Source organism: Chelatococcus asaccharovorans, from assembly GCF_003201475.1.
Classification (GTDB): Bacteria; Pseudomonadota; Alphaproteobacteria; order Rhizobiales; family Beijerinckiaceae; genus Chelatococcus; species Chelatococcus asaccharovorans.
This window is the reverse complement of record NZ_QJJK01000010.1, coordinates 1-56,504: the sequence shown is the minus strand read 5'-3', so window position 1 is coordinate 56,504 and position 56,504 is coordinate 1. Positions and strand designations below refer to the sequence as shown.

Annotated in this window: 56 protein-coding genes and 1 pseudogene (1 of these 57 running past the window's edge); 32 read left to right on the top strand and 25 right to left on the bottom strand. The window is 64.8% G+C overall.

Annotated elements, in window-relative coordinates:
* From C7450_RS22550 to C7450_RS22540, 3 genes are all read right to left on the bottom strand, one after another.
* Positions 1-793 carry the 5' portion of a glutamate cyclase domain-containing protein gene (locus C7450_RS22550; protein ID WP_110376724.1) on the bottom strand. It extends 251 nt beyond the left edge of the window, so the window shows 793 of its 1,044 coding nt (coding positions 1-793); its start codon is at positions 791-793; its stop codon lies off the left edge, out of view.
* A 76-nt stretch (positions 794-869) separates the two neighbouring features.
* Complete coding sequence (locus C7450_RS22545) at positions 870-2,375, bottom strand: tripartite tricarboxylate transporter permease (protein ID WP_110376723.1); 1,506 nt, start codon at positions 2,373-2,375, stop codon at positions 870-872.
* Positions 2,375-2,845: a tripartite tricarboxylate transporter TctB family protein gene (locus tag C7450_RS22540; RefSeq protein ID WP_110376722.1), complete on the bottom strand. Its 471-nt coding sequence runs from the start codon at positions 2,843-2,845 to the stop codon at positions 2,375-2,377. Before C7450_RS22540 ends, C7450_RS22545 begins: the two co-directional genes overlap by 1 nt.
* Positions 2,846-3,869: 1,024 nt before the next feature.
* Here C7450_RS22540 and repA point away from each other — a divergent pair.
* The 3 genes from repA to repC all read left to right on the top strand — a co-directional run bounded on the left by repA (position 3,870) and on the right by repC (position 7,599).
* Positions 3,870-5,048 carry a plasmid partitioning protein RepA gene (gene repA, locus C7450_RS22535; protein ID WP_425351255.1) on the top strand — a complete coding sequence of 393 codons (1,179 nt, stop codon included), beginning with the start codon at positions 3,870-3,872 and terminating at the stop codon, positions 5,046-5,048.
* A 77-nt stretch (positions 5,049-5,125) separates the two neighbouring features.
* Positions 5,126-6,115: a plasmid partitioning protein RepB gene (repB, locus tag C7450_RS22530; protein WP_110376720.1), complete on the top strand. Its 990-nt coding sequence runs from the start codon at positions 5,126-5,128 to the stop codon at positions 6,113-6,115.
* Between the two features lie 158 nt (positions 6,116-6,273).
* Positions 6,274-7,599 (top strand): plasmid replication protein RepC, encoded by a 1,326-nt coding sequence (repC, locus tag C7450_RS22525; RefSeq protein ID WP_110376719.1) that lies wholly within the window; start codon positions 6,274-6,276, stop codon positions 7,597-7,599.
* A gap of 66 nt (positions 7,600-7,665) precedes the next feature.
* On the opposite strand, the gene C7450_RS22520 is transcribed toward repC, so the two are convergent.
* Positions 7,666-8,835, bottom strand: coding sequence for an ATP-binding protein (locus C7450_RS22520; protein ID WP_110376718.1), 1,170 nt, complete (start codon positions 8,833-8,835; stop codon positions 7,666-7,668).
* Between the two features lie 94 nt (positions 8,836-8,929).
* Positions 8,930-10,075, bottom strand: a complete 1,146-nt coding sequence (locus tag C7450_RS22515; protein ID WP_110376717.1) for a site-specific integrase — start codon at positions 10,073-10,075, stop codon at positions 8,930-8,932.
* Between the two features lie 124 nt (positions 10,076-10,199).
* Here C7450_RS22515 and C7450_RS22510 point away from each other — a divergent pair, with 124 nt between their 5' ends.
* Both C7450_RS22510 and scpB read left to right on the top strand, forming a co-directional pair.
* Complete coding sequence (locus C7450_RS22510) at positions 10,200-11,141, top strand: DUF1403 family protein (RefSeq protein ID WP_110376716.1); 942 nt, start codon at positions 10,200-10,202, stop codon at positions 11,139-11,141.
* A gap of 3 nt (positions 11,142-11,144) precedes the next feature.
* Entirely contained in the window at positions 11,145-11,831 is a 687-nt protein-coding gene (gene scpB / locus C7450_RS22505) for an SMC-Scp complex subunit ScpB (protein WP_110376715.1), read from the top strand.
* Positions 11,832-11,897: 66 nt separating this feature from the next.
* Here the strand turns inward: scpB and C7450_RS22500 are convergent, their stop codons facing one another.
* The 6 genes from C7450_RS22500 to C7450_RS22475 all read right to left on the bottom strand — a co-directional run bounded on the left by C7450_RS22500 (position 11,898) and on the right by C7450_RS22475 (position 19,689).
* The gene (locus tag C7450_RS22500; protein WP_210206507.1) at positions 11,898-13,832 is read right to left on the bottom strand and encodes an ABC transporter ATP-binding protein; all 1,935 of its coding nucleotides are present in this window, start codon (positions 13,830-13,832) and stop codon (positions 11,898-11,900) included.
* A gap of 4 nt (positions 13,833-13,836) precedes the next feature.
* Positions 13,837-14,745 carry an ABC transporter permease gene (locus C7450_RS22495; protein ID WP_110376713.1) on the bottom strand — a complete coding sequence of 303 codons (909 nt, stop codon included), beginning with the start codon at positions 14,743-14,745 and terminating at the stop codon, positions 13,837-13,839.
* A gap of 2 nt (positions 14,746-14,747) precedes the next feature.
* Complete coding sequence (locus C7450_RS22490; protein WP_210206506.1) at positions 14,748-15,749, bottom strand: ABC transporter permease; 1,002 nt, start codon at positions 15,747-15,749, stop codon at positions 14,748-14,750.
* Positions 15,750-15,777: 28 nt separating this feature from the next.
* Positions 15,778-17,538, bottom strand: a complete 1,761-nt coding sequence (locus C7450_RS22485) for an ABC transporter substrate-binding protein (protein ID WP_110376711.1) — start codon at positions 17,536-17,538, stop codon at positions 15,778-15,780.
* 100 nt (positions 17,539-17,638) lie between these two features.
* The gene (locus C7450_RS22480; protein ID WP_110376710.1) at positions 17,639-18,502 is read right to left on the bottom strand and encodes an SDR family NAD(P)-dependent oxidoreductase; all 864 of its coding nucleotides are present in this window, start codon (positions 18,500-18,502) and stop codon (positions 17,639-17,641) included.
* Positions 18,499-19,689, bottom strand: coding sequence for a mandelate racemase/muconate lactonizing enzyme family protein (locus tag C7450_RS22475; RefSeq protein ID WP_170147371.1), 1,191 nt, complete (start codon positions 19,687-19,689; stop codon positions 18,499-18,501). Before C7450_RS22475 ends, C7450_RS22480 begins: the two co-directional genes overlap by 4 nt.
* Before the next feature lie 106 nt (positions 19,690-19,795).
* Between C7450_RS22475 and C7450_RS22470 the strand changes: the two genes are divergently transcribed.
* A complete protein-coding gene (locus C7450_RS22470) occupies positions 19,796-21,502 on the top strand; it encodes an SMP-30/gluconolactonase/LRE family protein (protein ID WP_110376708.1) in 1,707 nt (568 codons plus the stop codon).
* Between the two features lie 18 nt (positions 21,503-21,520).
* On the opposite strand, the gene C7450_RS22465 is transcribed toward C7450_RS22470, so the two are convergent.
* From C7450_RS22465 to C7450_RS22440, 6 genes are all read right to left on the bottom strand, one after another.
* A complete protein-coding gene (locus C7450_RS22465; RefSeq protein WP_110376931.1) occupies positions 21,521-22,585 on the bottom strand; it encodes an aldo/keto reductase in 1,065 nt (354 codons plus the stop codon).
* Position 22,586: 1 nt separating this feature from the next.
* Positions 22,587-23,489 carry an NAD(P)-dependent oxidoreductase gene (locus C7450_RS22460; protein WP_110376707.1) on the bottom strand — a complete coding sequence of 301 codons (903 nt, stop codon included), beginning with the start codon at positions 23,487-23,489 and terminating at the stop codon, positions 22,587-22,589.
* Between the two features lie 32 nt (positions 23,490-23,521).
* On the bottom strand, positions 23,522-24,745 hold the full coding sequence (locus C7450_RS22455) for an ABC transporter substrate-binding protein (RefSeq protein ID WP_110376706.1): 1,224 nt from the start codon (positions 24,743-24,745) through the stop codon (positions 23,522-23,524).
* A gap of 64 nt (positions 24,746-24,809) precedes the next feature.
* Positions 24,810-25,643, bottom strand: a complete 834-nt coding sequence (locus C7450_RS22450; RefSeq protein WP_110376705.1) for an ABC transporter ATP-binding protein — start codon at positions 25,641-25,643, stop codon at positions 24,810-24,812.
* Positions 25,631-26,401 (bottom strand): ABC transporter permease, encoded by a 771-nt coding sequence (locus C7450_RS22445; RefSeq protein WP_110376704.1) that lies wholly within the window; start codon positions 26,399-26,401, stop codon positions 25,631-25,633. Before C7450_RS22445 ends, C7450_RS22450 begins: the two co-directional genes overlap by 13 nt.
* Complete coding sequence (locus C7450_RS22440) at positions 26,398-27,270, bottom strand: ABC transporter permease (RefSeq protein WP_170147370.1); 873 nt, start codon at positions 27,268-27,270, stop codon at positions 26,398-26,400. Before C7450_RS22440 ends, C7450_RS22445 begins: the two co-directional genes overlap by 4 nt.
* A 40-nt stretch (positions 27,271-27,310) precedes the next feature.
* Here C7450_RS22440 and C7450_RS22435 point away from each other — a divergent pair, with 40 nt between their 5' ends.
* The 4 genes from C7450_RS22435 (at position 27,311) to C7450_RS22420 (ending at position 30,855) form a co-directional block, all read left to right on the top strand.
* Entirely contained in the window at positions 27,311-28,429 is a 1,119-nt protein-coding gene (locus tag C7450_RS22435; RefSeq protein ID WP_110376703.1) for a substrate-binding domain-containing protein, read from the top strand.
* On the top strand, positions 28,426-29,286 hold the full coding sequence (locus C7450_RS22430) for an SMP-30/gluconolactonase/LRE family protein (protein WP_110376702.1): 861 nt from the start codon (positions 28,426-28,428) through the stop codon (positions 29,284-29,286). Before C7450_RS22435 ends, C7450_RS22430 begins: the two co-directional genes overlap by 4 nt.
* A 61-nt stretch (positions 29,287-29,347) precedes the next feature.
* Positions 29,348-30,544 (top strand): UxaA family hydrolase, encoded by a 1,197-nt coding sequence (locus C7450_RS22425; protein WP_170147369.1) that lies wholly within the window; start codon positions 29,348-29,350, stop codon positions 30,542-30,544.
* The gene (locus tag C7450_RS22420; RefSeq protein ID WP_110376700.1) at positions 30,544-30,855 is read left to right on the top strand and encodes a UxaA family hydrolase; all 312 of its coding nucleotides are present in this window, start codon (positions 30,544-30,546) and stop codon (positions 30,853-30,855) included. Before C7450_RS22425 ends, C7450_RS22420 begins: the two co-directional genes overlap by 1 nt.
* 208 nt (positions 30,856-31,063) lie before the next feature.
* Here C7450_RS22420 and C7450_RS22415 read toward each other — a convergent pair whose 3' ends face one another.
* Together C7450_RS22415 and C7450_RS22410 are read right to left on the bottom strand one after the other, a co-directional pair.
* A complete protein-coding gene (locus C7450_RS22415; protein ID WP_110376699.1) occupies positions 31,064-31,450 on the bottom strand; it encodes a type II toxin-antitoxin system VapC family toxin in 387 nt (128 codons plus the stop codon).
* Positions 31,447-31,695, bottom strand: a complete 249-nt coding sequence (locus tag C7450_RS22410) for a type II toxin-antitoxin system VapB family antitoxin (RefSeq protein WP_110376698.1) — start codon at positions 31,693-31,695, stop codon at positions 31,447-31,449. The genes C7450_RS22415 and C7450_RS22410 overlap by 4 nt, the downstream gene beginning before the upstream one ends.
* 140 nt (positions 31,696-31,835) lie before the next feature.
* On the opposite strand from C7450_RS22410, the pseudogene C7450_RS34705 reads away from it, so the two are divergent.
* Positions 31,836-32,120: pseudogene (locus C7450_RS34705) on the top strand (hypothetical protein); the annotation flags it as partial.
* Here the strand turns inward: C7450_RS34705 and C7450_RS22400 are convergent.
* The 4 genes from C7450_RS22400 to osmF are packed head-to-tail and all read right to left on the bottom strand — an operon-like array spanning position 32,056 to position 35,872.
* Positions 32,056-32,814 carry an ABC transporter permease gene (locus C7450_RS22400; RefSeq protein WP_110376697.1) on the bottom strand — a complete coding sequence of 253 codons (759 nt, stop codon included), beginning with the start codon at positions 32,812-32,814 and terminating at the stop codon, positions 32,056-32,058. The pseudogene C7450_RS34705 and the gene C7450_RS22400 sit on opposite strands and share 65 nt — an antisense overlap.
* Positions 32,811-33,749 (bottom strand): ABC transporter ATP-binding protein, encoded by a 939-nt coding sequence (locus C7450_RS22395; RefSeq protein WP_110376696.1) that lies wholly within the window; start codon positions 33,747-33,749, stop codon positions 32,811-32,813. Before C7450_RS22395 ends, C7450_RS22400 begins: the two co-directional genes overlap by 4 nt.
* Positions 33,746-34,930 (bottom strand): ABC transporter permease, encoded by a 1,185-nt coding sequence (locus C7450_RS22390; RefSeq protein ID WP_110376695.1) that lies wholly within the window; start codon positions 34,928-34,930, stop codon positions 33,746-33,748. The genes C7450_RS22395 and C7450_RS22390 overlap by 4 nt, the downstream gene beginning before the upstream one ends.
* Before the next feature lie 30 nt (positions 34,931-34,960).
* Entirely contained in the window at positions 34,961-35,872 is a 912-nt protein-coding gene (gene osmF, locus C7450_RS22385) for a glycine betaine ABC transporter substrate-binding protein OsmF (protein WP_146227462.1), read from the bottom strand.
* Between the two features lie 381 nt (positions 35,873-36,253).
* Between osmF and C7450_RS22380 the strand changes: the two genes are divergently transcribed.
* The 11 genes from C7450_RS22380 (at position 36,254) to C7450_RS22330 (ending at position 45,762) form a co-directional block, all read left to right on the top strand.
* Positions 36,254-36,895 (top strand): recombinase family protein, encoded by a 642-nt coding sequence (locus C7450_RS22380; protein WP_110376694.1) that lies wholly within the window; start codon positions 36,254-36,256, stop codon positions 36,893-36,895.
* The gene (locus tag C7450_RS22375; protein WP_245450062.1) at positions 36,882-37,910 is read left to right on the top strand and encodes a serine hydrolase domain-containing protein; all 1,029 of its coding nucleotides are present in this window, start codon (positions 36,882-36,884) and stop codon (positions 37,908-37,910) included. The genes C7450_RS22380 and C7450_RS22375 overlap by 14 nt, the downstream gene beginning before the upstream one ends.
* Positions 37,911-37,976: 66 nt before the next feature.
* Positions 37,977-38,645, top strand: coding sequence for a DUF930 domain-containing protein (locus C7450_RS34700; RefSeq protein ID WP_245450061.1), 669 nt, complete (start codon positions 37,977-37,979; stop codon positions 38,643-38,645).
* 40 nt (positions 38,646-38,685) lie between these two features.
* The gene (locus C7450_RS22365) at positions 38,686-39,033 is read left to right on the top strand and encodes a hypothetical protein (RefSeq protein WP_146227459.1); all 348 of its coding nucleotides are present in this window, start codon (positions 38,686-38,688) and stop codon (positions 39,031-39,033) included.
* A gap of 218 nt (positions 39,034-39,251) precedes the next feature.
* The gene (locus C7450_RS22360) at positions 39,252-40,493 is read left to right on the top strand and encodes an ABC transporter substrate-binding protein (RefSeq protein WP_146227457.1); all 1,242 of its coding nucleotides are present in this window, start codon (positions 39,252-39,254) and stop codon (positions 40,491-40,493) included.
* Positions 40,494-40,590: 97 nt separating this feature from the next.
* Entirely contained in the window at positions 40,591-41,475 is an 885-nt protein-coding gene (locus C7450_RS22355; RefSeq protein WP_110376690.1) for a carbohydrate ABC transporter permease, read from the top strand.
* Positions 41,472-42,311, top strand: a complete 840-nt coding sequence (locus C7450_RS22350) for a carbohydrate ABC transporter permease (RefSeq protein WP_110376689.1) — start codon at positions 41,472-41,474, stop codon at positions 42,309-42,311. Before C7450_RS22355 ends, C7450_RS22350 begins: the two co-directional genes overlap by 4 nt.
* A gap of 13 nt (positions 42,312-42,324) precedes the next feature.
* Complete coding sequence (locus C7450_RS22345) at positions 42,325-43,047, top strand: ThuA domain-containing protein (RefSeq protein WP_110376688.1); 723 nt, start codon at positions 42,325-42,327, stop codon at positions 43,045-43,047.
* Complete coding sequence (locus C7450_RS22340; RefSeq protein WP_110376687.1) at positions 43,044-44,264, top strand: Tm-1-like ATP-binding domain-containing protein; 1,221 nt, start codon at positions 43,044-43,046, stop codon at positions 44,262-44,264. The genes C7450_RS22345 and C7450_RS22340 overlap by 4 nt, the downstream gene beginning before the upstream one ends.
* Positions 44,254-45,099 carry a phosphoenolpyruvate hydrolase family protein gene (locus tag C7450_RS22335; RefSeq protein ID WP_110376686.1) on the top strand — a complete coding sequence of 282 codons (846 nt, stop codon included), beginning with the start codon at positions 44,254-44,256 and terminating at the stop codon, positions 45,097-45,099. Before C7450_RS22340 ends, C7450_RS22335 begins: the two co-directional genes overlap by 11 nt.
* Before the next feature lie 222 nt (positions 45,100-45,321).
* The gene (locus C7450_RS22330; protein WP_110376685.1) at positions 45,322-45,762 is read left to right on the top strand and encodes an SRPBCC family protein; all 441 of its coding nucleotides are present in this window, start codon (positions 45,322-45,324) and stop codon (positions 45,760-45,762) included.
* 139 nt (positions 45,763-45,901) lie between these two features.
* Here C7450_RS22330 and C7450_RS22325 read toward each other — a convergent pair whose 3' ends face one another.
* On the bottom strand, positions 45,902-46,600 hold the full coding sequence (locus tag C7450_RS22325) for an IS6 family transposase (protein WP_110376684.1): 699 nt from the start codon (positions 46,598-46,600) through the stop codon (positions 45,902-45,904).
* A gap of 122 nt (positions 46,601-46,722) precedes the next feature.
* Here C7450_RS22325 and C7450_RS22320 point away from each other — a divergent pair, with 122 nt between their 5' ends.
* From C7450_RS22320 to bktB, 10 genes are all read left to right on the top strand, one after another.
* Positions 46,723-47,106: a TetR/AcrR family transcriptional regulator C-terminal domain-containing protein gene (locus C7450_RS22320; protein WP_281064284.1), complete on the top strand. Its 384-nt coding sequence runs from the start codon at positions 46,723-46,725 to the stop codon at positions 47,104-47,106.
* 422 nt (positions 47,107-47,528) lie between these two features.
* A complete protein-coding gene (locus C7450_RS22315) occupies positions 47,529-48,683 on the top strand; it encodes an FAD-dependent monooxygenase (RefSeq protein WP_210206504.1) in 1,155 nt (384 codons plus the stop codon).
* Positions 48,683-49,177 carry an acyl-CoA thioesterase gene (locus tag C7450_RS22310; protein ID WP_110376682.1) on the top strand — a complete coding sequence of 165 codons (495 nt, stop codon included), beginning with the start codon at positions 48,683-48,685 and terminating at the stop codon, positions 49,175-49,177. The genes C7450_RS22315 and C7450_RS22310 overlap by 1 nt, the downstream gene beginning before the upstream one ends.
* Positions 49,174-50,313, top strand: a complete 1,140-nt coding sequence (locus C7450_RS22305; protein ID WP_110376681.1) for a CaiB/BaiF CoA transferase family protein — start codon at positions 49,174-49,176, stop codon at positions 50,311-50,313. Before C7450_RS22310 ends, C7450_RS22305 begins: the two co-directional genes overlap by 4 nt.
* A complete protein-coding gene (locus tag C7450_RS22300; protein WP_110376680.1) occupies positions 50,310-51,296 on the top strand; it encodes a hydroxymethylglutaryl-CoA lyase in 987 nt (328 codons plus the stop codon). Before C7450_RS22305 ends, C7450_RS22300 begins: the two co-directional genes overlap by 4 nt.
* A gap of 1 nt (position 51,297) precedes the next feature.
* Complete coding sequence (locus tag C7450_RS22295) at positions 51,298-51,915, top strand: VOC family protein (RefSeq protein ID WP_210206503.1); 618 nt, start codon at positions 51,298-51,300, stop codon at positions 51,913-51,915.
* Positions 51,912-52,190, top strand: a complete 279-nt coding sequence (locus C7450_RS34320) for a hypothetical protein (protein WP_210206502.1) — start codon at positions 51,912-51,914, stop codon at positions 52,188-52,190. The genes C7450_RS22295 and C7450_RS34320 overlap by 4 nt, the downstream gene beginning before the upstream one ends.
* A 25-nt stretch (positions 52,191-52,215) precedes the next feature.
* Complete coding sequence (locus tag C7450_RS22290; RefSeq protein ID WP_110376679.1) at positions 52,216-53,475, top strand: alpha/beta hydrolase; 1,260 nt, start codon at positions 52,216-52,218, stop codon at positions 53,473-53,475.
* Between the two features lie 63 nt (positions 53,476-53,538).
* The gene (locus tag C7450_RS22285) at positions 53,539-55,233 is read left to right on the top strand and encodes an AMP-binding protein (RefSeq protein WP_110376678.1); all 1,695 of its coding nucleotides are present in this window, start codon (positions 53,539-53,541) and stop codon (positions 55,231-55,233) included.
* Positions 55,233-56,408: a beta-ketothiolase BktB gene (gene bktB / locus C7450_RS22280; RefSeq protein WP_110376926.1), complete on the top strand. Its 1,176-nt coding sequence runs from the start codon at positions 55,233-55,235 to the stop codon at positions 56,406-56,408. The genes C7450_RS22285 and bktB overlap by 1 nt, the downstream gene beginning before the upstream one ends.
* Here bktB and C7450_RS35190 read toward each other — a convergent pair.
* The coding region (locus C7450_RS35190) for an integrase core domain-containing protein (protein WP_146227229.1) at positions 56,405-56,504 on the bottom strand (100 nt) is incomplete at its 5' end. The genes bktB and C7450_RS35190 overlap by 4 nt on opposite strands.

Genomic DNA, 56,504 nt, shown 5'->3' with positions numbered 1-56,504 from the left:
CGGCGATGCCATAGGCGCCCCAGTTGGAGATCGAAGCCGGCAAAAAGACATCCGTGTCGATCACCGTGATGACGCCTGTTCCGCCGGGATATTGGCATTCGCGGCCATAGGGGTGGAAATCGCGCATGAAATCATAGATGCGGCCAAAGCCGATCTCGTTACCATTGTCGCCGATGCCGATCGTCAGGATCTTGTTTTTCTTGGCCTCGATAAAGAGGTGGCCAAGGTCGACACAGTTCTTCGGAACGCCGGTCGAACCGTGGACGATACCCTGATCGTTGGGTCCGAGCCGTTCGATCGACAGAACGGCGGCAGGTTTGTATTCAGCGATGATGTCCCTCGCCCATTCGGCCGTCTTGTCGCGGTCGTTCGGGGCGGTGATCAGCGCGCCACCCATACGGCGGTTCTTAGCCAGCTCGAATTCACGCACCATGACGGCGGCGGCCTTTGCCGACGCGACCACCGGGGGCGCATGGCATTCCTCGGTCACGAAGACTGGAATGGCCTTGAGCCCCCAGTAGATGACCCGCGCCAGGGCGGCTGCGCCGGGAGGGCCGTCGCTCTCGCCATTCGGCACTTCGGGATAATATCCGGCGCCGGTGACGATGAAGACGACGTCGCCCGGCTTGACGGCGCCGACCAGGGCCTCGGCAGCACGGGCGCTAATGGGCCGGCCGCCGCCTTCCTCGCGCGCAGCCTCGTAGATCTGCTTGACGATCCCGTAGTTCATGCCACGGTTTCTCATTTCGACAGTCACAAGCCTGTCGACGTATTCGCCCATAATGTCTGGCATAGTTTTAGCCTCTAGATGCCTGTCAGGTTGAAGAAGGAAAATGTCTGCAGTCTCGTCGCGGATACGTCACGAGGTCTCAGTCTTCGACGAAAACCTCCTTGCGTTTCTTGCGAACGAAGGGCGAGACGATCGTGAAAAGGAGAATGGCGGTGAGAAAGAGCATCGCCGCAGAGAGCGGGCGCGTCACGAATACGCTTGGGTCGCCGCGTGAGAGCAGCATGGCGCGCCGCAGATACTCCTCCATCATCGGGCCGAGGATGAAGCCGAGCAAGAGCGGGGCAGGCTCGCATTTCAACCGGTTGAGGATGTAGCCGGCGACCGCGAAGCCCGCGCCCATGTAGATTGCGGAAATACGGTTCTGGACGGTGTAAAGTCCGATCATCGAGAAGATGACGATGGCGGGGTAAAGCATCGAATAGGGGATCTTCAGGAATCTCACCCAGATGCCGATCAGCGGCAGGTTGATCACCACCAGCATCAGGTTGCCGATCCACATGGAGGCGACAAGTCCCCAGAACAGATCGGCATTGGCGGTCATGACCTGCGGGCCGGGCACGATGTCATGGATCATCATCGCGCCGATCATCATGGCCATGACGCCGTTGCCCGGGATGCCGAGGGTGAGCATGGGAATGAAGGAGGATTGCGCGCCGGCGTTGTTGGCCGCCTCGGGGGCGGCGACGCCCTCGGGCGCGCCGGTCCCGAACCGCTCCGGTGTCTTCGAGATCTTCTTCTCGATCATGTAGGAGGCGAAGGACGACAGCGTGGCGCCGCCGCCGGGGAGCAGACCAAGGAATGACCCGAGCGCCGTGCCGCGCAGGACGGGCTTCCAGGAGAGGCGAAATTCCTCCCGGCTCGGCCACAGTCCCCCGACATTGTCCGTGACCAGCTTGCGTTCCTCATCCTTGCCGGCCGCATTGCCGATGATGTCGCTGAAGGCGAACAGGCCCATGGCAAGCGCCACGAATTCGAGCCCGTCCACCAATTCGAAGGACCCGAACGTGAAGCGCTGGACGCCGCTCGTGACATCGGTGCCGACGGTGCCGAGCAGGAGCCCGACCAGGATCATAGCAATGGCCTTCAAGAGGCCGCCCGACGCCAGCACGACGGCGGCAACCAGGCCTAGCACCATCAGCGAGAAATATTCCGCGGGGCCGAACGACATGGCGATCCGCGACAGATAGGGCGAAAAGCCCGCGATGAGGAGCGTCCCGACCGTGCCGGCAAAGAAGCTGCCCAGCGCCGCGATCGCGAGCGCCGAGCCCGCGCGACCCTTCCGCGCCATCTGATGCCCGTCGAGGCAGGTGACCACGGATCCGGATTCACCTGGCAGGTTGACAAGGATCGCGGTGGTCGAGCCACCATATTGCGCACCATAGTAGATGCCCGACAGCATGATCAGCGCTGAAACGGGCTCAAGCGCATAGGTCATCGGCAGCAGCATGGCGATGGTCGCCAGCGGTCCGAGACCGGGAAGGACGCCGATGGCGGTGCCGAGCAGCACGCCGATAAAACAGAACATGATGTTCTGCAACGTCAGGGCCGTGTCAAAGCCTGACGCCAGATGTGACAGCATGTCCATCATCGGGCCCCGGGAAAGAGCGGCAACTGAATGCCGAGCGCGACGACGAAGACGAGATAGGTGAATGCCGTCAGAAGGAGTGCCATCGCGATGACCGGTACGACGCGTGGGCGTCTTGCCGCGAGGCTGGCGATGACGACGGTGATCGGCACCGCGACGATCACGCCGAGAGAGGTCAGCGTGGCGGCGCCCAGGACCAGCGACAGCGTAATCAGGCCCAGGCTTTTGATATTGAAGGCTTGGATCGCCTCGCCCGTGCTGGCCCATGATTTCAGAATCAGAACAAGGCCGATGACAGAAAGAAGAATTCCGACGTAAAAGGGAAATGCGCCAGGACCCAGACGCGCGGAAGACCCCAATGGGTATGAATATGCGTAAATAGAAAAGAATGCTCCGATCAGTAAAAAAAGTATTCCGCTTAAGAAATCTGCGGATTTTCCGCTTGCGGGACGGATGGCATATCCCTTCATTGTGGTTCCCCAAACATAGTGAAAGCGACGTACTGCCGCTCATATTATTCTAGCTATATTTTTTGTCGCGGCGACGGCAACGGTCAAATACAAAATTGACATGCTATAATGTGCTGGCGTTATGCGGCGTGCTGTCGATCTGGGCAATTCACCGTCAAATGCTCACGGATGTCGCGTTCGATGGCGGCAGGGTGAAGGCTGCGGCCTCGCCGTGCGGAAAAGGTGAGCATTTCAGCGTCTGGTGGCTCAAGGGTGCCTCCTCCCCTCGCCTCCCCCTTCGCTCCCCCCTGCACAGGAGGACATTGGCGCGAGATCACCGGGGGCGGCCTTTTCGGGTCATCTGTTCCTTGCAGCCTCCATTTTTGAGCGATAAGTAACAAAATCGCGCAAAGAGGCTGAGGGACAAATCCCACGACGGAGGCAGGAGCGGCGCGCTCCGCGTGTTGCCGCTTCTCCGGACCCTCCTCCCGCGCAATTCCCGCGCCGTGGGCCTCGCCTGCCGCGCCGCCACCCCCCTCCTCGCGAGCCAAGATGGGACCGTCGCCGATCGCCGGCATCGACGCGGACTTTGGGACTCGCAGTCGGGTGCAAGACCCTCCCCTCCACGCCCCCTCCCCTCCACGCCCCCTCCCCTCCACGCCCCTTCCCTCCCCCTTCACACCTGTCACCTCGAACATGGATGGGGCCTGAGGACGGGGTACCGCGGCGGCCCGTTGATTCGGCCGAATCGCTCGAGGCCGCAGGACGAGCACCCGCGGACCACGACGAACAACCTGGAAATCAACGTGCAGCCCCCGCGCGACAATGAGGCAGGACGTGCCGAAAAATCGCGTTCGGCCTATGCAACATATTGATTATAAATAGGAAAATGAATCTCATCGGACGGCGATGGACAGACCGCGGCGGGCGAGCGATCTGGCATCGCTGGCAATCCGCTTGCGGGCTTGGGGGAATCGCAGGATAGTCCCGATAATTTCCAGAAACTGGGAATTTTATCGATACTCACCCATGAAGGCCGATGAGCGTGACTCTGCCCATTCAGACTCAGGACACGAGCTTTGCTGACATCATACTTCAGCAGAGCAGCGAGATCTCGCGTCGGCTCGATTTGCTACGGCTTGAGAACTTCCCGCCCGACGCGCAGAAGCCGCTGCGCCGGTTCTCGCTGGCCGAGGCCGCGGATTTCGTCGGCGTCTCGCAGAGCTACATCAAGAAGCTTCATCTTCAGGGAAAGGGCGCGGAGCCCTTCGTCACGCCCACGGGCCGCAGATATTACACGGCGGCGCAGATGAACGAGCTTCGCGCCGTGCTCGACCGTTTTCCCGGCCGCAAGGGCTCCGACAAGCTCCAGGTCATCTCGGTCGTTAACTTCAAGGGCGGTTCAGGCAAGACCACAACCGCCGTGCACCTGTCGGAATATCTCGCGCTGCGCGGCTTCCGCGTCCTCGTCGTTGACCTCGACCCGCAGGCGTCCCTCACCGCTCTATTCGGGATTCAGCCCGAGCTGGATGGCAATCCCTCCTTCTACGACGCGCTTCGCTATGACGAGAAACGCGTGTCGATCAGCGCGGTGCGGCGGGCGACGAATTTCCCCGGGCTCGATATCGTGCCCGCCAATCTGGAACTGCAGGAATATGAGTACGAGACGCCGATCGCGATGCACGCGAAGGACTCGAAGGCGGGGCGATCCTTCTACACACGCATCGGATCCGCGCTGGCGGAGGTTGATTCCGACTACGATGTTGTCGTCATCGATTGCCCGCCGCAGCTTGGCTATCTCACCCTGACCGCACTCGCTGCGGCGACCTCCGTGTTGATCACGGTGCATCCGCAGATGCTCGACATCATGTCCATGAGCCAGTTTCTCCTCATGCTCGGCGACATCCTCAAGAGCATCGAGGCGGCCGGCGTGAAGGTTTCGCTGGATTGGTTTCGCTATCTCGTGACGCGGTATGAGCCCGGTGACGTGCCCCAGCAGGAGATGGTCGGGCTCATGCAATCGATGTTCGCCAGGCAGATGCTGAAAAACCCGATGGTCAAATCAACGGCGATTTCCGACGCCGGCTTGACGAAGCAATCCCTCTACGAAGTCGAGCGCTCGGAATTCGTGTCGTCGACATACGACAGGGCCCGGGAATCACTCGACGGGGTCAATGGCGAGATCGTCGATCTCATCTTCAAGGCCTGGGGGCGGGTGGAATGAGGGCTCCGTTGTCAGCCGTACAAAACCGCTGTTTCGCGCGCAGGATCAACAGCTTATAAGGATGCGAGAAGCCAGTCATGGCCCGTCGGAACATTTTTCAGAACATCAAGGAGGCTGAGAACCGCGAAGCGGAGCGGCCTGCGGCGTCCGGATATACGGCCAGGGGCGCGACACGCAACATGCTTGCGTCGATCGGGGAGCTTGCGGAGAAGGCCGCACGGGCCGATCAGATCATCGAAGGTGCCTCCGTCATCGAGCTCGACCCGGAACTGGTCGACAGCTCTTTCGTTTCGGACCGGATGGACGACGACGGGGCCTTTGGCGAACTGCTGGAGGCCATCCGCGAGCGCGGCCAGGATTCGCCGATCCTCGTGCGCCCTCACCCGGCGGATGCGGGCCGCTACCAGATCGTTTTCGGGCATCGCCGTGTCCGTGCGGCGCGCCAGCTCGGCCGCAAGGTCAGGGCAGTCGTACGGACGATCTCCAACACCGAACATGTCATAGCGCAGGGGCAGGAGAACTCCGCCCGGGAGAATCTGTCTTTCATTGAGCGCGCGCTCTTTGCGCAGCGGCTGGTCGACCAAGGCTATGACCGGCCCACGGTCCAGGCTGCGCTCGCCGTGGACGCGCCGATGTTGACGCGAATGCTTTCGGTGTCTGGCCGGGTTCCAGAAGATCTCGCGGTGGCGATCGGTTCCTGCAAAACGATCGGCCGGGATCGCTGGCTCACGTTCGCCCAGCTCGTTGAAAGCCCTGATGCGAGACAGGCGGCCTTGGACCTTGCCGGCCAGCCTGGCTTCTCTGAACTGGCTTCCGAGGCTCGGTTCGAGAAGCTCCATGCGGAATTGAGGGCAAGGGCGAAGCGCCGGGGCAGCGCCGCAAAGCCGATCAAGGACAAGTGGCAGCCTGAGGATAGGGCGATCGCCGCAGAATTGACCGATACCGGACGTTCCTTTTCGGTCGCCTTTAAATCGAAAGGCGGCGCCCAGTTCGGCCGGTTCGTCGCCGAAAGCCTCGAGCGGCTCTATGGCGAATACAAGCAGCGCAACAATGAAGGAAAGGGTTAGGTCGCAAAAGAAAAAGGCCCCCGAAACGGTGTCCCGGAAGCCTTCCTCTTGATTGGCGTCTAGAGAATCGCATTTCCGAGAATCATCGTCAAGTGTTGAAGCACACTCAGCGCCTTTCGGCGGGTGGATTTCTTTTGCCTAACGACAGGTGAAAGAAGATGCAGAGGCACATTGCAACCACGCCTTTCGGGCGGGGAACGCTGACGCTTGGCCAAATCGCCAGCCAAATGACGGCGAGAACCGTCCCTGCCGAGGCGGTCGTTCACAAATGGCAGGTCTTTCAGCACATCCGCGAGGCGCGCGATCGTCTCGGCGCGACGGATCGTTCGCTGGCGATCCTGAACGCCCTGCTGTCCTTTCATCCGGAGACGGCGCTGACGGGGGCGGCCGAACTGGTCGTGTGGCCGTCGAACGAGCAATTGATGGCGCGCGCCAACGGCATGCCTGCCACGACCTTGCGGCGGCACCTGGCCGTCCTCGTCGGATGCGGGCTGATCGTCAGGCGGGACAGCCCGAACGGTAAGCGCTTCGCTCGCAAGGGACGGGGAGGGGAGATCGAGCAGGCCTATGGCTTCGATCTGTCTCCGATCATAGCGCGTGCCGAGGAGATCAAGGCACTCGCCGAGGAGGTCCAGGCCGAGAAGAAGGCGCTTCGCGTTGCTAGGGAGCGGTTGACCTTGCTGCGCCGCGACATCGTCAAAATGATCGATGCAGGCATTGAAGAGAATGTGCCGGGCAACTGGGGCAGGGTGCAGCAGGCCTATCAGGAGATTATTCTTCAATTGCCGCGCGGGGCCTCCCGGCCACTTGTCGATGACGTCTGCGCCCGCCTGTACGACCTATGGGTTGAGACTCGCGAGGTTCTGGAAACATTCACAAAAACCCAAAATATGGATGCCAATGAGTCCCATTCCGGCGGTCACATACAGAATTCAAACCCAGACTCACAATTTGAATCCAATACAGCATTCGAGAAAGATGAAGCTGGAAGTGCCGCCGCGCAGACGGACAATGTGCAGAGCCTGCCAAAACGTGAATTGCCTTTGGGCATCGTGCTGGACGCTTGTCCCGGCGTGATCGACCTCGCTCAAGGCGGTCAAATCCGGCACTGGCGGGATTTATTGGGCGCCGTGGAAATCGCCAGACCGATGCTCGGCATCAGCCCGAGCGCCTGGAGGGAGGCGCGTGAAGCGATGGGGGAACAGCAGGCCGCGATTACGCTCGCCGCAATCTATGAGAGATCGGAGCAGATCCATAACGCCGGTGGCTATTTGCGCAGCCTCACCGAGCGTGCGCGGCAAGGCAAATTCTCGACCTGGCCGATGATCATGGCGCTCCTCCGGGCGAAGCTCGACGCGTCACAGGCCGAGGCGGCCGGGAAGGGGTCGCTGCATCCTTCCCGGCGCGAGCCAAGTGGCTTCGAGGTTTCGGAAACCCTGCTGCGGGGCTTGGGCAAACGGAACCGGAGGCCGCATGAGAAATAGCGGGGACGGCGTGTTGCCGGGGCGATCGCCCGTGCTCGTCGAAAGGTCGCTATCCAGAGCCAAACATCAGCGATCTTGCTCTGCCAATGCTTCACCAAGCTTGCGCAGGGGAAGCACCTCGATGTCATGGCCGAGGGGAAAGACCTCCGTGCCGGGATAGACGACGATGCGGCGTTCCGGCTCCAGGTCCTCGCAGGCGTGATGAAAGCCTCGCTCGGCCTTCGGGCTGAGGCTGCGCTTGATCTCGACCGCCCATCGCCGGCCGCCGGGCAGCGTCACGACGAGATCGACCTCCGCGCCGGCGGAACTGCGATAGAAGTTCGTTCGGGAGCCATCCGGCATCGCGGCATGCACGGTCTCGATGACGAAGCCCTCCCAGCTCGGTCCGCTGACCGGGTGGCCGAGGAGGTCGTCGAGCGTTTCCAGCCCGAGAAGTGCATGGACAAGTCCGGAATCGCGGATATAGACGCGGGGTGATTTCACCAATCGCTTGCCGGCGTTGCTGTGCCAGGGCTCGAGCCGCCTTACCAGAAGCAGGTCGACCATCAGATCGAGATAGGAGGCCACTGTTTTGCCGTCGACACCGAGCGACCGGGCGAATTCCGCCGCGTTCAGCAACCCGGACTGATGATGGGCGAGCATCGTCCAGAAGCGGCGCAGGGTCTCGGCCGCAATCCGCGGCCCCAGCATGGGGATGTCGCGCTCCAGATAGGTTCGGATGAAATCGAGGCGCCAACGCTGGCTGACACGATCGGTCGGTGCCAGCAGGCTATCGGGAAATCCCCCTCTCACCCAAAGCCTGTCGAGTTCCTCGGTTTTGACTTCGAGACCATCGATCGGCTGAAGTTCGAGATAGGCGATCCGGCCGGCGAGGCTTTCGCCGGATTGTTTCAACAGATCGATCGAGGCCGATCCGAGCAGGAGAAACCGGCCGCTGCGCAGGCCCTTCCGGCGGCCGCGATCGATCAACCCCCGCAGATTCTGGAACAGGCCGGGCACACGGTGCACCTCATCGAGGATGACCAATCGGTCTTCGTATCGCGAGAGGTAAAGCTCCGGCTCGGCGAGTTTCGCCCGATCGGCATCCGATTCCAGATCCAAATAGATCGATGCCCGCTGTTCGCCGATCTCGAGCGCGAGCGTCGTCTTTCCGACCTGACGCGGGCCGAGAAGGGCAACCGCTGGATTGCTGTCGATGAGCTCCCGGAGCTCGCTGGCTTTTCTGCGCTTGATCATCCCTGCAATTATGGATCGGCATTCCATAAATGCAAGGTTAATCGCCGTCGACGGCTCGTGCATGCGAAGCACGGATGCGACGGACGGACTTGCTCTAAAGCCCTGCGGCCTTCGTGAGATTGACGCGGAAGCGATCGCGCCGGCGCTGGTAGCGCCGCGTCATTTCGGCGGAGGCATGGCCGAGGTGCCTCTGGACATGGCGTTCATCGACCTCCGCGGAGGAGGCGAGACCGGCGCGCAGGGAATGGCCGGCGAATTTCTGCGCGCGCTCGCCCGCGGAAAGATCGCCGCGCACGCCGGCGGCCAACGCGGCGCGTTTGACGAGGCGGGCAACCTCCCGGTCGTTCAGCCGCTCCGGGCCGACGTCCTTGCCGCGGCCGGTGACGCGGCGGAAGAGGGGGCCATGGCTGATCCTTGCGAGCTTGAGCCATGTCTGCAGCGCAACGAGCGGGCAGGTGGCGTCGGCGGAGCCGCGGCCGATCTCGACCTCGCGCCAGCCGGTCTTGCCGCGCAGGGTGACGATCATGCCCTTGTCCAGGACCTCCACCCAGCCGCGCCCGTCTTCGGTCTGGTCGCGGCCAACGTCCAGCCCGACGATCTCGGAGCGGCGCAGCCCGCCGGCAAAACCGATCAGCAGCATGGCGCGGTCGCGCAGGCCGCGCAGGGTGCCGCGGTCGAGCATCTCCAGCATGGCGCGGATGTCTTCGGGGAGCACCGCCTCCTTCTGCCGGGGCGGGGCGGCGTGGGTGTTGCGGATGCCGGCGAGGACGGTGGCGATATGCCGGTCCTTGCGGTCGAGCGGCGTGCCGCGCTGAGCATAGTTCCAGCATAGAGACGACAGCCTGCGCTCGATGGTCGACACGGAATTTGCCTTCTTGTCTCCACTCACCGTGCCGGAGGCGCAGGCGGTGATATAGAGGCCGACCAACTGGGGGGAGGGGGGCAGCGGATCGAGGCCCTGGCGCCGGCACCAGCCGGAAAAGTGCTTCCAGTCGGATTGATAGGCCCGGCGCGTGTTGGCCGAACTCGCGACCTCCACATAATCCCGGGCGCGCCCGGCGAGCCGCTCGAGATGTGCCGGCAGCGCGGCGGACTCGGCCGGAAGAGGGGAGGGGAGATCCCGGCGCATGTCGGCCGAAGGCTGGGGACGCGAAATATCGACACCTTCTTCCGAGCCCGGAGGCTGCGCGGAGCCCTCCGGAGCGTCCATTTGCGGGTTCTGGGCGGCGATTTCGCGCATACTCCTATATAAAGTGCAAAACATCCGATAATGCAACATTATCGGACATTAATTATTCCGGACAGCTGCGGCGGTTTCATGTTCAGATACTGGCATAAAGCGCCGCACTGAGCTACGCTCCGGCATGGCCTCGCGCGCGCGAATCATTCCGGACACCCCTCCCAGCTTTCCGCCCTTTCCCGGCTGGGCGCGGCCGCCAGCCTTCGGCGAAGCCGTTGACGACACGGACTTTCTTGCCGGCGCGGCGCTGTCCGCGCTCAACCCGATCGTCTGTCACGAGCACCCGCTCGGCAGCCTCTGGCGCCAGCGCCTGGCGCTGGCCTGCGCCGCGGCGCTGGCATGGCGGGAAGGGCGGACGGAAGACGAAGGCCTGCTGCGCGACCACTGGTATCACCGGCGCGACGGCGACGATCCGGGCCCCGCCGGGCGCCTCCTGAAGGCATGGCGTTGGCTCGGCGATCGATCGGTCATGCGCACGGCGGACTGGGAACTCAACCTCGCCGCGCTGCTGGCGCACCGCTTCGACGAAGCCCTGCAGGACGTCATCGCCTTCGCGACCGACCAGCTCCGCGGGCAGGGGAGCCCGGTCGGCGCGGCTGCGGCGGTCGCCGCAACCAGCTTGCGGTTCCGGCCCGACTGCCGGCCGCTCGCGCTCTGGCTCGCCGACGCGGTGCTCGCACATCGCCTGAAATGGCCGGCGCCGGTGCCGCTGTTGGCGGCGCATCTGAAGCGCGGTGATCTTCGCCACGCCGCGGCGCATGGCGACGGCGACAGTGCATGGCGCGTTGCCTGCAATCTCGCCTATGCGCGTGGGGCTGCGGTGGCGGCAGACCTCTACGGTGACCTCGCGCGCCGCGCAGAAAAGCTCCTCGAAGCGGCGCCGCGACTGCGCGGCAAGGACGCCGACATGATGGTGGCGATCCTGCTGTGCGAGGACGCGCAGCCGGCCAGGATCGGCAGGGCGGCGAGCGACCGGTCAAGCCGGCGGCTGTTCGAGCGCCTGGTCGCGCTCGGTGCCGTCCGCGAACTCACCGGCCGTCCCACCTTCCGCCTCTATGGACTCTGAGCCATGGCAAGGCGCGCGCGATCTCCTGAAGCCTTCGATGTCGAGCTCGCCGATCTGCCGCCCGAGCTGCGCTGGCGCGAGTGGATGGGCCGCGTCGAGGCCGTCATCTTCGCCTCGCCGACGCCGGTGGCCCGTGCGGTCCTCGCGCGTGTTGTCGGCCGCGACTGCAATATCGACCTGATTATCGACGATCTGCGGGAGGAACTGCGCGGGCGACCCTATGAGCTCGTCTCCGTCGCCGGCGGCTGGCAGCATCGCACGCGGAAGGCCTTTGCCGATGCGATCCGGGCTGCGACAGGACGCGGGGCCGAGACGCGACCGCTATCGCAGTCCGAGAGCCTGGCGCTGATGGCGATCGCCTATTTCCAGCCGATCACCCGCGGCGAGCTCGGCCGGATCTTCGGCAAGGACGTCAGCCGCGACACGATCGGCCATTTGCGCGCGCTCGGCTTCATCGTCGCCGGTCCACGCAGTCCGCAGGCTGGCGCGCCCTATACCTATGTGACCACCAAGGCGTTTCTCTCCCACTTCGGCTTCGATACGCTGCGCGACCTGCCCGATAGGGAAGCGCTCGAGGATTCAGGGCTATTAAGCCAGGGAGCCATGACAGATGGCATGCCGGTCGCCGAAGCTGCATTGACACAAGATTCCATAGAGAACGATTCCGATGAGTGGGGGGAAGCGACGTGACCGAAGAAGACGTGAAGCGGCGCGATCCCCGAATGCTTTCAACCAGCCGGCAGCTTCATCTACAGATCAATCATACGCATTCGTGCTTCGCCCGGTCTTAGCGTGTCTGCGGGAACAGTTCTTGTTTCGCCCCCTGAAAACAGGAGAGTTTTCTGGCTGAGGGTAGGGGTTTCCGGCCCTAATATCGAGTTTACCAGCGGCGCGCAGATGAAATCCCGTGATGGCACCGCGGATGACCGGCGGTGCCGACCAGGAGGCGCGCAGGTCCGGATCGAGCTCGGACCAGCGCCGGTCAGGGTCCGGCCACGGAATGGCGCCGACAAGGCTGCGCGTATAGGGATGCGCCGGGTGCTCGATGACCTCTTCCGGAGGGCCGGCCTCGACCAGATGGCCTTCGTGCAGCACCAGCACGTAGTCGGCGACATGGTAGGCCGTCGCCAGATCGTGGGTGATATAGACGACGGAAATGCCGTGCTTCGTCCTGAGATCCTGCATGTTGGCGAGGATCGACATGCGCAGCGAGGCGTCGACCATCGACACCGGCTCGTCGGCCACGATCAGCCGCGGCTTCAGCAGCAAGGCGCGCGCCACCATCAGTCGCTGGCGCTGCCCGCCGGAGAGTTCGTGGGGAAACCGGCCGAGGATCTCGCCGGCCTTGAGCCCGACGGCGGCGCAAGCCTCTTCCATGCGCGCATAGATGGCCTTGCGGCCGCGCGCCAGGCCGAAGCTCACCAACGGCTGAGCGAGCGTACGGTCCACCTTGTAGAACGGATTGAACGAGCCGTAGGGGTCCTGGAACACCGCCTGGACCTCGCGGCGGAACTGCCGCGCGGCGTCGGGCGGCAGATGGGCGAGATCGCGCCCGCGATAGCGCACCGATCCGGTGGTCGGCGTCTCGAAGCCGAGAATCATCCGCGCCATGGTCGTCTTGCCGGATCCCGACTGCCCGACGACCGCGACGATGCGCGGCGCCGCGCTCTCGAGGAGGAAGCTGCACGGCGCCAGGGCCACCTTCGGCGGGCCACCGAGAAGGCCGCCGCCGAAGGTTTTCCCCACCGCGTCGAAGGCAAGGAGCGGTGTCTCCGCGGCAGCGCCCGTCTCGTCGGCCGCTACGGCGGCAGCGGCGGGTTGACGGCGCTCGCCCAGCGAAGGCACGCTGTCGATGAGCATGCGCGAATAGCTGTGCGCGGGCTGACGGAACAGCCGGCGCACCGGTGCATCCTCGGCGATCAGGCCATCCTGCATCACGATCATCCGGTCGGCGACCTGCGCCATCAGGCCCATGTCGTGACCGATCAGGATCAATCCGCAGCCCATACGCTCCTGTACGCTGGTCAGCGTCTTCATCACCTGACGCTGGGTGATGACATCGAGCGCGCTCGTCGGCTCGTCGGCGATGATCAGGCTGGGGTTCAGGGCGATGGCAATGGCGATGCAGGCGCGTTGTTTCATGCCGCCCGAGAGCTGGTGCGGATAGCGCAGCGCGATCGCCTGCGGCAGCCCCACGCTCTCCAGCACCGTGGCGACCAGTGTCTTCTGCTCCGCCCTCGTCAGCCGGACGCCGTGGTCGGCAACCCCGTCGAGAATCTGTTCGCCGATGCGCAGGACGGGGTTGAGCGCGTTCATGGCGCCCTGGGGGACGTAGGAGACGTGGCGCAGGCGCGCCTCGCGGATCTGCCGGCCGTGCAGCGCCAGCAGGTCGATGTCGCCCAGTTGCGCCAGCCCTCCGGTGACGATGCCGGGCGGCTTGATCATGCGCATCAGCGCGAGCGCCGTCGTGGTCTTGCCCGATCCGGATTCGCCCACGAGGCCGACGCGCTCGCCAGCCGCGACATCGAAGGAGACGCCGCGCACCGCATGCACAACCTTGGTCGCCGTGTAGAAATCGATGCTGAGATCGCGCACCGCCAGAAGCGGCTTCGTCGTGGCCGGCGTCGGCGTCTTGGCATCGATCGTCCTGGCGTCGATCGTCCCGGCTTCCATGGGGGGCGTCGCTTCCATCGGGTCAGGCCCTCCTGCGCAGACGGGGATTGGCGAGTTCGTCGAGCCCGGCATTGACGAGATAGAGCCCGACGAAGAGCACGATCAGGATGCCCACCGGCGGCAGGATCCACCACCACAGGCCGCGCAGGAACGCCGAGAACTCCATGATCCAGAAGATCGTCATGCCCAGCGTCGGCTCGTTCTGCGGGCCGAGCCCCATGGCCTCCAGCCCGACGCTGGCAAGGATCGCGGCGGCGACCGCGGTGACGAAGGACGAGACGAGGAACGGCAGGAGATTGGGCGCGATCTCGAAGAAGATGATCCTGAGCGGCCCAAGCCCTGAGAGCTTCGCCATGTCGACATAACCGGATGAGCGCATGACCAGCATCTGGCTGCGGACCTGCCGCGCCGGCCGTCGCCAGGCAAGCGCGGCGACGATGAGCGCCATGCCGATGGAGGTGAGGCCGGTCTGCACCACCGCCGAGATCATCACGAGGAACAGGATGGCCGGCACGGTGAGCAGCACGTCCACGCACCAGGTGATGGCGCGGTCCGTGAAGCCGCCGAGATAGGCGCTGATGAAGCCGATGGCGCTGCCGACGATGACACCCAGGCCACCGGCGATCACCCCCGTGCGGATGGTGAGCCAGGTGCCCTCGATCATCACCGCCATGAGGTTGCGGCCTTGCGGATCCGAGCCAAGCGGCAGCCCCGGCCCCGGCGGTTGCGCTGGCGGGGCCGATAGCGGCGCGGCCAGCTTCACGTCGAGCATCAGGCGCCCGAGCAGCGTGAACAGCGCCAGCGCGAGCAGTAAGGCGAGCCCCAGGATCAGCGAGGGATTGCGGATGAGGTAGCGGCCGCAGGCCAAGAGCTTGCCGTGCAACGATCCCCAGTCGGCCTCTTCGGCGATCTGCACCACACGATCGGTCATGGTCAGGCCTCCACACGCACGCGCGGGTCGAGCAGGGGATAGATCAGGTCGACCACGAGCATCGACAGCGCGACCGTGAGGGTCAGGATGAAGACGATGCCGTAGATGGTCGGGAAGTCGTAGAGCTTGATGGAGTCGAGCAGCAGCGTGCCGACGCCTGGATAGGCAAAGACGATCTCCACCAGCACCGCGCCGGTGACGATCTGTCCGAAATAGAGGGCGAGCGCGGTGATCTGCGGGAGCACGGCATTGCGCATGCCGTAGCGCAGGAAGAGCCGGCCCGGGCGCAGGCCCTTGGCTTCGGCGAAGGTCATGTAGTCCTCGCCCTCGACGGTGACCATCATGCCGCGCATGCCGATGGCCCAGGTGCCGATGGAGGCGATGATGATCGACAAGGCCGGCAGGATCGAGTGGTACAGCACCTCGACGGCGAATTCCCACGACCAGTCCGGGATCGAAATGATGCCGTAGCCGCCGGACAGCGGAAACCAGCCGAGCTTGGCCGCGAAGAAATAGATGAGCACGAGGCCGATGAGGTAGAAGGGGATGGCGGAGAAGACCATCATCAGCGGCGACAGCACCTGCAGGATGCGGCTGTCACGTCGCCACGCGGCCGCGGCCCCGAGCAGGGTGCCGAGCAGGAAGGCGATCAGCGTCGTCGTCGCCATCAGGCCGATGGTCCAGGGCATCGCCCCGCCGATCAGCGTCGAGACGCGTACGGGATATTGGGTGATGGACTGCCCGAAATCGAGCGTGAAGACGTCGTGGAGATAGGTGAGATATTGCTGCCAGAGCGGCTTGTCCAACCCGAACTTGACGTTGAACGCTTCCGCCATTTCCTTGATCTTCGTCGGATCGACGCCTGACGTCCCAGCCATCTGGGTCAGCTTCTCGGCGATCGGGTTCTTCGGCGCGATCCGTGGAATGAAGAAGTTGATGGTACCGGCGGCCCAGACGACCGCCAGTACCATCACGAGACGTCGCACTATCAGGCGAAGCGGCACAAGAGCCTCCGAATTCTCGCGAAGACGATCAGGATGCCGGCTTGAGCTTCGGCATGACATAGCCAAAGCTTCCCGACGTATACCAGAAACTCGGCTGCATGTAGGGATCCTGCTCGCTCGGCCAGCCGGTCCAATAGGTCTGGTTCATGGGCACGCGGTGATACCATTCGGAGATCGGCGCCTCGACGGCCTCGCGCATCCAGATCTCCATGGCCGCCTTGACGAGGTCCATGAGCCGCGGATCGTTCGGCGGCACCTTGGACGCCTCGTCGACGATCCTGTCGTACTCGGCATTCGACCAGCGCGCCGGGAGGAGAATAGGCTGCCCCACCGGCAGGGCGTTGCGGCTATGGTAGTTCTCAAGCGTCGCATAAGGGTCGCTGATAGAGCCGCGATGGCCAAAAAGGCACAAGTCGTACTTGCCGTCGCGCATGATCGCGCGGCTTTCCGGCGTGGAACGGAAGCTCGCGTCGATCCCTGCGTTCTTGAGCTGCTGCGCGACGACCGGGCCGATGGCATTAAGAACCGGGATCGCCTCGATGACTGCCGAAAGGGGCTTGCCGTCCTTGGCCCAGATGCCGGCGTCGTTCTTGACGAAGCCGGCCTTCTGCATGAGTTCGTCGCCCTTGGCCTTGTCGAAATGGCCGATGCCGTATTTGTCGGCGATGCGCCGGATGGCATCGATATAGGGCTTCAACGAGCCGAAGCCGGGGTAGGGGTCGTATTTGGGCTCGCTGGCGCCGGCATAGGCGGTGTCGATGAGCTGCTTGCGATCGAGATAGTGGTTCAATGCCCGGCGGACGTTGAGATCGGCCCATTTCTCATTCTTGTGGTTGAAGTATAGCGACGTCGGCCACCAGTCCTTGGCACCATAGGGTGCGTCTTTTCCGGTAAACGTCGTGATCTTCGGGTTCTGGGTGACGAGTTGCTTCATCACCTCGCTGATCTGGATGTCATTGACGATATCGACCTGGTTTGCGGCGACGAGCTGGGCCATCCGGTCCCGCGTGCCGCCGGGAATGGTGATGACACGCTCCATGGCCGGCATGGTCGCAAGGCCGGCCTTGGTCGCCCACCATTCCGGCCGCCGGTCCATGAAGATCTGGTTATCGGTGAAACGCGTCACCTTCCAGGGGCCCGTGGTCAGCGGCCAGCCCTTGGCGACGTCAAAGAAGGAGAACGCCGCCGGGTCGGGCACATCGCGCCAGACGTGGGCCGGCAGCCACTGCAAGCCGATATCGAAGTAGTTGATCAGATATTTGAAAGCAAAGCGCGGATCGCCCTTGGTGAGATCGATCTTCACCGTCAGGGGATCAATCTTCGAGACGGCCTTCACCGCGTCGGCGACACCCGACGACTGGGTGAGGTCGCGCTTGCCCTTGCCGTTCGCCATCAGCATTTCGAGCGTGTAGACGACGTCATCGGCGGTGAAGGGCTTGCCGTCGCTCCAGGTGACGCCATCGCGCAGCTTTACCGTGAAGGAGGAGTAGTCTTCATTGTTCTCGAGCCCTGAGGCGACCCACGGGATAACCTCGTTCTTGTTGGAGTTGTAGTAGAACAGCGGCTCGAACATGTTGATGATGGAGCCGCGGAAGTCCTCGTTGTTGATTGAATACGGATTGGCCTGCCCGACGTTGCGGTAGACGGGCGCCTCGGCCTGCACCGCGACGATCAGCGTCTTGTTGCGCGCCACGGCGGCGGGCGACTGGCCGAAGACGGCCGAGGGCGCGGCAGTGCCGAGGGCGGCCATGGAAACGGCGAGGCCGTTGAATGTCCGGCGGGTAATCATGCGGTTTCCTCCTGGTCTTTGTCCGCCCCTGTCAGACGGGGCTTTTCGCTTGCAATAGGGGCCCGCCCGCCATGGCGCGTGCGGACGTCAGGGCATGTCGTCAGGGTGTCGGCATGGGGATGCCGCGTGCGGTAGCGGCGCGCCACGGGATATGGGCGCCTCCGGTGACCTGGATGGTGGTCCCCGTCACGAAGGACGCCGCATCCGAGGCGAGAAACAGCGCCGCGCCGACGATGTCCTCGGGCTGGCCCGCCCGGCCCATCGGGTTGGCCGCGGCGGCGATCGCTTCCCAGCTTGAGGGATCCCGCCGTCGGAACGCATTGCGGTCGGTCTGCACGAGGCCGGGCGCGATGTTGTTCACGGTGATGCCATGCGGTGCATTCTGCAGGGCGAGGTTGCGCACGAGGTTCTCCTGCGCGCCCTTGGTCATCGCATAGATCGGCATCTCGCCCGAGGGCGCCGTTTCCTGCACGCTGCCGATGGTGATGATCCGCCCCCAGCGTTCACGACGCATGACGGGGATCACCCCCTGCAGGATCGCGATATTCGACATGAGGTTGATCTGGATCTGCAGGGCGATATCCGCCGGCGTCTGCGCGAGAAAGTCCTTGTGGATCTGGATCGAGGCGCTGAGCACGACGATGTCGACGCCACCCCAGGCGGCGACAACATCCGCGGCGAGGCGAGACGCGGCGTCGGGTTGCGTGAGATCGGCCTCGAGGAGAACGGCAGGCGGGCCGATGCGGCTGATGTCGTCGGACAGCGCTGCGGCCGCCTCGGCAAAGCCGGCGTGAAGGTCAGCATCGGCGCTGTAGTTCAGCGCCACGCGCGCGCCGCAGCCGGCGAAGCCGCGGGCGATCGCGGCCGCGATGCCACGGCTGGCACCGGTCACGAACACCCGCCGGCCGGCGAGATCGGCCGCAAAGCTGGCGCCAACCGGCGCCGGATGAACCGACAGCGTCATGCGTCACCTCCCGCGCCGGCGACCCCGGCGAGACTGGCCCGGCGTTGGAAGCCCTGGGCGGCACAGCGCTCCAGGACGGCGCGGTCGGGCGGCGCGCCGAAGCCAGGCGCCGCTTCGAGGGGGATGGCACCGTCGGCGAGTGTCTGCGGCCCGCCACGGATCTCGTCGAACAGCGGGCTTTCGCGCACCTGTCGCTCCAGGATGAGGAAGGAGGGCAGGGCGGCTGCCATCTGTACGCTGATGCGGTCGAGCACCGGCCCCACCGGGTTGTGCAGGCTGACCTCGACGCCGGAGCAAGCGGCCAGTTCCAGGATCGACAGCCCGGAGCGCAAACCGGTCCAGCGGAGATCGGGCAGGATGGCATCGCAGGTGCCACGCGCCAGGAAGTCGCGCGCTTCGGTCATGCCGGCGAGATGCTCGCCGCCGGCGATACGGATGCCGCGATCGTTGGCAAAGCTGCGCAGGGCCCGGCCGGTGTGGTCGTCAAAGGCATCCTCGGCCAGCGGCTCCTCGAACCAGAACAGTGCGACGCTCTCCAGGGCCCGCAGGGCGGTGCGCGCCATCACCGGCGACAGGCGCGAGTGGCAGTCGACCAGCAGGGCGACCCCCGGGCCGACGGCCTCGCGCACCGCCACGATGCGCGCGATGCCGTCTGCGAGCAGCCGTGCCCCGCTGGCGTGGTCGCAGCGCTTCCAGTCGAGGCCGTCGAACGGCGCGATCTTGACCGCCTTGTAACCCTCGACCGTGACGACCTCGCGGGCCCGTGCCGCGAAGCCGGCGGGCGTGCGATCGACGATACCCCGGTTGATATTGGCGTAGACGGGAACGGCTTGGCGCTCGGGACCCCCGAGAAAGGCCGCCAGGGGCACGCCGGCACGGCGGGCGAGGGCATCGAGAACGGCCTGCTCGACCGCGCGCATGACGATCATGCGAGCCTGCGAGGCGTGGGTCATGCGCAGCCGGCCGGTCACCTCGGCGGGACCGGAGAACGCGACACCGGCCAGCAGGGTCTGCGCGTGGCCGATCTCCGCGAGAACGGCTTCCTCGGCGCCCGCCAGCGTCGCTTCCCCCCAGCCCGACGGGCCGTCGGCGAGCGCAAGTTCGACGACGATCCAGTTCGTTTTCGGCGAGACGGCAATGACGAAGGCCGACACGGAACGCACGGTCAGCGACTGCGGGGCCTGCATGGAACGATCGTCCTCCCAATCCCTTATTTGTTCCATATGATGAGATGATTCTGGTTGCTGTCAACGTGGATTCTCATTAAATTGCGAATCAAACGAAGGATTAGGCGTGAGCGAACCAACTGCTGAGGTCGATCAGGACACCGATGTGCCGGGCGCGCAGGCGCTGTTGCGGGGGCTTGACGTCCTGCTCGCCATCGGCACGGCGCCGCAGCCACCGCGTTTCCGCGATCTCGAGAAATCGATCGGCATCCCGCGGGCGTCCCTGCATCGCCTGCTGGCGGCGTTGGTGAGCCGCCGCATGGTGCGCCACGATCCGCGCACCCGCACCTATCACGTCGGCATGCGGGTGCTGGAACTCTCGCGTCGCAGCCTCGACCAGAACAGCATCATCAGGGCGGCCAAGCCCGAACTGGCGCGTGTCGCGCGGCGCCTGCAGCGCACCATCTGCGTCATGGTGCTCGACAACGAGGATGTCTTCGTCCTCGACTTCGAGGATGCCGATCCGTCGTACGGGCGGCTGGTGCGCTTCTGGCCACGCTCACGGGCCATCGAGAGCGCCGCCGGGCGAAGCATGCTGGCTGCCCTGCCCAAGGAGCGCTGCGAGGCGTTTCTGCAGGATCTCTCCCCGACGATTGTCGAAAAGCCGGCGATGGACCGTCTGCGCGCCGATCTCGGCGTCGCCAAGGCGCTCGGCTATGCGGTGATGACGCGCGAGCCGGTGTCCGGCCGCGCCGGCGCGGCCTCGGCTATCCTGGACGAGACAGGTTATCCCATCGGTGCGCTCGCCTGCCTGTTCGAGACCGATCAGATCCCGGCGGAAGACCTGCACGACGCCGGCCGGGCGCTGGTGGAAGCCGCCCACCGGGCCTCGGGCCATATCGGCATGGGCTATGCCACCCGGTCGGTCCTACCGCGCCCGCAGGAGCCAGTCGGCGTGGCGGTCGAGGTCCTGGCGACGGGACGCGACTTCGTGGGCGAGAACCCGGTGTGGAACCCCCGCCGCCGGCGTCTCTACTGGGTCGATGTGCTGGCGCCGGCGTTGCGCTGGTGGGATCCCGCCCGGCGCGAGGCGGGCCGCGTGGAACTGCCACGGCTGACGGCGGGCATCGCGTTCGACGAGCAGGATCGGCTGGTGGCCGCGGGCCAGCATGGTCTCTTTCTGCTCGATCCGGAGACCGGGGTGGAGCGCCGCCTCGTCGATCCCGAGGCCGACCGTCCAGACAACCGCTGCAACACGGTGGGCGTTGATCCCAGGGGCCGGCTCTGGGTCGGCACCATGGCCATCAATCACGAGATCGGCCGCGGCAGCCTCTATGCGGTCGGTGCCGATCTCGCCGTGCACCGCCACATCGACAAGGTCGGGATGGCGAAGAATGTCGCCTTCGACACCGCGGGGCAACGGCTCTATTTCGCCGACACGGCGAACAATGTCGTTCTAGCCTTCGACTTTGACGCCCTGTCCGGCACCATCGCCAACCGCCGCGTGTTCCTGGCCGCGGCGGATATTCCCGGCAATCCGAACGGCATCACCGTCGACGCGGAGGATCATCTCTGGGTCGCGTGCCTCGGCGGCTGGCGCGTCTGCCGCTACGATCCGTCGGGGCGGCTGGTGGAGGAGGTGGTGCTGCCCGTCCCCATGCCGACCAATTGCGCCTTCGGCGGCGAAGACATGGCGACGCTCTATGTAACCTCGACCTGGATCCGCCTGCCGGCTGGGCTGTCGGCCGAGGCGCCGGCCTCCGGACAACTCATCGCCGTGCGCACCGGAACGCGCGGCCAGCCGCCGCGACGCTTCCGCGAGGCGAGCCCCTGACGGGCGTGGGCCTGCCGTTCACGTCGGCGCGTCGCTCCGGATCAGCCCGGACGCCTTGAGTTCGTCCCAGAAGGCCGGGGGAATGGCGACAGCCATCATCGCGGCGCCGGTCGCGACCTCGGCCGGCGAACTGAACCCCGTCGCGACGCTGGCGACGACGGGATGCCGCAAGGCGAACTGCAGGGCGGCCGCGATGAGCGGCACCCCATGCGTCTCGCAGACAGCCTCGATGCGGCGCGTGCGCGCGACGATGTCCGCGGGTGCATCGGTGTAGAAATACTTCGCCCCCGCGCGCGCCCCTGTTGCCAGGATGCCCGAGTTGAACGGCGCCGCCGCGATGATCGAGACGCCCTCCTGCTCGCACAGGGGAAACAGCGCATCGAGCGGCGTCTGTTCCAGGAGCGTGTAGCGCCCGGCCAGCATGAAGCCGTCGAACCGGCCGGCGCGGGCGAAGCGCACGAGCATCTCGCTGTCATTGACGCCGACGCCGATCGCCTTGACCTGCCCTGCGCGGCGCAGCTCATCGAGCGCGCGATAGCCGCCGTTCATGGCTTCGTCGAAACGACGCTCGACATCGTCGCCGAGCCAGCGCCGGTTGACGTCATGGAGGAAGACCATGTCGAAGGTGGCAAAGCCCGTCCGCTGCTGGCTGTCCTCGATCGAGCGCATCACGCCGTCATAGCTGTAGTCGAAGGCGACTTCGAACGGCAGCGGGTCGACATACATGGTGGCGTGCCGCGCACCGGCCTTCAGGGGACGCAGCAAGCGGCCGACCTTGGTCGAGACGACGCATTCGTCGCGGCGCTCGCGCAACGCGCTGCCCAGGCGATGCTCGGCGAGGCCAAGCCCGTAGAACGGCGCCACATCGAAATAGCGCAGGCCGCTGGCGAGCGCGGTCGCCACCGTCGCCTCCGCCTCGGCATTCGAGATGCTGCGATAGATGCCGCCGAGCGGCGCGGCGCCGAACCCGAGCACGGAGACGTCGAGCGCGGTCTGGCCGACCCGGCGCGTCGGCAGGGGCGAGGCGGGGGGCGGTGAGGGAGACGGGGAGGGAAACGGGGAGGGAAATTCTTGGCGGGTCATCTCATGCATCGTGCTTGAGGCGCACCGTCACGCCGGCCTGTTCCTCGCGCAGCCGCAGCACCGCCGTCACGTCGAGATCGGCGAAGCCTGCATTCCGGGCTTCGGTCAATGTGGCATAGGCCGCGGCTCCGACCGGCGTCTCGACGCCGAGCGCCTTGCCCATGGCGACGGCGAGGCGCTGGTCCTTCTCGCCGAGCTTCACCATGAAACCGGCCGTGAAATCCCCGGCCAGTCCCTTCTTCGGCAGGGCGATGGCAAACTGGTTGTTCCAGGCCATCGTCGTGCGCATCACGTCGGTCATGAGCTCCAGCGACAGGCCGGCCTTCTTGCCCATGACCAGCGCTTCCGTCGTGGCCGACAGGATCGTGGCGGCGAGGAAGTTGTTCGTCAGCTTCAGCGCCTCACCCATGCCGAGCCCGCCGCAATGGAAGAGGTCGGCTCCCATGCACATGAGCACGGGGCGGACGCGTTCGATCGTCGCCGCATCGCCGCCGACCATCAGTGTCAAGGTCCCGGCGATGGCGTGATCAACCGTCTTGCCCACCGGGCTGTCGACCATCAGGATGCCCTTCTCGGCGAGGGCCGCGCCGACCCGGCGGGTGACCGCCGGGTCGATCGTGCTCATGTCGATCAGGACCGATCCCGCCTGCATGGCGTGGATGAGCCCGCCCTCGCCGAGGACCGCACGCTCGACGTCCGGGCCGTCGGGCAGCATGGTGATGACGACGTCGCTCCCTGCGGCGAGATCGCCGAGGGAACTGGCGGCCTGGCCGCCGGCAGCCACATGGGCCTCGACCGCCGCGCGGTTGAGATCGAACCCCTTGACGCTGTAGCCCTTGCGCAGAACGTTGCGCGCCATCGGGCCGCCCATCGTGCCGAGCCCCAGAAACCCTATCGTGTCCATGCGTGCATTCCTCTTCGGCAACAGGCCGATGCTCAGTTCTTGACTGTCCAGCGCTTGTAGTCCCAGGTCGGGAGGCCGCGGACATCGGCGGCATCACTGGCCGTGAAGGCGCTCTCCGGGGGCTTCGATCCGCTCATCTCGTAGGCCTGGTGCATCAGGGGGGCGGATTTCGCCACGTTCTCGAGCACCAGTTTCCAGTCCAGCGGCGCCGGGATGAGCTTGCCCTCGACCATGAATTTCGACGTCTCGACGATCGCGCCGATGTCGCCCTGGGTCGGCCAGATCCAGCCGCGCCGGAACACCACCTCGTCCTCGACGACCTTGGCGCCGAGCTCGGCGGGCAGCCCCCAATACTTCTGCACGCTGTCGGAGATGGCGCCGGTGGTCATGGCCTTAAGGGCGGTGACGGCTTCCTGCTGCGCCACCATGAAGGCGATCGCCAGCTTGGGATTCTGCGAGAGCAGGCTGTCGCGCGCCATCCAGAACGAGCGATGCAGATAGTAGCCGTCGGGATAGAATGCCGACTTCTTGACGGATTCCAGCAGGTGCCCCGCGCCCTCGCCGGCCGGCCCCTTGTAGTGGTCCTCGGTGTAGCCGAACGAGTTGACGATGCCGACCGTGCCGGCTTCCTTCTGTGCCTTGAGGAAGGCCGGATAGATCAGCACGGCGGCATCCATGCCGCGCGGGATGGTGGCCGCCTGCGCCTGGGTCGGCGTGTTGATCATCTTGATGTCGAAATCGCGCGGATTGCCCGAGCCGAGTTCGGCCAGGATGATCTGCGAGAAGGCGTTGTAGGGGTCGCCACCCAGCAGGGCGCCGATGGTCTTGCCCTTGAGGTCCTGGATGTTGCGGATCCCGGAATCGGCCCGGGTCGCGACCACGAAGCGGAAGTGACCCTCGCCGACATTGAGGATGCTCCAGGGCTGCTTGGCCGCGAGCCCGCGGATGATCGGCGTATTGCCCCACATGCCGAGGTCGAGATTGTTGCTGACGAAAGCCTCGACCATGGGCTGCGCCGATGGGTAATCACGCCAGTCGACCGTGAGCTGGTAGCCGAGTTCCTTCGCTTTCTTCTCGAACAGCTTGTTGTCGATCATGTGTTGCGTGATCGGCGAGTTGCCGGCCGCCCAGGGCTGGCGACCGACCGAGATGGTCGCATCCTGCGCGCGCGCGATGCGCGGCGCGGCCAGCGTGGCGACGCCTGCGGCGCCGGCGGCGGCAATAAGCTGCCGTCGCGTGAAATGGCTGTTCTTCATTGTTCCTGTTCCTCCCATGAACCTTCCTCCCATGAACCGCATTGGTGCGGTGCTTGTTGTCCATTCAGTGCCGGTCGATGGTGGCCTCGTAGGCCTCATGCCGGATGAGTTGCCAGATCGCGTCGGCGAGCTTCTGGAATTCGGCTGTCGCGCGCAGGCTCTCGCGTCGCGGGCGCGGCAGATCCACGGTCATGATCGTCTTGATATGCCCGGGATTGTTGCTCATCACCGCCACCCGGTCCGCCAGGTACACGGCCTCGTCGATGCCGTGGGTAATGAACACGACGGTCTTGCGCGCGGCGCGCGGCAATTCTTCGCCCCAGATCCTGAGAAGCTCTTCCTGCAGGATGAGGCGCGTCTGCGCGTCGAGCGCCGCGAAGGGCTCGTCCATGAGCAGGACCTCGGGCTCGTTGGCGAGCGCCCGGGCGAAGGCGCAGCGCTGCCGCATGCCGCCCGACAGTTCGTGCGGATACTTGTTTTCGGCGCCGGTCAGGGACACGAGATCGATGTAGTGGCGCACGATCCGGTCACGCTCGCTCGCCGACAACGGCCCGGCGGTGCGATAGCGCGGACCGAACTCGATGTTCTCGCGCACGGTCTTCCAGGGAAACAGGGCGTAATCCTGGAACACCACGCCACGCTCGGCGCCGGGATCGCGGATGGGCTTGCCGTCCATCACCAGTTCGCCGCGGGAGGGGCGCGCCAGGCCGGCGATCATGTTGAGGATGGTACTCTTGCCGCAGCCGGACGGGCCGACGATGCACAGGAACTCGCCCTGGAAGACATCCAGCGACACATCCGCGATCGCCAGCGTGCGTTGCCCGGTGCGCGGCGCGATATATTCTTTTGTGATGCCGCCGAGACAGATCTTGGGCGTCATTTTTTCTAGCGTTTCCATGGAAGCATCCAGAATTCGAGGGCGCGGACGCCGCGGTCGATGATCAGGGCAACGAGGCCGACGCCGATCATGCAGACGATGATCCCCGACAGGTCGACGCTGTAGGCGTAGAACACGAACATCATCTGGCCGATGCCGCCCGACCCGCCGCCGCCCGCCTTGGCGCCGACGGCGAGTTCGGCGGCGATGATCGACGTCCAGGCGACGCCGAGCGCCAGGCGCGCCCCGACAAAGAGGTTCGGCAAGGCGCCCGGCAGGACCACGGTGCGCAGGATGGTGAAGCGGCTGACACCCAGCGTGCGCGCCGCGCGAATGACGCCTTGGTCGATGCTGCGCACGCCGTGGATGGTATTGACCAGCATCGGGAAGAACGCGGCGTAGCCGACGATGAACGCCGCGGCGGGCGTGCCGGTGCCGAACCAGAGGATCGCCAGCGGCAGGAGCGCGATCGGGGCGATCGGCCGGAAGCTCTCGACGATCGGATCGAGGTTGCGGCCGATGGGCTCGAACGCGGCCATCGCCGTCCCGACGACGAGAGCGAGCGAGGCGGCGCAGGCAAAGCCGAGCAGCACCCGCTTCAGGCTCTGCAGCAGGGCCAGCGGCAGTTCGCCGCTCGACACGAGCGTCCAGCCCATGGTCAGGACGTCGCCGGGAACGGGCATGCGGCTGGTCTGCGCATAGGCCATCGCGGCGATCTGCCAGAGGGCGAGCAGCAGGAGCGGCAGGATGAACGGCCGGAGGCGCAGGTGAAGGCTCATGTGAGGCCTCCGCCGGCTTGCGCCCACGGCGTGAGCCTGCGCTGCAGGCCGCGCAGCAGCCGATCGAGGAGATAGCCGAGCAGCCCGATGATGAAGACAAAGGCGAGGACCTTCGGCGTCATCAGGAGCTCGCGGTACCACTCGATGGCGAAGCCGAGGCCCGACGGCGCGCCGATCAGCTCGGCGGCGACCATCGCCATCCAGCCCGCCCCGGCACCAAGGCGCGCACCGACCAGGATATTGGGAAGCGCTGCCGGCCAGATGACATGGCGTACGATGGCGCGCTGGCTGACGCCGAGCACCCGCGCCGCCTGGACGAGGCCGGGATTGACCGCCTGCACCCCGACCACCGTGTTGATGACGATCGGGAAAAAGGCCCCGTAGAACATGATCGCCGTCGGCAGGGCCTCGCCCACGCCGAGGATGAACATGCCGAGGGGGATCCAGGCGATGCCCGAGATCGGCCGCAGCAGCTCGACCATCGGATCGACCATGGCGTAGATCGTGCGATTCATGCCCATGGCGAAGCCGAGCGAGACCCCGAGGACGATCGCCAGCCCGAAGCTGACGCCGAGGCGCGACAGGCTCGCCGTCACGTTGTCGAAGATTTCGCCGTCGGCGAACAACTCGACCAGCGCCTCCGCGCTGTCGATGGGTGAGGGCAGGAGGATCGCATTGCCGACCCAGCGCGAGCCGAGGTGCCAGATGACGAGAAATACCGCCATGGAGCGCAGATAGATGAAGACGGCACCGAGCGCCGTCCAGATGCGCTGGTCTGCCGATGTCGGCCAACCCGGCGTAGCCGCGCCCGGCTGCGCGGCGGTTCTCGCCGGCTGAACGGTCAGGCCGTTGTCTTGCTGAGCCGCCAAAAAAGGCCCCTCCCAAACGATTTTTCTTGAATTGCCTTTGATGGTACCGGTAACATTCAATAGCGTCAAGAGACGTGAGCGTGGAATGGGCATGGAAAACGTCTCGGGATCTTCAGGGCGACGGGTCAAGCGGGCCGGTATCCGCGATGTCGCACGGCTTGCGGGTGTGGCTCCCATGACGGTGTCCCGCGCGCTGTCGTTCCCGCATCGCGTCTCGATCGAAACCCGCGAGAAGATCGCGGCGGCGATCGCCGCGACGGGCTATATCCCGAACCGCGTCGCGAGCAACCTGTCGTCCAACCAGACGATGACCATCGGCGCCGTGATCCCGACCCTGCGCAACTCCATCGCTGCCGATTTCACCGAGGGCTTCAGCCGCGCCCTCAAGGCGCGCGGCTACCACCTCCTGCTCGGCAACAGTGATTTCATTCCCGAGGGCGAGGAGACGATCGTCGCGGAGTTCCTCGCGCGCCGGGTCGATGGCGTCTATCTCACGGGCGCGACCCACACGGCCAAGACGCGCAAGATGCTCCGCGACAATGCTATCCCGACGGTCGAGATCGCGAGCCTGCCCGAGGATCCGATCGATATGGCGGTCGGCTTTTCAAACTTCGACGCGGCTTATGAAGTGACACGCATGCTCGCCGAGCAGGGCTATCGCCGCGTGGCCCTGTTCACCACCTTCACCAAGGACAACGAACGCCAGGTCGAGCGTCAGGCCGGCTATCGGGCCGCGGTGCGCGATTTCGGCCTCGATACGGATCCGCGTTTCGTCGCGGAGCTCGAGATGGATCTGAAAGCGGCCGGCCGGCAATTGCGTGTCCTGGTTGGCGAGCGGCCGGATGTGGATGCTCTGTTCTGCACGGGCGACTTCATCGCGGCGGGTGCGTTGTTCGAGGCGCAGCGGCTCGGCATCCGCGTGCCGGATGATCTTGCCATCGCCGGCTTCGAGGGCCTCGAGATCGCCGAAAACCTCAATCCCTCGCTGACGACGGTGCGCATCCCGCGCTTCGAGATCGGCAGCCGGGCCGGCACGATGTTGCTCGATCGCATTGCCGGCAAGGACGTGGAGCAACGGGTCGTGGACATGGGTTTCGAGATCATCAAGCGCGGCTCCACCGCCACGCCCGCCACGCTGCGCCGGGAGACCGCGTCGTGAGGGCGGTGACGGAGCCGATCGACACGCTGGGCGAGTCGCCCGTGTGGTCGGTGGCGGAGGAGGCGCTTTACTGGGTCGATATCCGCGCACCGTCGCTATGTCGGCTGGCGGGGAGCGGCGTGGTGACGCGCTGGCCGCTGCCGGAACTGGTTGGAGCCGTGATGCTGCGCCAGGCGGGCGGGCTTATTCTCGGCCTCAAATCCGGCCTCCATGCCTTCACGATCGCCACGGGGCGCCTGGAACCGCTGCTGCCGGTCGACGAGGGCCACGCCGGCAATCGCATCAACGATTCGCGCTGCGATCGCCAGGGCAATATCTGGTTTACCACCATGTGGGACTTCGGCCGGGAGCGGACCGGCAGCGTCTACAGGGTCGATCGCCATCTCGCCCTGACGCGGGTTCTCGACGGCCTGACTGTCCCGAATGCGCTCTGTTTCTCACCCGGCGGCGACCGCGCCTATATTGCCGATTCGGCCGTTGGCGCCATCGATTGCCTCGAGCTCGGTGCGGAGGAGGGGGTGTCCCACCGGCGGTGTGCTTTCGTGCCGGCAGGCGAGGTGGCAGGCAAGCCCGATGGCGCCACCGTCGACGCCGAGGGCTTCATCTGGAATGCGCGGTTCGGTGCCGGCCTGCTGGCGCGATTTTCCCCGGATGGGCGCCTCGACAGGCTCGTGCCGCTGCCGGTCAGCAATCCGACCTCCTGCAGCTTTGGCGGCGCGGATCTCGGCACGTTGTTCATCACGACGGCGACCCAGGGCCTGAGCCCGGCCCAGCGGGCGGCCGAACCGCTGGCAGGCGCCGTGCTCGCCTTCGAGCCAGGCGTGCGCGGGCTCGCCGAACCCGCCTTCGCCGGCTGAGCCGGCCCAGCCCTGCGGGGCGATGGGCGCCGCGCCCAACACAAACACGACGGAGGACACCATGGGGGGCATATCGCCCGACAAGCCGAGCCGCCAACAGCTGGAATTCCTCGGCTACCTGAGGCCGGTGGGCCGGGCGGGCGTGCGCAACACGCTGCTCGTCCTCGGCATTAACGGCCTCATAACGCCGACGGCACGGCGCATTGCCCAGGCGCTGCCCGGCTGCAAGCTCGCGGCGACGCCTTACGGCCGTGGGCAGCTCGGCCCCGACAAGGACATGCATTTCGCGCAGCTCGTCGGCCTCGGCAGCCACCCCAATAGCGGCGCGACGCTGATCGTTGGCGTGGACCGCCCGAGTGCCGACGCCGTGGCGGAGGCGATTGCGGCCCGCTCCGGCAAGGCCGTCGCCATCGCCACCCTCGACGATGTCCATGAGGATGCGCTGGCGCTGACTGCACTGGCGGTGCGGCGCGGCGGCGAGCTGGCGCGTCTCCTGTCCACGCAACGGCGCGTCCCGGTCCCCGTCGCCGAGCTGTTCGTCGGGATCGAATGCGGGCATTCCGATGCGACGTCGGGGCTGGTGAGCAACCCGCTCGCGGGGGCACTCGCCGACCGCCTCGTCGATTGCGGCGGCACCGCCGTCATCGGCGAGACGCTGGAGTGGCTGGGCGCCGAGCATGTGCTGGCGGAACGGGCGATCGACGGCGTCGTCGGCGCCGCCATCGTCGAGGCCGTCGCCAAACGGGAGCGCGCTGTCGCGGCGCTCGGCGTCGACCTCCTCTATAACAATCCCGGCCATGAGAACGTGCGCGGCGGGCTCTCCTCCATCGAGGAGAAGTCGCTGGGGGCGATCGCCAAGGCGGGCGAGCGGCCGATACGCTCCGTGCTGGCCTTCGCCGCGCCGCCGCCTTGCACCGGCCTGCATGTGATGGACGGGCCGGGCTTCTCCCCGGAATCGCTGACGGGCTTTGCCGCGGCCGGGGCGCAGATCATGCTGTTCACCACCGGGCCGGGCAACAGCTTCTGCAGCCATGTGGCGCCGACCATCAAGATCAGCGGCCATCCGGCCACCACAGAGCGCCTTGCGGCGCAGATCGATTTCGATGCGAGCCCGCTGTTTCTGGCCCAGGCCTCGCTTGCCGCCATGGCTGACAGCCTTTTCGACTATCTCCTCGACGTCGCGGGTGGGACCGCGACATGGGGCGAGATCTTCGACGAGGGCGACGAGTGCTTCGCGCGTTTCGGAGGGTCGTTCTGATGGCCGAATCCGAGAACACCCCCGGCGCGACGGGATGGAACGCCATGGCCATCCACCCCCACGACAGCGTCGCCGTGGCCCTGCGCGACATCGAAGGCGAGGCGCGGGTGCGCGTCGGCGATGCCATTCAGGTGGTGCGTCTGGCCGCGCCCATCCCCATGGGGCACAAGCTCGCCCTGTCCAGGCACGAGACCGGTGGCGACGTCCGCAAATACGGCCAGCGCATCGGCGTGGCCACAGCCGTCATCGAGCCCGGCCATCATGTCCATGTTCACAACATGGCAAGCTGCCGTGGCCGCAGCGGCGCTTAGTCCTGCGATCTACGACATGCGATTGAAGTCGGGTGCCAGAGGCTTCGCCTCAGTTGCCTTCGCCAGGGTTTGCTCGGCGAGCTGTCGCCGGATCTCGGCAAGCGTGATGTCGGTGAAATGCAGCATGATCCGGCATGGCGATAGACCTCGGTGTCGAGGAACACGTGGCGGGTCCGCAGCGGCTCGGTCGGTTTGCGGGACGGCTTGCTCATGCGGCGGCGATGTCGGTTTGGCTAAAGTCGTTCCCCTTGAACAGGAGTGGCTCGCCGGTGGCCTTGGCCAGGGCATAGGCGAAGCAGTCGCCATAGTTCAGTCCGGCCTTGTGCCGGCCCTTGCCGAAGTCAAGAAGCGCCTGCCGGGCAAGCTCGCCATGCTCGATCGTGACCGGCTCGATGGTGATACCGGCGCGCCGAAAGAAAGCCTCGGCCTGCCGCATGCCTTCGGGGCCGAGCTGGTTTTCGATCACCATCGAGAGCTCGACATGGTTCGCCACGCTGATGCGGATGACATCGGCGTCGTGAATGCGCTGCACGAAGTCTTTAGCCTCGTCCTCCCGGTAGAGGATCGCGACGATAGCCGAGGTGTCGATGATCATTTCGGCAGACCGTTCTCATCATAGAGAAGATCCGCGTGATCGACATAGGGCCGCTTCACATGCGCCGCGGCGCGGTCGGCGATCGCCAACAGTTCCTGAACGCTGGCCTTGCCCTTGCTGCGCTCGATCCGTGCATACCGCTCGCGCAGGGCTTCTGTGACGATGCGCGTCATGCTTTCCCCGGTAACGCGGGCGATTGCCTGCGCCAGCCGATGCGCCTCGGGGTCTTTGATATTGAGGCTCATAAAGGTCTGGATCCTTAAAGGTAGAATTTTATCTATCATTCTACTCACGACATATCGGCCCCGCAATGCGAAATGTGATCGGTGACAGGACTGGGGGCGTCCCCGAAACATGTATGGGGCCTCACCCGACGCAATCAATTCCGCGCAGTCCCCAGCCCGGCGCCCCCTACACCTCCATAACCACCAAGGAATTCCTGTCGCATTTCGGCTTCGGCACGCTGCGCGACCTGCCTGATAGGGAGGCGCTTGAGGACGCAGGGCTCCTCAGCAAGGACAAGGTTCTGGCCGACATTTTTAAAGTTCGCCACGGACGGCAGTCCCCTTGCCTGGACCATGTCAGTCTTATCCTGACGAGCGTCATCAGGACGCTTTTGGTGTGTCATCGCCGCCGAGCCGCGAGGCGGCGAGGCGTTCGACTGCGCTGAGGGCGCCGTCGACAAGAACGGCGAGCATCGCCACGACGAGCCCGCCCTGGAGCAGGAAGGCCAGGTTGTTCGACTGCAGACCGGCGATGATGACTTCGCCGAGCCCCTTGGCCGCGACCGTCGAGCCGATCGTCGCGGTGCCGAGATTGATGATCGTGGATATGCGGATGCCCGCAAGAATGACCGGAAGGGCCAGGGGCAGTTCCACGAGACACAGACGGCGGCCCGGGCTCATCCCCATGCCTCGGGCTGCCTCGAGCGTGACACGCGGGACCTGGGTCAATCCACTGAGCGTATTCTCGAATATCGGCAGAAGGCCGTAAAGAAAAAGGGCGATAAAGGTTGGCTTTTCTCCAAAGCCAACGAGGGGAACTGCAATCGCCAGAACGGCGACGGGTGGGAACGTCTGCCCGATATTGACCAGGCTGCGTGACAGGGGAAGAAATTCCAGACCCGATCGCCGCGTGACGAGAATGCCGAGACCGACCGCGAGGATCGCGCTCGCGGCGGTCGCGCTCACAACGATCGCGAGATGCGAAAGCGTGAGAGACAGCAGCGAGCCCTGGTTATAGATCGGCGGGGCGTTGTTCTCGGTCAGCGGGCGGAAGAGCGGGGCGAACGAATCGGGCGTGAGAATGAAGATGAGGAGCAGGACAAGGATCAGCCCTCGCCCGATGGCGCCGACATATTTCATTGGGGCGGCCGGCCATGGGACAAGATACCGGAAACGCTGATGTGGGCCGTCGCCGTGTCGTTCCCGTGGGCAACCGGCAGTCTGTCGGCGCCTGCCCAGATGAGCCGCGAAAGCGCGTCCCTGAGGTTGACGTCGGGATCGATCGGCTCCCCCGGCGCGTCACCCGGCTCCATCGCATCGCGCACCTTGGCGAGCGACAGGAGACGAAAAGGCCGATCGCTCGATCCCACCAGACGCTCTACGAAGCCCGCCGCCGGTCGGGTCAGCAATTGAGCCGGCGTATCATACTGCAGCAGCTGCGCGTCATTCATGACGGCGATGCGATCCCCGAGGTGGAACGCCTCCTCCATATCATGGGTGACGAGCACGATGGTCGTGCCGAAGCGCCGCTGGATCGCAATGAGATCAGCCTGCGCCTTTCCCCGGATGATCGGGTCAAGGGCGCCGAAGGGTTCGTCCATCAGCAGCAGGCGGGGCTCGGCGGCGAGGGCGCGCGCCACGCCCACGCGCTGCTGCTGCCCCCCTGAAAGATGCCGCGGAAACTTGTTGGCGAACTCGGCGGGATCGAGCTGAAACAGGTCGAGAAGCTCTTCAACGCGCCGCCTGATGCGTTTTTGATCCCAACCGAGCAGCCGGGGCACGGTCGCGATATTGCCGGCAACGGTCCGGTGGGGAAACAGGCCATTGCCCTGGATGACATAGCCGATGCGATGCCGCAGCCGGTCCTCGGGGATGTCCATCGTGTCCTGGCCGTCGATGAGCACCCGGCCGGAGGTGGGGGTGATCAGCCGGTTGATCATGCGCAGCAGGGTGGATTTTCCGGCGCCCGAGGTGCCGACGACGACGGTGATCGTGCCGGTGTCGACGACCATCGACACATCGTCGACAAGGGTCGTCTCGCCGATACGTTTCGTGAGATGCTCGATTGCAATCACGCCCGGGCTCCTCCCGCGAGGTCGACCATGGCATCGAGGACGATGGCGGCGACAAAGGCCATCAGGACGATGGGAAGCGCGCCAAGGAGCACGAGGTCGATGGCGGTCTGGCCGATGCCCTGGAAAATGAATGTCCCGAGGCCGCCGCCGCCGATCAGGGCTGCCACCGCAGCAAGTCCCAGGTTCTGGACAAGCACGATCCGTATGCCGGCCAGAACGACCGGCAAGGCGAGGGGAATTTCGATAGCGAACAGTCGCTGCCATCGCGACATCCCCATGCCGCGCGCGGCATCCACGACCGACGGTGATACCTGCGCCAGCCCGACTGCCGTGTTGGCCACGATCGGCAGAAGGGAATAGAGGAACAGCGCGATGACGGCGGGAGCCGTGCCGATGCCGCGCACCCCCATCGCATAAGCAAGCGGAACGGTTGCCGCGAGAAAGCCGAGAGGGACCATGAGGATGCCGAACAAGGCGATGCTCGGGATGGTCTGGATGACGTTGAGGGCCGGTAAGATCAGCGCCCGCAACGCAGGCAGGCGATGACACAGGATGCCGAGGGGCACGCCGGTGATGACCGCGCCAGCGAGCGAGCCGAGCGCAAGCACGAGGTGCTGGCGTACCGCGCCGCCGAAACTATCCGAGCGGCTGGCGTATTCCTTCATCAGGGACAGATCGTCCCAGGCCCCGGATGCGATGACCAGCCAGAGGGCCAGCGCTGCGAGCGCGAGCGCGGCAAGGCGCAAACCGGGCGTGAAGTTGAGGCGCGTGACCGAATCCGCCGCCAGCAAAGCCATCCCCAACGTCAGGAACCAGAACCCTGACGCAGGCGAAACGCGGGCGAAGCTGTCGCCGGCCGGCGTCAATACCGATGCGGCGAAACCCACGGTCACAGATAGCGAGAGAAGTCCGCCCACGGAGGTGATCAGGCGGATCCATGGCGAACGCACCAGAAGCGCGACCGCCGCGACGATGAGGACCACGGCCCAAAGCGCAGCCGCGGCAGACACGGGCAGGGCTTCAATTGCGGTGAGCGGCTGACCCGCGACGATGCGGTTGGCGCGGACGCTGACGAAAGGTGCAAGCCACAGGGCCAGAACGACACAGAGCGTGACGAGCGCCCCAAGCCGGTCCAGAGATGGGCGGACGCTGCTCGCGCGCGATCGCGTCGTGTCGGGCATCCGCGATTTCGTCTGCAACGCCCGAGACCGCTACTTCACGAAGCCCTTCTTTTTCAGATAGTCGCTGGCCACCGCCTTGGCTGGTTCGCCGCCGAGTTGCACCCGTGCGTTGAGGGCCTGGAGCGTCGTCAGGTCAAGCGACTGAAAGATCGGCTTCAGGATATCGGCGATCTGCGGATTGGCCTTCAACACAGCTTCGCGGACGATGGGGGCGGGCGCATAGACCGGCTGGACGCCCTTGTCGTCGGTTAAAACGACGAGACCCGACGGCGCGATGCCGCCATCCGTCCCATACACCATCGCCGCATTCGCGCCGTTCGTCTTTTCCGCCGCGGCCTTGATCGTGGCCGCGGTATCGCCGCCCGACAGCACGATCAACTGGTCCGGCTTCATCGTGAAGCCGTAAGCCGCTTGAAATGCCGGAAGCGCTGCCGCCGAGTTGACGAACTCCGATGACGCCGCGAGCACGACCTTGCCGCCGCCGGCCACCCATTTGCCGAAATCCGACATGGTTTTGAGCTGGTTAGGCTCGGCCACGTCCTTGCGGACAGCGATCGCCCAAGTGTTGTTGGCAGGGGCCGGATCGAGCCAGACGATCTTGTTCGCATCATAGTCAAGCGTCTTGGCGGCCTCAAAACCTTTGGCGCCATCCTTCCACAAGGGGTCGTCCGCCTTGTTGAAGAAGAAGCCGGCATTCCCGGTATATTCCGGATAGATGTCAATCTCGCCAGCGGTGATGGCCTTTCGCACGACGGGGGTCGCACCAAGCTGGATGCGGTCCTGCGTCTTGATGCCATTGGCATTCAGCGCGATCTGGATGATGTTTCCGAGGACCGAGCCTTCGGTGTCGATCTTCGACGAGACGACGACGTCAGCCCGCGCGGCAAAGGTCGAAGCACCAAGAATAAGCCCGACGGCAAACAATTTCATGAACAGCTTCATTGGACGACCTCATGCGGACATTGACTGCATGATTCTAGTGCTTCCAGATCGTTCTGGCACCCCCCGCGCCGTGAATGATCGGCCGACGTGGCGTTCCTGCCTGCATCAGACCATAAAAAGGGATAGAGGCCGGAAAGGTTCCAGCCGCGCATGCAGAAGGGCGGCCGCCGCTGCGCGATCGTCGTTGTCTATCCGACTGCGAGGTCGGCATGCGCAAAGCGCGTCCTTTCGCCGATCAGTTAGAGCGACGCGGCATCGTTGTTACTTTTTCAAAATTAGATGATGTTCAAGATACTTTGTTTATGAAGCGGGTTGAGATACATTTCCAGCGAACAAATCGATCGTGACCGCTGCGTCGCTTCAAACCACCGTTTAAGAAACATGCTGATCGGATATGCCCGCGTTTCCAAAGGCGATGGCTCGCAGTCCCTCGACCTGCAACACGATGCCCTGCGCGCCGTCGGCGTAGAACAGGACAACATCTATGTGGATCGCGCGTCCGGCAGCCGCGATGATCGGCCTGGTCTAGCCGCCTGCCTTAAATCTTTGCGTGCCGACGATGTGCTGGTGGTCTGGAAGTTAGATCGCCTCGGGCAGTCGCTCGCCCATCTCGTCAACACCGTGAAGGATCTATCGGATCAGAATATCGGTCTGCGGGTGCTGACAGGAAAGGGTGCTCAGATCGACACGACGACCGCATCCGGCCGCATGGTGTTCGGCGTTTTCGCGACCTTGGCCGAGTTTGAGCGTGACCTGATCCGTGAGCGCACCATGGCAGGTCTCGCCGGCGCAAGAGCACGAGGCAGGAAAGGTGGCCGCAAATTCGCCCTTACAAAAGCGCAAGTGCGTCTTGCACAGGCCTCCATGGCGCAACGCGATACATCTGTCTCCGATCTCTGCAAGGAGCTTGGGATCGAGCGCGTGACTCTCTACCGATACGTCGACCCGAAAGGCGAACTCAGGGACCATGGCAGGCGGCTTCTGGGTCTGCAGCAACAGGCGCGATCGAATGCCGAAAACTGATAAGCTGACGATAGTCTCGTCTATGTGCATCGCCATATTCTTTTTGGCGCTCATAGCCGTTGCGAACGCGCAGTCGTGGCAGAGCGCCGATGCGACTTCGGCTGGTTGGTCTATCGAGAGGTTGAATGCCGCCCGCGACTACGCCATGGCAGACCGCAAGACGACCGCCATCATGGTGATGCAGGGTGGCAAGGTCATTGCCAGCTGGGGCGACACTCGCCGTAAGGTAGACGTCGCCTCCGTCCGCAAGAGCCTGTTGAGCGCCCTCTATGGCATCGCGGTTTCGGAACACCGGATCAGGCTCGACAGCACGCTGGCCGAGCTGGGCATAGACGATAAGCCACCAGCCCTCACGGCGACCGAGAAGCAAGCGACGGTGCGGGATTTGCTTATGGCGCGGTCAGGAATTTACCACGTCGCAGCCCATGAAACCACCGATATTCGGCAGAAACGACCCCAACGCGGAAGCCACGCCCACGGCTCATTCTGGTTCTATAACAACTGGGATTTCAACGCGCTTGGCACGATCTACAGGCAGCGAACCGGAGAGGATATTTTCCAGAGCTTCTATCAACGCGTCGCCTTGCCGATCGGCATGGAAGACTTTTCAGCATCGGACGGCCGTTACTCCCTCGAAAAATCTTCGGTCCACCCGGCCTATCGCTTCAGGATGAGCGCGCGTGACCTTGCTCGCGTCGGTCAATTGTATCTCGACGGCGGGCGATGGAGCGGCAGACAGATCATTTCCGCCGCGTGGGTAAAGGCATCGACCACACCTTTCTCTCGTACCGATCGGGGAAGTATGGGATACGGCTATCTTTGGTGGACGCTGAATCCGCAAGTGTTCGGTTCCGGCGCGGCGGTTGCATCCGGCTATGGCGGCCAGCACATCGCCATCGTTCCATCCAAGCGCCTGGTCGTCGTGCAGACCGTGGACCCTGCGCAAACAGCGGGACGGCAGCGGACGAGCCATTTCGTTGATTTCCTACGCTCGCTCGTCGCTGCTGCCCCCTGACGCGCTGGTATGAGATCGGCTGCGCGGACGGAGGACAGATTCAGCAGGTGGGGCCTTGCGGGGTCCGTGCTCCTTCACATCCTGATGGGTGTTTTCATCCTGCTTTTGCCCACCGCGCCTAAACTGCCCGAGCAGCCGGAACAGGCTGTGGAGGTGGAAATCGTGATTCTTCCTCCGCCCCAAACCGAACAACAGGAGAAGTCGGCGCGGCAACCTGATCTTCCTCCTACACGGCAAGATGAGGGCGTGCCGGCGGACAAGCCGGGCGCGACGCTAAAGACGCCAGCGGTTCCAGAGGCCGTTCCGCCCGAGGTTCGCCCGCATGACGAGACGCCGGCGATGGTGAAGCCATCACGCATGTTGTCGGAGGAGGTGCTCGCCAATCCTCGGAGCCGGAAGGCCAAAGAGGAACTAGCAACACTGGCGCCGGCCGAGCGGATCGAGCAGCTTTGCGGGCTAGAAGCGATGGCTCAGGTCGGAGCATGGAGCGAGGACCTCAAGCCAGATCGTGTCGTGGCCTATGCTATGGCCGACCCGAAATTATCAGGAAACTCCCTCTCGGCAGACGGCGCCGCGCTGCATAGCAAGCAGGATTGGTATAGGTTGCGATTCAAGTGTGTCCTATCCTCGGATCATAAGAAGGTCGCCGCTTTTGAATTTCTCATGGGAGAACCTATTCCGAAGAAGGATTGGGAAGAGAACAATCTTCCTTCCGAGGGTAAGTCTCTCGATTAGGGATCCGTAAGTTTGCAACAGAAGAAACAAATATTTTTACATGCGTTCATTCATTGTCACTATTGCCGATTTCACTATTTATCTGCTTACCGCAGCGGCTAACGCGCAGCCATCTCGTCAGCAAATCACTGTGCCAACGCCGCGCGGACCGATTCTTGTCGAGAACTTCGGAAATTGTGAGAATGCGACATGTCCGGCCGTTGTGATCCTGAGTGGCAGCATGGGCTCCAGAGCGCTCGTTTATGATGAGATTGGACGGAAGTTCCGAGCGGCTGGTTTGAATGCCTATCTCGTTCATGTCCTGTCGGCGGACGATCTCGACGCAATCGGCACGGCAAGCAATGCGCAGGCGCGCATCACCTATTATGCGCGGCGGTTGCCGGAGTGAACTTCCGCCGTCCACGGCGTGGCAGCCTATCTTGAGAAAGAGCCGCGCCACGGCCGCGCAAATGCTACGGCCGCGGAGGGGGGCCGCCGGCTTTCGCGAGAGCGATCACGAGAGGGCGGTGTTACCCATAATTTCCCAAAAGACATCAGCGGATCATTGCGGCGGGTGGGACACCCCTGCCATGCTCCGCGCACAACGATAAAATCGGGAGGACTGCAGTGAGATCAAAACGATTGTCCGCGGGGCTTTTGTCCGTCGCGGCCGCTTTATCCCTGGTCGCCACGACCGCCATGGCTGCGCCCAAGACGGTCACGCTGTGGCATGTGTTCAACCTCGACACCGATATGATCTACGGTGGTATCGAAGCCTTCAACAAGGCGCAGGACGAATATCGCATCGAGGCGCGCGTGGTGCCCGCGACATCCATGGTCACCGAGTTGATCAAGGCGACCGCCACGGGCTCGGTGCCGGATCTCGCCACGCTCGATAATCCTGTCGTTGCGAGCTTTTCCGGCCAGGGCACGCTGACCGACCTGTCGCCTCTCGTCGCCAAGTCGGAGATCGTCAAGCCCGGCCTCTACTTCGAGGGCCCCTGGGCTTCGGCGCAGTGGCAGGGCAAGACCTTCGGAGTGCCGCGCGATGCCAATACGCTCGCGCTGTACTACAACGCCGACATGTTCCGCGCCAAGGGGCTCGACCCGGACAAGCCGCCGCGCACCTGGTCTGAGCTGAGGGCGGCGGCCGAGAAGCTGCGCGATCCCGCCAAGAACGTCTATGGCTTCGGCTTCAGCGCCATTCAGGCTGAGGAGGGCGTGTTCCAGTTTCTCCCGTTCCTGACGCAGGCCGGCGGCTCGATCGACAAGCTGGACCAGCCCGAGGCCACCGCAGCCCTGGATTTTCTCGTCGACATGATGAAGGCGGGCATCATCTCCAAGGACGTCATCAACCAGCGTCAATACGAGGTCGCCAACACCTTCATGGCCGGGAATACGGCGATCGCCTTCGGCGGCCCGTGGGAACTGCCGCGCATGGAGAAGGAGGCCAAGTTCGACTGGCGTCTGACCCTGCTGCCCGTGAAGGATGACAAGAACATCGCGGCGTCGGCGCTCGGCGGCTATGTCTTCGTCGTGCCGAAGGGCGCCAAGCAGCCCGAGGGCGCGTTCAAATTCATCGAGTTCATGTCAGACCCGAAGATCCTGAACGAGGGTTGGAAGACGGGGCGTCTGGCGCCGCGCACCGATGTGAAGGTCGAGAACCCGCGGTGGCCGCAGGCCTACGGCATCTATCGCGAGCAGATGCAATCGGCCAAGGCGCGTGGACCCCATCCGCAATGGCCGGATATCTCGAAGGCGCTGCAGACGGCGATCCAGGAGGCGTTGACCGGCGCGAAACCATCGGCGCAGGCGCTGCAGGACGCGGCCAAGAAGATCCAGCCCATTCTCGCAAAAACCCCACTCTGACCCGCTGGGCAGCCTCGCCTGTCCGGTGGGGCCCTTACTCGCCAAAGCTCGCGCCGGCCGGATCACCTTTCCGGCCGGCCGCTTCCGGAGCTGATTGATGGCAAAGGCTCAACAGCCGCTTCTTTATGTATTCCTTGCAATACCCGTCACGTATCTCGTGGCGCTCATCGGTTTTCCCGTGTTCTACAACCTCGTGATGAGCGTGCAGGATGTGAACCTGGGGAACATCTCGTCGATGATCCGCCCCTTCATCGGGCTGGATAACTACCGTGAGGTCATCGCGGATCCGTCATTCCGCAAGGTCTTCATCAATTCCATCCTCTTCGTCGGCGTCAATGTTGTCGCGCAGATCGTGATCGGCCTCTCCGTGGCCTTGTTCTTCTCGCGGGAGTTTCCCGGCGCGGGGTTGCTGCGCGGCCTCTTGCTCGCGGCATGGATGCTGCCCGCGCTCGTGGTCGGCGCCTTGTGGAAATGGATCTTCGCGACCGAATACGGTCTCGCCAACGCGGCCTTGACGTCGCTCGGCCTGGTCGACGCCGGCGTGCACTGGCTGTCGGATCCGCGTATCGCCCTGACCTCGGTGACGATCGCCAATATCTGGTTCGGCATGCCCTTCAGCATGATCCTGATCGCCGCCGCCCTCATCGCCATCCCGCGCGAACTCTATGAGGCGGCCGCGCTCGACGGTGCGGGTGCGGTCGCGCGGTTCCGTTACATCACCTTGCCGAGCCTGACCGCGACCCTTCTCGCCGTCGCCTGCCTCGTCACGATCTACACCATGCGGGCCTTCGACCTCATCTACGCGATGACACAGGGCGGGCCGCTGGACGCGAGCAACGTCTTGCCGCTCTTGTCATACCAATTCTCCTTCCAGCAGTTCAAATTCGGTATCGGCTCCGCGATCGGTACTTTTTCCTTCGTGATCGTCTTCGTCGTCGCGCTCGTTTACGTGCGCACGCTCAAGAAGGAGGCGGTATCGTGAGCGTCCGTATCGCGACCGCGCCGCGTGTCGGCTGGCCCTATACCTTGATCGCGATTTGCGGCGTCGCGCTTTATCTCTTCCCGATCTACTGGATGTTCACGTCGGGGCTCAAGACCTCGGCGGAGATCTTCGCCAATCCGCCGACGCTCATTCCGCAAAATCCGACGCTCGAGGCCTTTGCCCATGTCTTCGCCCGGGAGAACGTCCTCCGCTATTTGCGCAACAGCATCGCCATCGCCGCGCCGGTGACGATTCTCACGCTCGTCATGGGCGCCATGGGCGCCTATGCGATGAGCCGCCTGCGCAACCGGCTTGTCGATGTTGCCCTGGTCACGGTGCTGATGCTGCAAGTCTTTCCCGAGGCCTTGCTGGCGACGCCGATGTTCATCATCTTCCGGGCACTCGATATCCTCAATACCTTCGCGGCGGTCATTCTGGCGACAACCTCGAAGACATTGGCCTTTGCGCTGGTGGTGCTGCGCCCGATGTTCCGCCAGGTGCCGATCGAGCTTGAGGAAGCCTCCCGCGTCGATGGCTGCAACAGCTGGCAGACCTTCTGGCGCATCGTGCTTCCCTTGATGCGCACGCCGCTCATCGTCGTCGGCACGCTCGCCTTCGTGCAGGCCTACGGCCAGTTCGTCTATGCGCTGACCCTGATGAGCGACCAGGAGCTTCAGCCGGCGACGGTCGGCATCTACAGCTTCGTCGGCGCCGAATATGCGGACTGGCATCGTGTGATGGCCTTCTCCTCGGTCTTCGTCGCCCCCGTCATCATCCTTTTCCTCATCATGCAGCGGAAAATCGTCGCCGGCCTGACGGCTGGTGCGCTGAAATGAAGGGACGCCTGCCATGCGCGTGACCATCTGGAACGAATATCGCCACGAGAAAGCCAATCCGGCCGTGGCAGCAATCTATCCGCAGGGGATCCACGAGGCCTTGCGGGCGGGGCTCTCCCACCACGACCTCGGAGAGATCGGCACCGCAACGCTCGACGAACCGGCGCAGGGCCTGCCGGATGAAGTCCTCGACCAGACGGATGTGCTCGTTTGGTGGGGGCACCGTCACCATGACGAGGTCAGCGACGACCTCGCGATGCGCGTCTGCGCGCGGGTCCATGCGGGCATGGGCCTCGTCGTGCTGCACTCCGGGCATTTCTCCAAGGTGTTCAAACGCCTGATGGGGACCCCCTGCACCCTGAAATGGCGCGCCGACGGCGAGCGCGAACGCATCTGGACGGTCGATCCCTCCCACCCGATTGCAGCCGGCATTCCGGCCCATTTCACGCTCGAACGGGAGGAAATGTATGGCGAGCCCTTCGCCGTGCCGGCGCCGGACGAGATCGTCTTCCTCGGCTGGTTCAAGGGCGGCGAGGCGTTCCGCAGCGGCTGCTGCTACAAGCGGGGCCTCGGCCGCATCTTCTATTTCCAGCCGGGGCACGAAACCTTTCCCACCTATCATGATCCGACGGTCATCCACGTGATCGCCAACGGGATCCGCTGGGCCAGGCCGGATGCGATTGCGCAACAGGCCTTCGTCAACGAGCGCGTCGCTCCCATGGAGCCGATCCCATGACCGGCCGCGTCTATGTGGTGGGTACTGCCGACACCAAGGGCGCCGAGCTCGCCTATATCCGCGATCTCGTCCGTGCAGACGGCGTTGCGGCTGTTACGGCCGATCTCTCGACCCTGCCGCATGGCGGGGCGGCCGACATATCCGCCCGCGAGATCGCCGGCCACCATCCCGGCGGCACTGAAGCGGTCTTCACCGGTGACCGCGGCACGGCCGTCGCCGCCATGGCGGAGGCATTCCAGCGCTTCCTCGCCAGCCGCAATGATGTCGCCGGCGTAATCGGCATCGGCGGCTCGGGCGGCACGGCGCTGGTTGCGCCGGCCCTTCGGGCACTGCCGATCGGCGTCCCGAAGCTGATCGTCTCGACGGTCGCCTCGGGCCAGGTCGCCGGTTATGTCGGCCCGAGCGACATCGCCATGATGTATTCCGTGACGGATATCGCCGGGCTCAACCGCATAGCGCGCGTGGTTCTGGCCAATGCCGCCCATGCGATGGCCGGCATGGCGCGCCATCGCCCGAAGCGGGACAACCACGCCGAAACCAGGCCGGCCGTCGGCCTCACCATGTTCGGCGTCACCACGCCCTGCGTGAATGCGGTGACCGAACGTCTTGCGGCACGGTACGACTGCCTCGTCTTTCACGCCACGGGCACCGGTGGCCAGTCCATGGAAAAGCTCGCCTCGTCCGGGCTTCTCGCCGCGGTCGCCGATCTCACCACCACCGAGGTCTGCGATCGGCTGATGGGTGGCATCTTCCCCTGTACGGACGACCGGTTCGGTGCGATCGCGCGCTCAAAGGTGCCCTATGTCGGGTCCTGCGGCGCGCTCGACATGGTGAATTTCGGCGCGCCCGAGACGGTGCCGGAGCGCTATGCGGGCAGGCTGTTCTATCACCACAACCCGCAGGTGACGCTCATGCGCACGACAGCGGACGAGAACGCCCGCATGGGCGAGTGGATCGGCGAACGGCTCAACCGCTGCGAGGGCGAGGTCCGCTTCCTCCTGCCCCTCGGCGGGGTCTCCCTGCTCGATGCGCCCGGCCAGGCGTTCCATGATCCCGAGGCGGACGCCGCCCTCTTCAATGCGCTGGAGCGCACCGTAAAGCAGACGAAGCGACGAAGGATCATGCGTGTCCCCCACGCCATCAATGACGAAGCCTTTGCGGATATCGTCGTCCAAGAGCTTGAAGATGCAGTCCGGAGTGCCAGTCATGGCCGTTGATAGACAAGACCTCCTCGCCCGCTTCCGGGCCATGATCGCGCGGGGCGAGCCCATCATCGGCGGCGGGGCGGGCACGGGTCTGTCGGCCAAATGTGAGGAGGCCGGCGGCATCGACCTCATCGTCATTTACAATTCAGGCCGCTACCGCATGGCAGGGCGTGGTTCTCTCGCCGGCGTTCTCGCTTATGGCAATGCCAACGAGATCGTCGTGGACATGGCCCGCGAGGTCCTCCCGGTCGTGCGGCACACGCCCGTTCTGGCGGGTGTGAACGGCACCGATCCATTCTGCCATTTCGACAGCTTTCTCGATCATCTGAAAGCCATCGGCTTCGCCGGGGTGCAGAATTTCCCGACCGTCGGCCTGATCGACGGCGTCTTCCGCGCCAATCTGGAAGAGACCGGCATGGGCTACGACCTGGAGGTCGATCTCATCCGGTTGGCCCATGCCAAGAACATGCTGACGACACCTTATGTGTTCAACGAAGATGATGCCCGCGCCATGACCGAAGCTGGCGCCGACATCATCGTTGCCCATATGGGGCTGACGACGGGTGGCGCCATCGGTGCGGAGACCGCCCTGACCCTCGACGACTGCGTCGCGCGGATCGCCGCGATTGCGGCCGCTGCACGTGCTGTTCGCGACAACGTCATCATCCTGTGCCACGGCGGGCCGATTTCCACACCGGAGGACGCGCGCTATGTGCTCGACCGATGCCCGGCCTGTCATGGCTTCTACGGCGCCAGCAGCATGGAGCGCCTGCCCTCGGAGATCGCGCTCACCGAGCAGACGCGGCATTTCAAGACGATCCGTCGCACGGGCGGCGACGTGTCCTAGAGCATTTTCGCGTTTCTCCGAATCGCGAAAATGCTCCATGTCTTTGTTTTAGCGCATTTTCTTCACGCGAACCGGTGTCCACTTCGCTCGAAAATGCTCTAGAGCCGCTGAATTTGCTTGTTAATTTTGGAGCCGAGCCAAGTCCGCAACAGACGGACTTGCTCTGGAGATCCTGGAACGAACCAAACCTATTCGAGCAACAAGACTGCGGGAGAAAACGCGATGGCCAAGGTTTATGTCAGCGGAATCATCGACGCGCCCGTCGACAAGGTCTGGGCCTATGCGCGTGACTATAATGGTCACGGCGAGTGGCATCCCTTGATTGCGAAAAGCGACGTCGAGGATGGCAAGCCGAGTGATCAGGTCGGCTGCGTCCGTAATTTCACGACGACTGCAGGCGGCCACCTGCGCGAACGTCTGCTGTCCTTCTCCGATCTCGACCGCAGCTTCACCTATAACATCCTCGTCTCGCCGATGCCGATCGAGAACTATGTGGCGACTTTCGCGGTCAAGCCCATTACTGAAGGCAACAAGACCTTCGTGGAATGGTACGCCACCTTCGACGTCGGCCCGGAGGACGAGGCGCGCATTCGCCAGCAGGTCGGACAGGATACCTTCGCAGCGGGAATCGTCGCCCTGGAGAAGGCCGTCAAGGCGCGGTAGAACAAGTCCGTCTTTTGCGGACTTGCTCCGCTCAAAAATTAACGAGCAAATCCATAGACTTATATGGCATCAGACGATTCCATCTGGTTCTGTCGCAAACGAGGAAATGAGTTAGTGAACGTCTGCCTTGGCCCGTTCGTCAGTAGGCGAGGATTCCGAACTGCTCGACGATCGAGGGATGGGGATTGTAGGCATATCTCGCCTGACGTTTGCGCATCATGTGGATCATCTCGATGCCGGACAGGATGATTGTTGCGCTCGCCTGCGACTTGAAGCCGAGCATTGATCCGATGCGGCGCTTGATACGCCGATGATCCTGCTCGATGCGGTTGTTCAGGTACTGGCTCTGCCGAATGCGGATCGGCGTCAGATTTCGTCGTGAATGATCACGCAGCCGGCTTTCGCCATCGCAGGCAATGACCGCCTCGCGATTGGTCTGGCTACCGTCGATGACGATCCGCTCGGGGCGGCCATGGCGCTGAAACGCCCTGCGCAGGAAGCGCTTGGCAGCCATCAGATCGCGGCGTTCGCTGAAGAAAAACTCCACCGTGTCACCTGCACTGTCGATGGCCCGGTAGAGATACATCCATTGACCGCGGACCTTGATGTAGGTCTCGTCCAGGTACCACTTGCCGGTGACGGCCCGCTTGCGCCGGTTGAAGCGCTCCGGGAGCTGCGGCGCGAAGCGGACGACCCAGCGATGCACAGTGGAGTGATCGACGCTCAGGCCACGTTCCGCCATCATCTCTTCCAGATCACGCAGGCTGAGATTGTAGGCGGGGTACCAGCGTACACACAGCAGGATCACGGACCGGTCGAAATGACGACCCTTGAACATGGCGAACTCCCCGAAACCAAGGAGCCTTCATGCCCTCGCCGTCATTACCGAAGAGTTTGCGACAGAACCGTTCGGAATCCTCGCCTACTGACGAACGGGCCAAAGCAGACGTTCATTGACTCATTTCCTCGCTTGCGACAGAACCGAGGAGCGTCGCCACGAAATTCGTCGAGATCTTCCTGTCGGAGCACACCATGTTCCTGCAGCGCGCCGTCATCGGCGTCGTGCCGCGATTTCCGGCGATCGGAGCGGCGATCTTCGAAAGCGGCCCGAGGGCCCTCACGGAGCGTCTCGCGAAGCTTCTCGCAGAAGCGCATGAGGCCGGCCGGCTGCGGGTTGCGAACCCGGCCTTGGCCGCGGTCCAGTTTCTCAGCATCGTGAGAGGCGATCTCGACATCCGTGGCCTGCTGCTGCCGGCAACCCCGCCGCGCCGCGCCGAGATCGACGCGCAGATCGAGGCTGCGATCGAGTTGTTCCTGCACTTCTATGGGCCTTCCGAACCATAGCGCCGGTTCGCAGGCCTCTCGCCGGAGCCAAACCGGGCTGGTCCGCCTCGGCGCGTGCGCCGGCGCGCCCGGACATCACAACTTGGCCGGCAGAGTCCGGTCGGACCGGCTTCCCAACAGACCGAGATCCGGTCGCCCTCGGCGCTATGCGCCGCACAGCGGCCCCTGGCGACCCGCACGGATCACGGGCGCGATCGCAAGTCGCTTGACTCGACACGAGAGTCGAATAATAGTCGATGAAGTCGATGTCCGATCGACTGCCTCCTTCACAAGAGAGCGGCGGGTGGGGTTTCGCCTATGCAGGGAGCATCGTGTTCAGCGGATTGGCGTGACGCTCTGCCCGAGACATGGCGGGTTTCACGCATGCGCGGATCGAGTCCGCGCGGCGGCCGCGACCATGCCGCTCGCCCGCCGAGGACTGAATGATGAAGATCAAGGTTATCGGAGCCGGGCCGGCCGGGCTTTACTTTGCGCTGCTGGCGAAAAAGCGTCTTCCCCATTGCGAGATCGAGGTTTTCGAGCAGAATCCGTGCGACGCCACCTATGGCTTCGGAATCGTGCTGGCCGATCGCGGCCTGTCGCGGATGGAGCGGGCGGATCCTGATTCCTTCGCGCGCCTCTCGGCAGCGATGTATGTGACGCGGCATCAAATCCTGCGCCATCGCGAGGATTCCGTTTTCATCGAGGGGGTGGCGTTCGGCGGGGCGGTGCCTCGGCTGAGGTTGTTGAACATCCTTCAGGATTGCTGCGAGGAAGCCGGGGTCCAGGTCCATTACGAAAGGCGGGTCGAGGCGAACGCGCTCGACGCCGACATGATCGTCGGGGCCGACGGCATCAACTCGCTCGTTCGCGCTGGCAACGAGGCGGCTTTCGGCGCGACGACGCGCACGCTCTCGAGCCGCATGGCCTGGTATGGCACGAAGCGACATTTCCCCTATCCCGTATTGGTGTTCCGCAAAGCGGGACAAGGTCATTTCATCGCCGTCGCCTATCCCTACAGCGAAGCCATGAGCACAGTCGTGATCGAATGCGACGCTGCGACTTGGCAACGCTGCGGTCTGGCGGCGATGAGCGACCGCGAGCGCCAGACCCTCGCCGAACGGATCTTCGAGCCGGAACTGCGCGGCGAACCGCTGCTCTCCAACCACTCCATTTGGCGCAATCTGCCGGTGATCCGCTGCAGTCGCTGGCATGCGGGCAACACCGTTCTGATCGGCGACGCCCTGCACAGCGCCCATCCATCAATCGGATCCGGAACCCGCATCGCGATGGAAGACTCCATCGCGCTTGCCGATGCGCTCAAGGACCATCCCGACGACGTGCAGGCGACCTTTCGCGCCTTCGAGGCGATCCGCGCGCCCCAGAAGCAGAAGATGCTCGACGCCACCGAAGGCAGCTTCACCTGGTATGAGACCTTCCCGGATCGCATGGCGAGGCTGGGGCCGGTGGATCTCGTCTTCGACTATCTCCAGCGGACCGGCCGTATCTCCGATGAGCGGCTGAGCCAGGAATTTCCCCGTTTCGTCGATCGATACGGCACATTCTCCGACAGACGTCTCGAGACGGTTGGCGCGTGATGGCCGACATCTCCAGCCATGGCGACGAATATCTTCTCCGCACCCGTCCCGTGACGGTTCGGCGGCGGGTCCGCTGGGGAGAATGCGATCCGGCGGGTGTCGTCTACACGGCGCGGTTCTCGGATTATGCGCTCAGCGGTTTCGAGTATCTGATCAGCCATCTGCTCGGTGCGCCGATGCATCAGGCCCTGGACGGCGCCGGATGGGGGCTGCCGATGAAGGCGCTGAATCTCACCTTTCACCGTTCGCTCTGGCCGGGAGAATGGTTCGACATGCAGATGCGCGTCGGAGCCTTGCGCACCCGAACCTTCGATCTCGCGCTGGAGGCCCGGCATGTCGAAAGCGGGGAGCCCTGCTTTTCGGCTGCTCTCACCCCAATCGTCATCGAACCGGCGACTCGGCGCGCCTGCGCCATCCCCCAAGCTCTGCGCGAGAGGTTGGAGGCTTACGCGCGGCAGGCCGACGCTGCTCCCGGCGAGGAGCGGAATCCATGAAAGCGCTTCCCCTCGACGGCATCCGCGTCATCGAACTGGGCTCCACTGTCGCGGCGCCGGCGGCCGCGCGTCTGCTGGCCGATTTCGGCGCCGATGTCGTCAAGATCGAGCCGCCCGAGGGCGACCATCTGCGCCGCTGGGGCGAGCTTGCTCCCGACGGCACCTCCTGGTGGTTCAAATCGCATAACCGCAACAAATCCTTCGTCTGCCTCGATCTGCGGCAACGCGATGACCGCCTTCGCGCTCGCGAGCTGATCCTCGGCGCCGACGCCGTCATCGAGAATTTCCGCCCCGGGGTGATGGCGGGCTGGGGGATGGGCTATGCCGAGCTCGCCGCGGAACATCCCGGGCTGATCTATGTTTCGATCTCGGGCTACGGACAGGACGGCCCCAAGGCGGAGCGTCCCGGCTTCGGCCATATTGCCGAGGGCATCAGCGGTTTTCGGTACGTCACCGGCTATGAGGACCGGCCGCCGGTGCGGGTCGGGCTGTCGGTGGGCGACGAGATTGCGGCGCTGTACGCCGCCTTCGGGACGCTCGCCGCCCTCCAGGCCCGCAGGCGCGACGGGCGCGGCGACCATATCGACGTATCGCTGGTCGAAGGGCTGTTCAGCCTGTCAGAGGCGCTCCTGCCGGAATATGCCCATGCCGGCCGCGTCACGGAACGCGCCGGAAATCGCTATCTGCGCGCGGCGCCGAGCGGAATCTATACGACCGCCGATGGCCGCCATCTGTCGATCGCGGCCAATTCCGAACCGATCTTCCGTCGCCTTTGCGCCGCCATGGGGCAGGAGGGCACCGCCGCCGACCCGCGCTTCGCCACCAACCAGGCCAGAATCGGTCATAGCGCCGCGCTCGACGACATCATCTCCGCCTGGGCCGGCGCAAGGGCGCTGGAGCCCGCCTTGGCGATCCTGGCGGCGGCTGGCGTTCCCGCAGGCCCGGTCAATTCGATCGCCGACATCGTCGCAGACCCGCATTTTCAAGCGCGCGGCGCGATCGCGGAGGTCAGCAGCGACGATGGCGATCGGATCGCCACGCCGGGTCTGGTCCCGCGTCTGCGCAACCATCCCGGGCGGCTCGCTCACGCGGCCAGGGCGGTCGGTGCCGATCAACACAGGGTGGACGAGCGGTGACGGTCGATGTGACGGTGGTCGAGGTCGCGCCGCGCGACGGCTTCCAGTCTCTGCGCGACATCGTGCCGACGCAGGAGAAGATCGAGATCGTCGAGGCGCTCGCGGCGGCCGGCTTCGCGCGCATGGAGATCGGCGCCTTCGTCAGCCCGCGTGCTCTGCCGCAGATGACCGATGCGGCGGCCGTTGCCGCAGCTTGCCTGCCGCGGCTCGACGCTTGCCGCCCCGCCGCGCTGGTGCCCAATCGCCGGGGCGCCGCCGCGGCGATTGCGGCCGGCCTGCGCGAACTCGTCTTCGTCCTGTCCGTCTGCGAGCGGCACAACCGCGCCAATGTCGGCTGCGATACCGCGCGATCCGTCGCCGAGCTCGCCGGCCTAGTCGCCGAGCATGACGCGGAGCTGGCGCATCTTCGCATCGATCTGGCGACGAGCTTCGACAGCCCGTTCGAGGGAGCCGTGCCGATGGCGCGCACGCTCGAGCTGATGCGGCAGGTCCTGACCCTTGCGCCTCACGCGGAGATCTGTCTCTGCGACACCACGGGGCGCGCATTTCCCTCTCAGGTCCGCGCCCTGTTCGATCAGGCCATGCGCGGCAGCGGCGCGGGCGGAGTCGCCTTCCATCCGCATGACACTTACGGCTTTGCGATCGCCAATGTGCTCGCTGCCGCCGAAAGCGGCGTCAGAGTCTTCGACGCGGCAGCGGGCGGCCTCGGCGGCTGCCCTTTCGCCCCCGGCGCCACCGGCAATGCGGCTTCCGAGGATGTCGCCTTCGCGCTCGCGTGCGAAGGTCTGCAGACGGGGCTCGATCCGGCACGGCTGCTGGCGGCGGCGGACCGCGTCGCCGCGCTCGGGCCGGCCGCCGCCGCCGGCCATCTGCGAACCGCCCCGCGCGCCCGGCTGCTGGAAGACTGGACGAAGCGCGCCGTGACGTTCGGCTCCGAGGCCGCGCCGCGAGAGCGTTACAACGAGACAATCAGGAGGACATGAGATGTCGAACCATCCGGAAACATTGCGGCTCAACGGCGTCGACCACACCGCCCATCCGACTTGGAAGCTCAAGGAAACGGTTCACTTCTACCGCGACATCATGGGGTTGCCCCTCGTCCACGCGGTGACAGCGAAAGGTTGGGGCCGCGTCGATGAACAGCATGCGGACTTCCTGCATTTCTTCTTCGACAGCGGCAATGAAAGCCTGATCGCCTTCTTCCATTACATCGGCACCGAGCAGCCGCCGGAGCTGAAAGTGCCGCGCGGCTACATGTCGCTGGCCAACCACACCGCCTGGCGGGTCTCGACCGAGGCTGAACTTCTGGCATGGCAGAAACGTCTGCAGGACGCCGGCGTGAAGGTCAGCCAGTTCATCACCCATGAAATCATCGAATCGATCTATTTCCGGGATCCGAACGGCTATCCGCTCGAGATCACGCGCTCGCTGCGCGATGTCGAGCAGATCGACGCGGTCGATGCTGAGCTGACGATCGAAGCGGCGCTGCGGCTCGAAGGAGCGGAAGGCTGGACGAATATCGAGCAGTTCTGGCGGGCCAAGGGCGAACTCGTGCGAGCCCGGCAGGACGCCGCCCTCTCGGGAAGGGAGACGGCGCGATGAGCGGCTTCTATGTTCTGGACGTCCCCGATTTCCGGTCCCTGGTCGAGAATGCCCGCCGGGATCCCGCCTGCACGGTCCATGACGTCGTCGCCGGCTACACCTTCATCGAATTCCATGAAGAGATCGAAATCGACCGCGCCGCGACGAAGCTCGGCGAAGCGGTCTGGTTCGGCTGCCTGACGGGCGGCCTGGATGGGCGGATCACGCATTTTTCTCCCGGAAAGCTGCGTCTTGCGCCAACCAACCTGCCGATCCTCCCCGACCAGGGACATTGACGGCGATGACGGAGAAGAGCCTGCGATGAGCACCGAGTCACAAGCGGGGAAGATCGAGCGCAGGGTGACCGCGGGGCTGCGGGGCGCCTCCTGGAACCCCGCGCTCCTGCCTGAAACCATGCGCAGCCGGGTGATGCCACTCGCCACGGAGGACGGCGCCCAGATCGTCGGTTGCCTTCATGCGCGCGGAGGGGAAACCACCGCCATCGTCATCATGCATCCGCGCGAATTGCTGTTGACGCATTACATGGTGCCGCATCTGGTTGCGGCCGGCTATGCCTGCTGGGTTCAGGGCGCGCGCAGCGTCGGCAACGACATCAGGCTGGAGCATGAAACCGCCCTGCTCGATCTCGCCGCCGGGCTCGCCTTCCTGCGCGAGGCCGGCTTCGCGCGTATCGTGCTGCTCGGCAATTCCGGCGGAGCCGCGCTCTTCGCCTTCTACATCCAGCAATCGGAAGCCACGGGGACGCAGCGGATTGCCCGCAGCCCCGGCGGCCGTCCGACGGGGCTCGCCGAAGCCCATCTGCCGCGGGTCGATGGGCTGATCGGGCTCGCGCCGCACCCCGGACAGGGCAAGCTCCTGCAAAACCTGATCGACCCTTCCGTCACCGATGAAGACGATGCGATGTCGGTTGATCCGGCGCTCGATCCGTTTTCGCCGGCCAATGGTTTCGAGCCGCCGCCGGGAGGCGCGCGCTACACCGCCGATTTCGTCGCCCGCTATCGGGCGGCACAGGCGGAGCGCGTCGCGCGGATCGATGCCCGCGCCCGCGGGCTGATTCAGGCCCGGCTGGAGGAGCGCAAGCTGATCAAGTCCGGGCAGGGCGGCGATCCGCGCCGCGCCGCTTTCGGCGGCGTGTTCCAAGTCTGGCGGACCAACGCTGATCTGCGGTGCTACGATCTCTCGCTCGATCCGTCGGACCGGCATTGGGGCACGGTCTGGGGCGCCGACCCTTACGCCTCGAATCTCGGCAGCATCGGATTCGCGCGGGTCTGCACCCCGGAGAGCTGGCTCTCGACCTGGTCGGGACTGTCGTCGAACGCATCCTTCGAGCGCTGCGGCCCCGCCATCCATCAGCCGACGCTCATCATCGGATATTCCGGCGACAACACCGTGTTCGGCACGGAGCTGGACGCGATCTTCGCGTCGGTCGCGGCGCCGGACAAGCGCCGTCACTCCGTGCGCGGAAACCATCACGGCCAGCCGCTCGAGCCGGACGAGCGTCCCGGACAGGAGATCGCCGCGACCCTGATCCGCGATTGGCTGGAGGAACGCTTCCGCTGACCGGCCGAGCCGGCCGGCAGACCGATGCGATCGATAAAAAACAGGACCGAGGGAGGTTGAACCATGCAGAACCAGGTGAGAAATCCGCTGCCCGGCGTCGTTTACGCGGACCCCGAGCGTCTGCGCCGTTATGTCGAGGCCGGCGCGCTGCCGCTCGAATCGTTGGCGACGGCCTTCCGCCGGTCCTTCGCCCGGCACGCCGCGCGGATCGCCCTTTACACCCCCGAAGGTGACGTGACCTATGCCGAGCTCGACGAGATCAGCGACCGTTTCGGCGCCGCCCTGATTGGGCTCGGGATCAAGCCGCAGGAGCGCGCGCTCTTCCAGAGCGGCAATTGCCGCGAGCTTCTGTTCGCCTTCATCGGCTGTCTCAAGGCCGGCGTCATTCCGGTCTGCACCCTCGCCTCGCATCGCGAGCACGAGATCGGCTATCTCGGCTGCCACGCCGATGCCCGCATCCACATCGTTCAAGGCGACGACCCGAAGGCGGATCTGCCGGCCTTCGCACTGAAGATGACGGCGGAGATTCCGACCATGCGGCATGTGATCGTGCTTCGCGGCCGCCGCGACGGCTGCCTGTCCTTCGACGACCTGCTCGCCGCGACGGATCCGAAGGCCGCGCGCCGGACGGTGGAGGCGATCGAGCATGATCCGTTCCAGGTCTGCGTATTCCAGCTTTCGGGTGGCACCACCGGCGTGCCCAAGATCATTCCGCGCATGTCGAACGATTATCTGCTGAACATGCTGCTTACGGCGCAGACGCTCGGCTATACAGCGGAGGATGTGATGTTCATGCCGATGCCGATGATCCACAATGCCTGCATGGTCTGCTTCTGGGGGCCGACCCTGCTCAGCGGTGCGGCCTTCGCGATTCCGGCAGAGATGACGCCGGAGGCCTGGGGCGACATCCTACGCCGCGCTCGGCCGACCTGGCTGGGCTTGATCCGGCCGCTGCTGCCCCGGCTGGAGACCATGCTGGACCGGGGACTCGCGACGCTGGACCGCGTCAGGGCCGTCTGGTCGCCCGATGCGGCACGGGTTTTCCGGACCAAATTCGGCTTACCGAGCCACAGCATGTTCGGCATGACCGAGGGAGTGAACATGTACACCCATCTCGACGATCCGGAGGAGGTCATCGACTGGGGTGTCGGCCGGCCGATGTCCGCTTTCGACGAAGTCCGCCTGGTCCGGGCGGGCACGGATGAGGAGGTCGAGGACGACGAGCCCGGCGAACTCGTCTGCCGCGGACCCTATACCTTCGCCGGCTATTACAATGCCCCGGACCGCAATGCGCAATGCGTCGATGCACAGGGCTTTTATCGGTCCGGCGATCTGCTGATCAGGCGCCGGATCGATGGCGAAACCTATTACGCCTTTTCGGGGCGCAACAAGGATCTGGTCAATCGCGGCCATGAGAAGGTCAACGCCGAAGAGCTCGAGACCGCGGTGGTCGCGCATCCGGCCGTGCTGCAATGCGCGGTCATCGGCATGCCGGATGCGACGCTCGGCGAACGGATCTGCGTCTATATCGTGCCGAGGGAGCGCCAGCAGGCTCCCACCGTCGCTGAGCTCGGCTCCTTTCTGGAGAGCCAGGGGCTTGCCAAGTTCAAATGGCCCGAGCGGGTCGAAACCATAGAAGCCTTGCCGGTGACGCGCGTCGGCAAGCTCGACAAGGCCATCCTGCGCGCCGACATCGCGGCCAAGCTCGGCGTTTCGGTCGACGAGCCCGGCCGGGGCGGCTGGAGGAAACAGGCATGATGCGGGAGGTCGTGGTCCTCGCCGGCGCTCGTACGGCGATCGGCGGCTTCGGCGGTGCCCTCTCCGGCTTCGCGCCCCATGAACTGGGGGTCGTCGCCGCACGGGCGGCGATCGAGCGCTGCGGGCTTCCGCCGGAGCGGATCGGCACGGCGGTGTTCGGCCATGTCATCAACACCGAACCGCGGGACATGTATCTGTCCCGCGTCGCGGCGATGGGGGCAGGCGTTCCGGAAACGGCGACGGCGATGAGTGTGAACCGCCTCTGCGGCTCCGGCGTGCAGGCGATCGTCTCCGCCGCCCAGGCGCTGCTGCTCGGGGAGGCGGATTTCGCCCTGGTGGGCGGGGCCGAATGCATGTCGCGCGCGCCCTACAATCTTCCCTCCGCACGCTTCGGCCAGAAGATGGGCGATGCGGTGATGGTCGATATGCTGTCGGGCACGCTGACATGTCCCTTCGGGAGCGGCGCCATGGGGATCACGGCGGAGAATGTGGCGGCCCGCCACGGTATCAGCCGCGCCGACCAGGACGCCTTCGCCCTGGAAAGCCAGAGCCGGACCGCCCGCGCCCAGGCCGAGGGCCGCTTCGCGGATCAGATCGTCGCGGTCGAGGTCAAGACGCGCAAGGGACCGCTGCAGTTCGCCATCGACGAGCATCCCAAGCAGACCTCCGCCGAGGCGCTTGCGGGCTTGCGGCCAGTCTTCCGGAAGGACGGAACCGTGACGGCCGGAAACGCCTCGGGCATCAATGACGGGGCTGCGGCGCTGGTTCTGGCGCGCGCAGAGACCGCACGGCAGGCCGGCTGCGAGCCCTTGGCGCGCCTCGTCGGTTATGCCGTGGCCGGTGTCAGCCCCGATGTCATGGGACTCGGGCCCGTACCCGCGGTCCAGCGTCTGCTGCAGGCGACCGGCCTCGCCGTGGCGGATTTCGACGTCGTCGAGTCGAACGAGGCCTTCGCGGCCCAGGCCGTCGCCGTGACGCGGGCCCTCGATCTCGATCCGGCGCGGGTGAACCCGAATGGCGGCGCGATCGCGCTCGGCCATCCCGTCGGCGCGACCGGGGTCATCCTCGTGATCAAGGCCCTGCACGAGTTGATACGGACCGGCGGGCGCCGGGGTCTGGTGACGATGTGCATCGGCGGCGGCCAGGGAATCGCATTGGCCATCGAGCGGCTCTAGATGTCGTTTCCAAGAAGGTTGTTCAGCCTCTGGAATGGCGGGATGCCGTTGAGGGCCGAGTGGGGTCGTCGGGTGTTGTAGGCGTCGATCCAGGAG

Excerpts from the sequence above, each read along its gene's own strand:
- C7450_RS22545 (WP_110376723.1), bottom strand. The coding sequence starts at position 2,375 with ATGGACATGCTGTCACATCTGGCGTCAGGCTTTGACACGGCCCTGACG.
- C7450_RS22540 (WP_110376722.1), bottom strand. The coding sequence starts at position 2,845 with ATGAAGGGATATGCCATCCGTCCCGCAAGCGGAAAATCCGCAGATTTC.
- repB (WP_110376720.1), top strand. The coding sequence starts at position 5,126 with ATGGCCCGTCGGAACATTTTTCAGAACATCAAGGAGGCTGAGAACCGC.
- repC (WP_110376719.1), top strand. The coding sequence starts at position 6,274 with ATGCAGAGGCACATTGCAACCACGCCTTTCGGGCGGGGAACGCTGACG.
- C7450_RS22520 (WP_110376718.1), bottom strand. The coding sequence starts at position 8,835 with ATGATCAAGCGCAGAAAAGCCAGCGAGCTCCGGGAGCTCATCGACAGC.
- C7450_RS22515 (WP_110376717.1), bottom strand. The coding sequence starts at position 10,075 with ATGCGCGAAATCGCCGCCCAGAACCCGCAAATGGACGCTCCGGAGGGC.
- C7450_RS22510 (WP_110376716.1), top strand. The coding sequence starts at position 10,200 with ATGGCCTCGCGCGCGCGAATCATTCCGGACACCCCTCCCAGCTTTCCG.
- scpB (WP_110376715.1), top strand. The coding sequence starts at position 11,145 with ATGGCAAGGCGCGCGCGATCTCCTGAAGCCTTCGATGTCGAGCTCGCC.
- C7450_RS22500 (WP_210206507.1), bottom strand. The coding sequence starts at position 13,832 with ATGGAAGCGACGCCCCCCATGGAAGCCGGGACGATCGACGCCAGGACG.
- C7450_RS22495 (WP_110376713.1), bottom strand. The coding sequence starts at position 14,745 with ATGACCGATCGTGTGGTGCAGATCGCCGAAGAGGCCGACTGGGGATCG.
- C7450_RS22485 (WP_110376711.1), bottom strand. The coding sequence starts at position 17,538 with ATGATTACCCGCCGGACATTCAACGGCCTCGCCGTTTCCATGGCCGCC.
- C7450_RS22480 (WP_110376710.1), bottom strand. The coding sequence starts at position 18,502 with ATGACGCTGTCGGTTCATCCGGCGCCGGTTGGCGCCAGCTTTGCGGCC.
- C7450_RS22475 (WP_170147371.1), bottom strand. The coding sequence starts at position 19,689 with ATGCAGGCCCCGCAGTCGCTGACCGTGCGTTCCGTGTCGGCCTTCGTC.
- C7450_RS22465 (WP_110376931.1), bottom strand. The coding sequence starts at position 22,585 with ATGACCCGCCAAGAATTTCCCTCCCCGTTTCCCTCCCCGTCTCCCTCA.
- C7450_RS22460 (WP_110376707.1), bottom strand. The coding sequence starts at position 23,489 with ATGGACACGATAGGGTTTCTGGGGCTCGGCACGATGGGCGGCCCGATG.
- C7450_RS22455 (WP_110376706.1), bottom strand. The coding sequence starts at position 24,745 with ATGAAGAACAGCCATTTCACGCGACGGCAGCTTATTGCCGCCGCCGGC.
- C7450_RS22450 (WP_110376705.1), bottom strand. The coding sequence starts at position 25,643 with ATGGAAACGCTAGAAAAAATGACGCCCAAGATCTGTCTCGGCGGCATC.
- C7450_RS22445 (WP_110376704.1), bottom strand. The coding sequence starts at position 26,401 with ATGAGCCTTCACCTGCGCCTCCGGCCGTTCATCCTGCCGCTCCTGCTG.
- C7450_RS22435 (WP_110376703.1), top strand. The coding sequence starts at position 27,311 with ATGGTACCGGTAACATTCAATAGCGTCAAGAGACGTGAGCGTGGAATG.
- C7450_RS22425 (WP_170147369.1), top strand. The coding sequence starts at position 29,348 with ATGGGGGGCATATCGCCCGACAAGCCGAGCCGCCAACAGCTGGAATTC.
- C7450_RS22420 (WP_110376700.1), top strand. The coding sequence starts at position 30,544 with ATGGCCGAATCCGAGAACACCCCCGGCGCGACGGGATGGAACGCCATG.
- C7450_RS22415 (WP_110376699.1), bottom strand. The coding sequence starts at position 31,450 with ATGATCATCGACACCTCGGCTATCGTCGCGATCCTCTACCGGGAGGAC.
- C7450_RS22410 (WP_110376698.1), bottom strand. The coding sequence starts at position 31,695 with ATGAGCCTCAATATCAAAGACCCCGAGGCGCATCGGCTGGCGCAGGCA.
- C7450_RS22400 (WP_110376697.1), bottom strand. The coding sequence starts at position 32,814 with ATGAAATATGTCGGCGCCATCGGGCGAGGGCTGATCCTTGTCCTGCTC.
- C7450_RS22390 (WP_110376695.1), bottom strand. The coding sequence starts at position 34,930 with ATGCCCGACACGACGCGATCGCGCGCGAGCAGCGTCCGCCCATCTCTG.
- osmF (WP_146227462.1), bottom strand. The coding sequence starts at position 35,872 with ATGAAGCTGTTCATGAAATTGTTTGCCGTCGGGCTTATTCTTGGTGCT.
- C7450_RS22380 (WP_110376694.1), top strand. The coding sequence starts at position 36,254 with ATGCTGATCGGATATGCCCGCGTTTCCAAAGGCGATGGCTCGCAGTCC.
- C7450_RS22375 (WP_245450062.1), top strand. The coding sequence starts at position 36,882 with ATGCCGAAAACTGATAAGCTGACGATAGTCTCGTCTATGTGCATCGCC.
- C7450_RS22365 (WP_146227459.1), top strand. The coding sequence starts at position 38,686 with ATGCGTTCATTCATTGTCACTATTGCCGATTTCACTATTTATCTGCTT.
- C7450_RS22355 (WP_110376690.1), top strand. The coding sequence starts at position 40,591 with ATGGCAAAGGCTCAACAGCCGCTTCTTTATGTATTCCTTGCAATACCC.
- C7450_RS22345 (WP_110376688.1), top strand. The coding sequence starts at position 42,325 with ATGCGCGTGACCATCTGGAACGAATATCGCCACGAGAAAGCCAATCCG.
- C7450_RS22340 (WP_110376687.1), top strand. The coding sequence starts at position 43,044 with ATGACCGGCCGCGTCTATGTGGTGGGTACTGCCGACACCAAGGGCGCC.
- C7450_RS22335 (WP_110376686.1), top strand. The coding sequence starts at position 44,254 with ATGGCCGTTGATAGACAAGACCTCCTCGCCCGCTTCCGGGCCATGATC.
- C7450_RS22330 (WP_110376685.1), top strand. The coding sequence starts at position 45,322 with ATGGCCAAGGTTTATGTCAGCGGAATCATCGACGCGCCCGTCGACAAG.
- C7450_RS22325 (WP_110376684.1), bottom strand. The coding sequence starts at position 46,600 with ATGTTCAAGGGTCGTCATTTCGACCGGTCCGTGATCCTGCTGTGTGTA.
- C7450_RS22315 (WP_210206504.1), top strand. The coding sequence starts at position 47,529 with ATGATGAAGATCAAGGTTATCGGAGCCGGGCCGGCCGGGCTTTACTTT.
- C7450_RS22310 (WP_110376682.1), top strand. The coding sequence starts at position 48,683 with ATGGCCGACATCTCCAGCCATGGCGACGAATATCTTCTCCGCACCCGT.
- C7450_RS22305 (WP_110376681.1), top strand. The coding sequence starts at position 49,174 with ATGAAAGCGCTTCCCCTCGACGGCATCCGCGTCATCGAACTGGGCTCC.
- C7450_RS22295 (WP_210206503.1), top strand. The coding sequence starts at position 51,298 with ATGTCGAACCATCCGGAAACATTGCGGCTCAACGGCGTCGACCACACC.
- C7450_RS34320 (WP_210206502.1), top strand. The coding sequence starts at position 51,912 with ATGAGCGGCTTCTATGTTCTGGACGTCCCCGATTTCCGGTCCCTGGTC.
- C7450_RS22290 (WP_110376679.1), top strand. The coding sequence starts at position 52,216 with ATGAGCACCGAGTCACAAGCGGGGAAGATCGAGCGCAGGGTGACCGCG.
- C7450_RS22285 (WP_110376678.1), top strand. The coding sequence starts at position 53,539 with ATGCAGAACCAGGTGAGAAATCCGCTGCCCGGCGTCGTTTACGCGGAC.
- bktB (WP_110376926.1), top strand. The coding sequence starts at position 55,233 with ATGCGGGAGGTCGTGGTCCTCGCCGGCGCTCGTACGGCGATCGGCGGC.